30 protein-coding genes, 5 pseudogenes and 1 other annotated feature are annotated in these 41,536 nt (G+C 64.8%); of the genes and pseudogenes, 10 read left to right on the top strand and 25 right to left on the bottom strand.

The window, feature by feature from the left end; translation table 11 throughout:
• A partial coding sequence (locus AX018_RS18890) for a transposase (protein WP_170146303.1) occupies positions 1–278 on the bottom strand: 278 nt, incomplete at its 3' end.
• Between the two features lie 37 nt (positions 279–315).
• Here AX018_RS18890 and AX018_RS18885 point away from each other — a divergent pair.
• Positions 316–852 (top strand): annotated as a pseudogene (locus AX018_RS18885) (IS5 family transposase); the annotation flags it as partial.
• A gap of 4 nt (positions 853–856) precedes the next feature.
• Here the strand turns inward: AX018_RS18885 and AX018_RS24920 are convergent.
• A pseudogene (locus AX018_RS24920) lies at positions 857–1,613 on the bottom strand (transposase); the annotation flags it as partial.
• On the opposite strand from AX018_RS24920, the pseudogene AX018_RS18870 reads away from it, so the two are divergent.
• A pseudogene (locus AX018_RS18870) lies at positions 1,612–2,401 on the top strand (IS3 family transposase); the annotation flags it as partial. The pseudogenes AX018_RS24920 and AX018_RS18870 overlap by 2 nt on opposite strands.
• Positions 1,841–1,957 (top strand) — a sequence feature (AL1L pseudoknot). Its footprint overlaps the pseudogene before it by 117 nt.
• Before the next feature lie 25 nt (positions 2,402–2,426).
• Here the strand turns inward: AX018_RS18870 and AX018_RS18865 are convergent.
• The 21 genes and pseudogenes from AX018_RS18865 to surE form a co-directional block, all read right to left on the bottom strand.
• Positions 2,427–3,589, bottom strand: a protein-coding gene (locus AX018_RS18865; RefSeq protein ID WP_415842053.1) for an IS3 family transposase whose coding sequence is annotated in 2 segments (ribosomal slippage) — positions 2,427–3,325 and positions 3,325–3,589 — 1,164 coding nt in all. Because the reading frame shifts where the segments join, the coding sequence is not laid out codon by codon here.
• A gap of 65 nt (positions 3,590–3,654) precedes the next feature.
• A pseudogene (locus AX018_RS25745) lies at positions 3,655–4,657 on the bottom strand (IS3 family transposase); the annotation flags it as partial.
• A gap of 105 nt (positions 4,658–4,762) precedes the next feature.
• The gene (hflC, locus tag AX018_RS18850; protein ID WP_111880468.1) at positions 4,763–5,656 is read right to left on the bottom strand and encodes a protease modulator HflC; all 894 of its coding nucleotides are present in this window, start codon (positions 5,654–5,656) and stop codon (positions 4,763–4,765) included.
• Positions 5,657–5,665: 9 nt separating this feature from the next.
• Positions 5,666–7,018: an FtsH protease activity modulator HflK gene (gene hflK, locus AX018_RS18845; RefSeq protein WP_111880465.1), complete on the bottom strand. Its 1,353-nt coding sequence runs from the start codon at positions 7,016–7,018 to the stop codon at positions 5,666–5,668.
• Positions 7,019–7,075: 57 nt separating this feature from the next.
• The gene (hflX, locus tag AX018_RS18840; protein ID WP_111880463.1) at positions 7,076–8,248 is read right to left on the bottom strand and encodes a GTPase HflX; all 1,173 of its coding nucleotides are present in this window, start codon (positions 8,246–8,248) and stop codon (positions 7,076–7,078) included.
• Positions 8,249–8,304: 56 nt separating this feature from the next.
• Entirely contained in the window at positions 8,305–8,556 is a 252-nt protein-coding gene (gene hfq, locus AX018_RS18835; protein WP_111880488.1) for an RNA chaperone Hfq, read from the bottom strand.
• A gap of 96 nt (positions 8,557–8,652) precedes the next feature.
• A complete protein-coding gene (gene der / locus AX018_RS18830; RefSeq protein WP_111880461.1) occupies positions 8,653–9,996 on the bottom strand; it encodes a ribosome biogenesis GTPase Der in 1,344 nt (447 codons plus the stop codon).
• A 31-nt stretch (positions 9,997–10,027) separates the two neighbouring features.
• Positions 10,028–11,131 carry an outer membrane protein assembly factor BamB gene (gene bamB / locus AX018_RS18825; protein WP_111880485.1) on the bottom strand — a complete coding sequence of 368 codons (1,104 nt, stop codon included), beginning with the start codon at positions 11,129–11,131 and terminating at the stop codon, positions 10,028–10,030.
• A gap of 65 nt (positions 11,132–11,196) precedes the next feature.
• Entirely contained in the window at positions 11,197–11,874 is a 678-nt protein-coding gene (locus AX018_RS18820) for a YfgM family protein (protein WP_111880458.1), read from the bottom strand.
• A gap of 20 nt (positions 11,875–11,894) precedes the next feature.
• Entirely contained in the window at positions 11,895–13,166 is a 1,272-nt protein-coding gene (hisS, locus tag AX018_RS18815) for a histidine--tRNA ligase (protein WP_245951694.1), read from the bottom strand.
• Between the two features lie 138 nt (positions 13,167–13,304).
• Positions 13,305–14,549 (bottom strand): flavodoxin-dependent (E)-4-hydroxy-3-methylbut-2-enyl-diphosphate synthase, encoded by a 1,245-nt coding sequence (ispG, locus tag AX018_RS18810; protein ID WP_111880453.1) that lies wholly within the window; start codon positions 14,547–14,549, stop codon positions 13,305–13,307.
• Between the two features lie 35 nt (positions 14,550–14,584).
• Complete coding sequence (locus AX018_RS18805; RefSeq protein WP_111880451.1) at positions 14,585–15,538, bottom strand: helix-turn-helix domain-containing protein; 954 nt, start codon at positions 15,536–15,538, stop codon at positions 14,585–14,587.
• Positions 15,531–16,370, bottom strand: a complete 840-nt coding sequence (gene pilW / locus AX018_RS18800; protein ID WP_111880449.1) for a type IV pilus biogenesis/stability protein PilW — start codon at positions 16,368–16,370, stop codon at positions 15,531–15,533. The genes AX018_RS18805 and pilW overlap by 8 nt, the downstream gene beginning before the upstream one ends.
• A 29-nt stretch (positions 16,371–16,399) precedes the next feature.
• The gene (gene rlmN, locus AX018_RS18795) at positions 16,400–17,521 is read right to left on the bottom strand and encodes a dual-specificity RNA methyltransferase RlmN (protein WP_111880483.1); all 1,122 of its coding nucleotides are present in this window, start codon (positions 17,519–17,521) and stop codon (positions 16,400–16,402) included.
• Positions 17,522–17,610: 89 nt separating this feature from the next.
• On the bottom strand, positions 17,611–18,036 hold the full coding sequence (gene ndk, locus AX018_RS18790) for a nucleoside-diphosphate kinase (RefSeq protein ID WP_111880481.1): 426 nt from the start codon (positions 18,034–18,036) through the stop codon (positions 17,611–17,613).
• Between the two features lie 97 nt (positions 18,037–18,133).
• Positions 18,134–19,564, bottom strand: a complete 1,431-nt coding sequence (locus tag AX018_RS18785; RefSeq protein ID WP_111880447.1) for a pseudouridine synthase — start codon at positions 19,562–19,564, stop codon at positions 18,134–18,136.
• A complete protein-coding gene (gene scpB, locus AX018_RS18780; protein WP_111880444.1) occupies positions 19,561–20,307 on the bottom strand; it encodes an SMC-Scp complex subunit ScpB in 747 nt (248 codons plus the stop codon). The genes AX018_RS18785 and scpB overlap by 4 nt, the downstream gene beginning before the upstream one ends.
• A 152-nt stretch (positions 20,308–20,459) precedes the next feature.
• Complete coding sequence (locus AX018_RS18775) at positions 20,460–21,449, bottom strand: RluA family pseudouridine synthase (protein ID WP_245951692.1); 990 nt, start codon at positions 21,447–21,449, stop codon at positions 20,460–20,462.
• A gap of 38 nt (positions 21,450–21,487) precedes the next feature.
• Positions 21,488–22,384: a peptidoglycan DD-metalloendopeptidase family protein gene (locus tag AX018_RS18770; RefSeq protein WP_111880440.1), complete on the bottom strand. Its 897-nt coding sequence runs from the start codon at positions 22,382–22,384 to the stop codon at positions 21,488–21,490.
• 11 nt (positions 22,385–22,395) lie between these two features.
• A complete protein-coding gene (locus tag AX018_RS18765) occupies positions 22,396–23,178 on the bottom strand; it encodes a protein-L-isoaspartate(D-aspartate) O-methyltransferase (protein WP_111880437.1) in 783 nt (260 codons plus the stop codon).
• Positions 23,178–23,975, bottom strand: a complete 798-nt coding sequence (surE, locus tag AX018_RS18760) for a 5'/3'-nucleotidase SurE (RefSeq protein WP_111880435.1) — start codon at positions 23,973–23,975, stop codon at positions 23,178–23,180. The genes AX018_RS18765 and surE overlap by 1 nt, the downstream gene beginning before the upstream one ends.
• Positions 23,976–24,116: 141 nt before the next feature.
• Between surE and AX018_RS18755 the strand changes: the two genes are divergently transcribed.
• The 5 genes and pseudogenes from AX018_RS18755 (at position 24,117) to AX018_RS18735 (ending at position 31,650) form a co-directional block, all read left to right on the top strand.
• Entirely contained in the window at positions 24,117–25,091 is a 975-nt protein-coding gene (locus AX018_RS18755) for an NADPH:quinone oxidoreductase family protein (RefSeq protein ID WP_111880432.1), read from the top strand.
• A gap of 96 nt (positions 25,092–25,187) precedes the next feature.
• Positions 25,188–26,738: a GGDEF domain-containing protein gene (locus tag AX018_RS18750; protein ID WP_111880429.1), complete on the top strand. Its 1,551-nt coding sequence runs from the start codon at positions 25,188–25,190 to the stop codon at positions 26,736–26,738.
• 31 nt (positions 26,739–26,769) lie between these two features.
• The gene (locus tag AX018_RS18745) at positions 26,770–28,353 is read left to right on the top strand and encodes an alkaline phosphatase D family protein (RefSeq protein WP_111880426.1); all 1,584 of its coding nucleotides are present in this window, start codon (positions 26,770–26,772) and stop codon (positions 28,351–28,353) included.
• 227 nt (positions 28,354–28,580) lie between these two features.
• Positions 28,581–30,413 (top strand): gamma-glutamyltransferase family protein, encoded by a 1,833-nt coding sequence (locus AX018_RS18740; protein WP_111880424.1) that lies wholly within the window; start codon positions 28,581–28,583, stop codon positions 30,411–30,413.
• A 263-nt stretch (positions 30,414–30,676) separates the two neighbouring features.
• Positions 30,677–31,650, top strand: a pseudogene (locus tag AX018_RS18735) (TRAP transporter substrate-binding protein).
• Between the two features lie 24 nt (positions 31,651–31,674).
• Here AX018_RS18735 and AX018_RS18730 read toward each other — a convergent pair.
• Both AX018_RS18730 and AX018_RS18725 read right to left on the bottom strand, forming a co-directional pair.
• Positions 31,675–32,451, bottom strand: a complete 777-nt coding sequence (locus tag AX018_RS18730) for an EAL domain-containing protein (RefSeq protein WP_111880422.1) — start codon at positions 32,449–32,451, stop codon at positions 31,675–31,677.
• Between the two features lie 332 nt (positions 32,452–32,783).
• Positions 32,784–35,219 carry an Lcl C-terminal domain-containing protein gene (locus AX018_RS18725; protein ID WP_111880419.1) on the bottom strand — a complete coding sequence of 812 codons (2,436 nt, stop codon included), beginning with the start codon at positions 35,217–35,219 and terminating at the stop codon, positions 32,784–32,786.
• A gap of 337 nt (positions 35,220–35,556) precedes the next feature.
• On the opposite strand from AX018_RS18725, the gene AX018_RS18720 reads away from it, so the two are divergent.
• From AX018_RS18720 to rpoD, 3 genes are all read left to right on the top strand, one after another.
• Positions 35,557–36,591, top strand: coding sequence for a helix-turn-helix domain-containing protein (locus AX018_RS18720; protein ID WP_211322483.1), 1,035 nt, complete (start codon positions 35,557–35,559; stop codon positions 36,589–36,591).
• A 53-nt stretch (positions 36,592–36,644) separates the two neighbouring features.
• On the top strand, positions 36,645–38,627 hold the full coding sequence (gene dnaG / locus AX018_RS18715; protein WP_111880415.1) for a DNA primase: 1,983 nt from the start codon (positions 36,645–36,647) through the stop codon (positions 38,625–38,627).
• 255 nt (positions 38,628–38,882) lie between these two features.
• Complete coding sequence (gene rpoD, locus AX018_RS18710; protein WP_111880411.1) at positions 38,883–41,237, top strand: RNA polymerase sigma factor RpoD; 2,355 nt, start codon at positions 38,883–38,885, stop codon at positions 41,235–41,237.
• Positions 41,238–41,536: the final 299 nt, after the last annotated feature.

Raw genomic sequence — 41,536 nt, 5'->3', positions numbered from 1 at the left:
CAACCTGATTTTTTTAAAGCCTGCTCCAGCACGCTCACTCCGTGCTGGTCAGGCTCGCTCCACTTGCGCCAGTACGCATAGACGTTGTGCCACTTGGGGAACTGCGGCGGCAGATAGCGCCACTGACAACCCGTGCGAAGCAGGTACAGCACTGCACAGAACACTTCGTACAGGTCCAGCTTGATCGGTTTGGTGCTGCGCCGAACGCTGCGCAGCAGCGGCTCGATCTCGGCAAACTTCTCTCTACTGATGTCGCTTGGGTATGGCTTTCTTTTCACCCCAGGATTGTCGGGGGAGATCGTAAACACGCTCTAAGAAAAATCAGGTTGGCGCGGCCCGCGAGAGACTGGGGCGCAACGCCTGCAGCGCGTTCTTGATCATCGACGCGCAGAGCGTGAAGAAAACGCACCCAGCGGCCTTGAAGGGCTATGACGCAGGCAAGACGGTCTCTGGCATCAAGCGCCACATTGCGGTGGACACCCAGGGATTGCCGCACGCGGTGGCAGTGACCACGGCCGAGGTGGCGGAGCGCAAAGGGGCATTGGAGGCGCTCTCAAGCGCTGCAAGCCCAGGCTGCAGCGTGTGCAAAGCCTGCTGTGCGACAGCGGCTACGTGGGCCAGCCCTTCGCGCAGGGGATGCAGGAGAGCCTGGGCGGACACGCGACGGTGCAGACTGCCAGGAGAAGCGAGCGGCATACCTTCAAGATCAGGCCCAAGCGCTGGATCGTCGAGCGCAGCTTTGCTTGGCTGGACAAGAACCGGCGGCTGTGGAAGAACTGCGAGCGCCCGCTCAACACCAGCTTGCAGTTCGTTCATCTGGCCTTCTTGGGGCTCTTGCTTAGAAGACCTTGAACACGTTCTTAGTCCGCGCTTTCCTTCCAGGCTCCTTCAGTACCTGGACCGTGGTCTCATCGCCGTAGATCAGGTCCGAGTCGAGCAGATGATTGATCACGGGTTGCATCGCTTTGCCAATACGTATAACGCCAGAGGCCAGCGTGTTACTCACGATGGAGTCGCCATCGAAGCGGCGCAGCAGCGCGGCCATGCGGTACAGCGGCATGCCGAGTTGGTACTTGCCGGTGATGACCCAGGCCTGGGCGGCCTCGGTGAGCAGCCCGCGCGGGATGATGCGTGCCACGACCTTCAGGCTCTGGTCGCAGCAGGGGCAGGCGTCCTTGATGCGGTGGTGCTGCAGCACACGCACCTGCTCAGGGATGACGTCGATCTGCTCGCTGACCTCGGCCCCGATCTCCACCAGCGCATGGTCATCATGGGCGCACATGCGTTCCGCCTCGGGCAGCTCGTGGCGCACGATCTAACGCGGCAGCGGGGTCCAGCGGCTTGCTCCCGCGCCTCTTGCGCTGGTGGTCGGCGACCAGTGTCGAGTCTTCATCGCCGGTCTCGGCCGGCGGGGTCTGATCCGTGGGCGCGAGTGCTTCGGCTTCGTTGAGGAACAGGTCCTTCTGATCGGTGCCGCGGGCCTTGCTCTTGGCGGCGAAGAGCTGGCGCTGCAGCGACCTCAGCCGCTCCAGCGTGAGGTTACGCTCGGTGGCCACCTGAATGAACCGCCCCGGCTTTCGCGGAGGCTCAACACTCTGAGAGGGTTGAGCCATGAGCAAGTCGAACAAGTTCTCGCCTGAGGTTCGCGAGCGCGCGGTAAGGATGGTGCAAGAGCAGCGCGGGGAGTACCCATCGCTTTGGGCTGCCATCGAGTCCATCGCGCCGAAGTTGATGCCGGCGCGCGCGTCGGCGTCACGACCAACGAGGCGCAGCGGATGAGGGAGCTCGAGCGTGAGGTCAAGGAGCTGCGCCGGGCCAACGCGATATTGAAGCTGGCCAGAGCGTTTTTCGCCCAGGCGGAGCTCGACCGCCGCCTGAAGTCGTTAAGGCCTTCATCGACCAGCATCGCAATGCCTTCGGGGTCGAGCCGCTCTGCAAGGTGTTGCAGGTCGCCCCGTCAGCGTATCGACGGCATGCGGCACTGCTGCGCGAGCCCCACAGGCGCTGCGCCCGAGCCAAACGCGACGAGCTGCTGATGCCGCAGATTCAACGCGTCTGGCAGGCCAACATACAGGTCTACGGTGCCTACAAGGTGTGGCGACAACTGGCGCGCGAAGGCGTCATCGTGGCCCGTTGCACGGTCGAGCGGCTGATGCGCCGCATGGGGCTGCGTGGTGTGATGCGAGGCAAGGTCGTGCGAACCACCATCGGCGATGCCAAGGCCCCATGCCCGCTGGACCGGGTCAATCGGCAGTACCGTGCCGAGCGGCCAAACCAACTATGGGTCAGCGACTTCACTTACGTCTCCACCAGGCAGGGCTGGCTGTACGTGGCCTTTGTCATCGACGTGTTCGCCCGTCGCATCGTGGGCTGGCGGGTGAGCCGTTCGATGCGCACTGATGACCTGCCCCCATCCGCCATACCAATCATTCGGAGACAGTCCGGGGTTGCAGGATAGTGGTGTTTTGGGTGGGTGTTTCAGATGAACCTGCATTGCCGGCTTGCTGGCGATGCAGGCGCGCGAAATGCCTTGGTGGCATGCGGCCGATACTCGAATGCGATCGCACCTCGTTGTAGTCCTGCGCCCAGGCCCGGATCACCTCCCGGGCCTGCGCCAGCGTCTCGAACCAGTGCTCGTTCAAGCACTCGTCCCTGAACTTGCCGTTGAAGCTCTCGATGTAGCCGTTGTGCATCGGTCGGCCCGGCTCGATCAGGATGTGCTGGATCTCGTTGCGCTCGCACCAGCCCAGAAAAGCCCGGCTGGTGAACTCCGGTCCGTTGTCCGTGCGCACCGCCTTGGGATATCCGCGGAACTGCGCAGCCTCATCCAAAAGCCACGTGACGTACTGGCCACCGATGCCGAAATCCACGGCCATCTGCACGCACTCATGGCTGAAGTCGTTGGCCACCGCCAGACACTTGATGCGCCGCGCGTTGCACAGGCTGTCGCTGACGAAGTCCATGCTCCAGACGGCGTTGACGGTGCTGGCCGCCACCAGCAGCGTTCGCTGACCCAGGGGCCGCTTGGCCTTCTTGCGTTTGCGCACGGCCAGGTCGGCCGCCTTGTAGAGGCGATAGACCCGCTTGTGGTTGACGCCGGGAAAGTCGGTACGCAGCACATCGTGCACGCGCCGATACCCAAAGCGCCGGCGCACCAGAGCGACGGCCTTGATGCGTTCACTGAGCAATTGGTTCTCCGAGGTCGCCACGGGCGGGTGGCGATAGGCATCGCGGCTTAGCCCCACGAGGCGGCAGGCGCGGCGTTCGCTTAAGCGGTGCTCCTGCACCATGCGACGCGCCGCTTCTCTGCGCGCCTGTGGGGCTAGCGCTTTACGCCAAAGACGCCCTTGAGTGCGTTGATGTCCAGCATGGCCTCGGCCAGCAGCTTCTTGAGCTTGGCGTTCTCGCCTTCGAGCTCGCGCAGACGCGCGGCCTCACTGACCTGCAGGCCGCCGTACTTGGCGCGCCACTTGTAGAAGGTGGGCTGGCTGAAGCCCTCCTTGCGGCACAGCTCGGCCACGGGCTCGCCGGCGGTGGCGCGGTTCAGAAAGCCAATGATCTGCTGCTCGCTGTACTTGCTTGTTCTCATGTCCGTCATTCTCCAAAAGGAACGGACTTCTCTCGGTCAGGTTGGTTCGGCGGGAGGGGGCAGGTCATCAGGACAGCGGCTTCGCGGCGCGAGCAGAACCACTCGATGGACAGACACTCGTCGCGGAACTTGCCGTTGAAGCTCTCGTCAGTGCCGTTCGCCAGGGCTTGCCGGGATCGTTGAGCACGGTGGCGATGCCCGAATGCGCGATCCACTCCAGGATGGCGTGGCTGACGAACTCCGGACCGTTGTCCAAGCGCATGAACAGCGGCGCGCCATGTAGGCTCACCAGCCGTGACAGCACCTCGATCACGCGCTTGGAGCGAATGGCGCCGGCCACGTCGATGGCCAAGCACTCGCGGGTGTATTCATCCACGACGGTCAGGCACTTGATCTGTTGGCCGTTGGCCGTGGTGTCGAAGACAAAGTCATAAGCCCAGACCATGTTGGCCTTGAACGGGGTGTGGACGCGTGGGCGCGCCGAGGCGATGCGCTTGCGCGGACGTTTCCTGGGCACCAGCAGGCCGGCTTGACGCCAGAGGCGATGCGTGTACGACCAGCTCAGCTCGAAACCCTTGCGGCGCAAGAAGATGCGAATGCGGCGGTAGTCATAGCGCGGGTATTATGCAGAGAGCTCCTGCATAGCCGCTAGCACCTGCGCATCTTTTGCCGGCAGGCGCAGCTGGTAGCTGGGCGTGGCCCGGGACATGCCGATCAGCCCGCAGGCGCGGCGCAGACTCAGCCCCGTGCACGCACGACGTCCAACTGCTTGCGCCGCGCCAGCGGGCTCACCATTTTTTTGCGTTGATCTCCTTGAGGATCTCGACGTCGAGATCCCGCTCGGCCAGCAACTTTTTCAGGCGGCTGTTTTCAAGTTCCAGCGCCTTGAGCCGTTTGACATCGGCCGCTTCCATCTGCCCAAAGTGTTTACGCCAGGCGTAGATCGTGGCATCACTGACCGTGTGCTTCTTGGCGGCCTCGGCCACCGTCGTGCGATCTGCCTCGCGCAGGATCGTCACCATCTGCCCATCTGCCCATCTGCTCTTCTGAGAATCGACTCTTCTTCATGGGCTCCTCTTCCGATAGGAGCCATCTTCCTAGATATCAATGTCTCGGAGAAACCGAGCAGGTCAGAAACAGCCCATCTACTGGAAAACGCGGCCAAACCAACGTTCAATTCCGCGCGCCAGAAGCCCCGCCTCGAAAGTTCTTGAAAAACTCCGTAGAGGCTGGATCAACAATCATCACGTCACTTTTCTTGCTAAAACTCGATTTGTAGGCTTCAAGACTCCGATAGAACTGCGCAAATTGTGGATCCTTGCCAAATGCCTCTGCATAGACTCGGGCGGCTTCAGCATCACCTTCACCTTTAATCTTCTGAGCATCTCTGTAGGCATTGGCAATCGTTATTTCTCTCTGCCGATCCGCATCAGCACGGATCTTTTCACCTTCAGCAGCCCCCGTCGAACGCAATTCGTTAGCTACTCGCTTGCGTTCTGCCTCCATCCGCCTATAGACAGACTCCGTGATGGCTTCAACATAGTCCACGCGAGTGATTCGAACGTCAACAACATCCACTCCCCATGGCTTTGCCCCCTTAACCACTTCAAGCACCTCACGCTTGACATCAGACATGAGCGCATCACGCTTGAGAGAGAGCAACTCCTTTACCGTGCGGCGATTGATTTCTTCTTGAAAAGCATTGCGGACCACTCGATTCAACTGCAAAGCCCCAGAATTTTCGTCAAGTCCTACGTTACGAATGTACTCTGAGGGATCGGAGATACGCCAGCGGACATACCAGTCGATCACCACACGCTGTTTTTCTGCAGTCAGCATGGACTCCGTATCGGTGCTATCCAAAGTCAAAAGCCGTTTGTCGATGTAACGTACATTTTGAAACGGCGGAGGCATCTTGAAATTGAGTCCAGGCTCAGTGATGACCTCCTTGATCTGCCCCAACTGATAGACAACGCCAAACTGGCGCTGATCCACTACAAACAATGTTGAACTGAGCAGCGCTAGCAAGACAAGGAGGGAGGAAACGATAAATCCAACTCTGTTCACAACTCTCTCCTAGCGTGACTCGCGATCACGGGTACGACTAGTATCCCTTGCACGGGGATCAACAGGAAACGCCTGGGACGCACTGGACGGCACTGACGAAGATGAGGAGGCTGGAGGTGCCTCAGGCGGTATAGCGACACCACCTTGAGACACGTTCTGCATGATCTTGTCCAATGGCATATACAGCAAGTTGGAACCCTGCCGAGACTCGACCAATACCTTGGTCACATTCGTATAGATCTGCTGCATGGTTTCGAGATACATCCGATCACGAGTCACCTGCGGTGCTTTTTGGTATTCCATCAGAACGGAACTAAAGCGCTGAGCATCGCCTTGCGCCTGTGCAACAATCCGCGCCTTATACGCTGCAGCCTCTTCGGTCAACCTTGAAGCAGAGCCCACAGCACGCGGAATAACATCATTTGCATAGGCTTGGGCTTCATTCTTGGCTCGCTCTCGCTCCTGCCCTGCCTTGAGAACGTCATCAAAAGCTGCCTGCACCTGTTCAGGTGGTCGCACACCACCCTGCTGCAAATTGATGCCCACAACCTCTACCCCCACTTTGTAGCGGTCAAGAATAGTCTGCATAAGCGCACGCACGCGGGGAGCAATCTGGTCACGCTCTTCAGCCAGCGCCGTATCCATCCGCATCTTGCCAACAATCTCCCGCACTGCAGTCTCTGCTGCCTGCACGACTGCATCGGCAGGATTTCGACTTTCGAATAACCACGCACGTGCATCGCTCAGGCGGTACTGAACCGCGAACTTGATCTCTACGATATTCTCATCTTCCGTCAGCATCGCTGACTCTCGCAGACCTGTGCTCTTGATGACACTGTCTCTACCCACATCCGCGGAGCGGATCTGGGTTACAAACACAAGCTCATGACGTTGTATGGGATAGGGCAAGCGCCAATTGAAACCAGCATTGACCGTACCTTTGTATTTGCCAAATTGGGTAATGACGGCTTGCTGGCCTTCTTGCACAATAAAAAAGCCAGAACCCAGCCAGATGAGAACCGCAATCGCAGCAATCAAGCCAAGACCGACTCCCGTATTTCTCATATCAGGCTGGAATCCTCCCGGAGGACCATTCGACGGCCCTCGTCCACCACCATTGCGCCCTCCGAAAAGTCCGCTGAGCCTCCTGTTCAGATCCCGCCACAGCTCATCCAAATCAGGAGGTTGCCCCTGCGAATCCCGACCACGCCCACCAGAGGGCGGAGCAGGCCGATCAGAGTCGGAACGGCCACCATCCGCCTTATCGTCGCCACGCCCCCACCGAGGGTCATTCAAATTGAACATGCCCCGGATGCGCTTAGGCATCACCACCCAACGCCGGGCTCTGATAGATGGATTCATGCAATAAGTCTCTTATTTTCGAGCAGATAGATCTTCCAGCATTGTGCCCAACTGATCTCAGTCCACTGGGAATTCAGCATCGGCACAAGGGGTCATGGGCTTATTTCGTGCAGCCATGACAGCTGCAGCCAGTTGCATGCGCAACTCCGGAAGACCCGACCCCAAGCGAGCGCTCACAAACAGCCTCGGGATTTGCCGCCCACTCCACTCATATACATCCTGCAACACAAAAGGTTGCTTCTCTGGGGGCATGGCGTCCAACTTATTGAACACCAGCACTTGAGGCACATGATCCGCCCCGATCTCCCTTATAACTTCCTGAACTTGCACGATCTGCTCAGGGAAATCCGGACTGGCTGCATCCACAACATGCATCAACAAGTCTGCATCGACAGCCTCCTGAAGAGTGGCTTGGAATGCATCAACCAACCCGTGCGGCAGATCCCGTATGAAGCCAACGGTATCCGACAGAGAAACCGTTCCCTCTACCTCTCCCAGGTACAGCTGCCGAGTCGTAGTGTCCAACGTGGCGAAAAGCTGATTCGCCGCATACGCTCTTGCTTTTACAAGGGCATTGAACAGAGTGGACTTACCCGCATTGGTGTAACCCACCAAAGAAATGTTGAAGGCATCTCTGCGCTCACGCTGCCGCCTCTGTGTCGCCCGCTGCCGTTTGACCTTTTGGAGCCGATCACGCGTTCGCTTGATCGCCTCGCCAATCATCCGACGATCCAACTCGATCTGCGTTTCGCCCGGACCACCGCGAGTACCAATACCGCCGCGCTGACGCTCCAAGTGAGACCAGCGCCGAACCAATCGGGTGCTCAAATATTGCAGCCGTGCCAGCTCGACCTGCAGCTTCCCCTCGTGACTTCGTGCACGCTGCGCGAAGATTTCAAGGATGAGCAAAGTACGGTCATTGACTGGCAACTCCAAATGCCGCTCGAGATTGCGCTGCTGCGCAGGACTCAGCGCCTGATCAAAAAGCACCTCCACAGCGCCATGCATCTGTGCGAGCATGCGAATCTCATCGGCCTTGCCACTACCCACAAACAACGCAGCATCGGGCGCCTTGCGCTTGCAAGTCAAACGGGCTACAGGATCCAAGCCCGCAGTTTGGGCCAAAAGGCCAAGCTCCTCCAGAGCGGAGTCGAAGTGAGGAGCACCGAAATCCACCCCCACAAGTATTGCAGGGGCGGCACGGCTTTCAAAAGATGGGGAAGAACTCAAGACAATTTTTCAGACTGACGAACCTCGTCAGTCTGGATCAAAACCACTCTAAGCCGTCAAGAGCCAGCATCGGAGCCGGTAGGCTCAGCTGTTGAAAAATTGACAGCACGCCCTGGAACGATAGTAGAGATGGCGTGCTTATAGACCATCTGCGTCACAGTGTTTCGAAGAAGCACCACGTACTGATCGAAAGATTCAATCTGCCCTTGAAGCTTGATGCCGTTCACCAAGTAGATGGAAACCGGCACATGCTCACGACGCAGTGCATTCAGGAAGGGGTCTTGAAGAAGTTGGCCTTTGTTGCTCACGATATTCTCCGTGTTCAGGAATATTGTTGTAAAGCTGCACCTTACCACAGCAATTCATCCCATTGGACAAGGCGGGACACTCGCCGGCAAATAAGCCTATGAATCGACACCATCGGCAAATGGATTGCGCGAGGTCTTCATCTCAATGCGCAAAGGTGTCCCCACAAGATCGAACTCCTTGCGGAATCGCCCCTCCAGAAAGCGCTTGTACGCATCAGTGACATGCTCAAGCGCGTTCCCGTGGATGACGATCACTGGCGGGTTCATTCCCCCTTGATGGGCATAGCGCAGCTTAGGGCGAGACATCCCAGCCCGCTTCGGAGCCTGAAATTGAACAGCCTCCAAGAGCAATCTGGTCAATAACGGCGTAGGCATCTTGCAAGTTGCCGACTTGTGGGCCTGAGCAATCGAAGTCCACAACGGTCCTAACCCTTGACGCTTCTTAGCTGACACGAAGTGCAAAGATGCAAATTTCAGGAAAGACAAACGGGACTCAATGGAGCGCTCCAGAAGCTGGCGACCATAGTCATCCACGGCATCCCATTTGTTCACTGCCAGCACAACGGCGCGACCACTCTCCAGGATATAGCCCGCGATGTGTGCATCCTGATCGGTGACACCCTGGGTTGCATCGAGCAACAAGAGCACGACATTGGCGGACTCGATGGCCTGCAAGGTCTTGACCACTGAGAACTTTTCGATTGCTTCGAACACTTTCCCCTTGCGGCGCAAGCCCGCTGTATCAATGAGCTCGAAGCGCTGCCCATTTCTCTCGAATGGCACCGAGATGGCATCTCGGGTCGTGCCGGGCATGTCAAAAGCGACGAGGCGCTCTTCACCAAGCCACGTATTGATCAACGTGGACTTGCCAACGTTTGGCCGGCCCGCCACAGCCAATTTGATCGTTTTCTCGCCATCAGCTTCCATGTCGTCGTCTGGTTCCGGCAAATGCAATGATGCAAGAGCCATCTCTACCAGACCGCGAATACCTTGCCCGTGGGCTGCCGACACGGGATAGACCTCACCTAGCCCCAACTCGTAGAACTCTACCAACTGGACACCTTCACGCATGCCCTCGGCTTTGTTGCCTACCAGCAGACAGGGTTTGCCCAGACGCCTCAGATAGTTCGCAATATCATGGTCCTGCGCCGACAATCCAGCCCGAACATCCACCACAAAAATGACGACATCTGCCTCCGCCACGGCTTGTTGCGTCTGCTTGGCCATTTCGCGGTAGATCCCAGAGGACGCATCAGGCTCAAAGCCGCCGGTATCTATCGCGATGTATTCGTGCTTGCCGTGCTTGCCATTGCCATAGTGCCTGTCGCGTGTCAGCCCCGCAAAATCGGCGACGATGGCATCCCGCGATTTGGTGAGCCGATTGAAAAGCGTGGATTTACCCACATTGGGGCGCCCTACCAAGGCGATGACTGGCTTCATCCGCAAATTCTCATGTTCTGTACCGGATGACTCATTCAGGCCGGAAACCGTAGATACCGCCATTGCGGGTCACGATCACCAGAGTGTCTCCAGCAACCACGGGTGCGGCAACGACACCAGAGCCATCTGTCGAAAGCCTGTTGACAGGCGCACCATCCTCGCGCGAGAGCAGATGCACAAACCCTGCATCATCTCCCAACACCACAGAACGCCCCAACAGCAAAGGCGCAGTGAGCTTGCGATATCTCAGTTTGTCGAACGACCATGCCCGAGAGCCATCAAGACGTTTCCATGCCACCACCGTGCCATTGCCTTCGGTACCAAAAAGCATGTTGCTATCGCCATGAATGCCTTCTGAACCGCTCGCAGGTTGAGTCCACGCCACCGTTCCTCGCGCCGCATCCACACAGCCCACGGTCGCAAGGTAAGCACGAGCACAGACACTGTCCCCAACACGGCTCACATGCCCCAGCAATTCCACCAACCGCTCAACATCATTGGTACCTCTAGGACTGGCAAGAGGCGCTTCCCAGCGCACCGTACCGTTGTCGGGATTGAACCCTACCATGCGCCCCGACATGCCCGCCACCAACGTATCCCCCACAGCAATGAGCAAACCCTGCTGACGCAATACCAAGGGCTCGCCTGGTCTCTGCTGGCTCCACAAGCGCACACCATTGGCAGCATCGTATGCAGAGAGAGAGCGATCCGCAGCCAGAACAAATACACGGTTACCCGCCACGAGGGGCGCGGTATAAACCTGAGCAGGCAACGGTTTGCGCCATAGCTCACGACCACCAGAGAACACAACCAGTTGATTGGTTTGCGTCACGACCGCCGACCATTTGCCATCACTCCCCACACCTGCCGAGAGTGGCTCACCCACTGCCACACGCCATACATCGCCTCCGGTACGGGCATCAATGGCAGCAACCACTCCATCCGCGGAGGCCAGTGTTACCACATTGCCGCTAGCGTGAACATCCAGGGGCAATCGACCAATCTCTCCGACTTTGGCAATCCATGCCTGCCGCACCGCGAGGGTTGGGACTACCGGCTCCAAGTCGGCCGGCTTGGGCTTGGATGCACCTCCCCACAGAGAGCAACCACCAAGAGCCGTTGCGGCAGCAACCATGAGGATCAAGCCGCTGCGACGTAACGAGGGGACACAAAGTGCCCGGAATGGATGGTTCTCAACGTTCACTTGCCAGCCCCTTCAGCAGCAACAGCGTTCGCCTGCAGTTGAACACCAAGACTCCCCAACTTGACGTCAATCAGCCTGCGGTATTCGGCCCCCTCTTCTAAGCCTTTATAGGCTTTTTGGTATTCGGCCACGGCGTCGGATTTCTTACCCTGCAACACCAGCACATCCCCTTTGCGATCAGCCACCACCGCATCGAACTGGGGGGGGAACTTGCCAGAGAGATGCACCATTGCATCGTCATAAGATTTTTGATCTACCAGAACGCTCGCCAGACGAAGCTTCGCAAGTGCCTTATAGCCATCATCGGACGCATTCTGAGCCAACCATTCAAGGACAGGCTTGGCTCCATCCACATTGCCGCCATCAATCATGGCCTTTGCCGTGGTCAATCCCGCCTGGGCGGCCTGCGTTGTGCCGCCATAGCGTGACTTGAGATCGTCGAACGCCTGGCTGGCACGAGCCGCATCGCCAGCCTGGACGGCGGATTGCACGGCGTCGGCCAGCGCTGCAGCTTGGCCCGCTTGGCGGTTCTGCCAATACTGGTAGCCATTCCAAGCAGCGATCCCGCCAAAGATAACGACCAATACACCACTGATCAGGGTGCCCCAGGCATTCCAGAAATGCTTGAGTTGGTCTATTTGCTCTTGTTCTTCAAGGTCGAGGTGTTTTGCCATGGAAAAAGATTGCGACAGAATTAGCGGGGGGATTGTAGGGTGGGCGCCCAGACGAGCACCTCATCGAGCCGGCGCTCGACCTGCTCCCCGCCCGGTTCACGCAGAGGCTTCAGCGTGACAGCGCCACGTGCCAGCTCATCCGCACCAAAGATAAGTGCATACATCGCCCCGCTGGCATCTGCACGCTTGAATTGTGATTTGAAGCTCCCCAGCCCATCAGCACCTGCGGCATGCATCTGCACTTGGACACCCGCCTCCCTCAGTTGGCGCAAGGTTCTCAGCACAACCGGCATGGCGGTGGCATCCGGCACGACCGCATAGACATCTGGAGAGGCCGTCGGAATCTGTGCGCCCTGCTCCTTCAGAAGCTCCAACACCCGCTCCACACCAATGGCCCACCCCACCGCAGGCGCAGACTTTCCACCCACTTGCGCAATCAGATCGTCGTAGCGACCGCCAGCACACACGGTACCCTGGGCGCCCAGACGATCCGTAACGAACTCGAACACCGTCAGGTTGTAGTAGTCAAGCCCTCGCACCAAGCGTGGATTGATGGTGTAGGGTATGCCATTGGCATCGAGAATGGCCCGCAATCCCTGGAGATGGGCCATGGATTGCTCACCCAGAAAGTCCATGAGTCGCGGCGCAGACTCCACCACGGACTTCATCACCGGATTCTTCGTATCGAGAATGCGCAAAGGATTGGTGTAGAGCCGGCGCTTGGCATCTTCATCCAACACATCGACATGCTGTTCGAAATGGGCGATGAGCTGCTCCCGATGCCTTGCACGCTCGGCCGGCTGTCCCAGGCTGTTGAGTTCAAGACGCACGTCCGTCAGCCCGATGGACTTCCAGAGTGCATCGGCAAGCAATATGAGTTCAGCGTCTACATCGGGCCCCGCAAAGCCCAGCGCTTCCGCTCCCACCTGATGGAACTGCCGGAATCTTCCTCGCTGAGGTTTCTCGCGCCGGAACATCGGGCCCGTGTACCAGAGGCGCTTGGCTCCGTCGTAGAGCATGTTGTGTTCGATCACTGCACGCACGACGCCTGCCGTGTTCTCGGGGCGCAACGCAAGATGGTCGTTATCACCGTATTTGTCGGATCGATCGTGAAAGGAGTACATCTCCTTCTCGACGATGTCCGTCACTTCTCCGATTCCCCGCACGAAAAGCGCAGTGTGCTCAAGGACTGGCGTGCGCACATTGCGATAGGCATACCGCCCCATCAGCACTCGCACCTTTTCCTCGAACCACTCCCAGCGCGAGGAGTCGGGTGGCAGGATGTCGTTCATGCCTTTGACGGCCACGAGCTTTCCGGGCTTGGCCGGCACGGGAGAATTGGTTTGAAAGGTGCTCACGGATATGGAAAGAAAAGAAAGAACCGATGCCCGGTGCGCCTTATACCCGGGCCCAAGCCAATGGAGGCAGGATCAGAGCGCCGCAGCAGTGCTGCTGAAGCGGCGGGAAATGTAGTCCTCGACGACCTGTTGAAACTCCTGCGCAATGTGGTCTCCACGCAAGGTCATTGCTTTCTCGCCGTCGATGAACACGGGGGCAGAGGGCGCCTCGCCCGTGCCAGGCAGGCTGATGCCGATATCGGCATGCTTGCTTTCACCCGGGCCGTTGACGATGCACCCCATCACTGCGACCTTGATTTTCTCGACACCGGGATAGCGCGTACGCCATAAAGGCATTTGTGCCCGCAGAAAGTCATCGATCTGCTTGGCCAGTTCCTGGAAAGTCGTGCTCGTGGTACGCCCGCAGCCCGGGCACGCCGTAACGCTCGGAACAAAAATGCGCAACCCCAAGGCCTGCAATATTTCGGAGGCAACGACCACTTCTTGCGTCCGCGCCTCTCCAGGCTGCGGCGTCAAGGACACCCGGATCGTGTCGCCAATGCCCTCTTGCAGAAGAATGGACAATGCGGCTGCAGAGGCCACTGTGCCTTTTGTCCCCATACCTGCCTCGGTCAACCCGAGATGAAGTGCGTAGTCGCAGCGCTTAGCCAATTCACGGTATACGGAGATGAGGTCCTGCACGCCACTGACCTTGCACGACAGGATGATCTGGTTGCCATCCAGCCCCATGGCCTCGGCCCGCTGCGCCGATTCGATGGCCGAAGTGATCAGGGCCTCATACATGACCTGACGCGCATCCCAAGGAACGGCACGGCGGCTGTTGGTATCCATCAAACTCGCCAGAAGCTCTTGGTCGAGACTGCCCCAGTTCACACCGATGCGCACAGCCTTGTTCCAGCGCATGGCGGCTTCGATCATCTGCCCGAACTGGCGATCGCGCTTGTCGCCTTTGCCGACGTTGCCCGGATTGATGCGGTACTTCGACAAGGCCTGCGCGCAATCGGGAAACTCAGTCAACAAGCGATGGCCGTTGTAATGAAAGTCCCCCACAAGGGGCACTGTTTCACCCATGCGGTCCAACTGCTCCCGGATATAGGGAACCGCCGCGGCTGCCTCGGGAGTATTGACAGTGATGCGTACGAACTCGGAGCCGGCCTGCGCCAGTTCCTTCACCTGGATCGCAGTGGCGATTGCATCCACCGTGTCAGTGTTGGTCATGGACTGAACGCGCACTGGCGCATCGCCCCCGACAGTCACAACCCGGTTACCCCATACGACACGGGCCTGGCGAGAGCGCCGTGGTCTCGGCACGGCCATCTCGACAGGGGAGTCAGCATTGATGGCTTTGGACACTATTTCACCTCGAACCGTGCGACATTTTCGCGGGCGATGGCAGCCAGATCCATGGACTTGCCACGCACCAGCACCTCGGTTGCATCCGCCTTGCCGACGACCACGGACCAAGGCGGCGCACCAGGAATGGAAACACTTTCACCACTGCCAAGAACCCGTTGCAATACCGTGGCGCCCCCTGCGCTCCGAACCTGCACCCATGATTCGCCTTTGGCGCGAATCACCAGCAGCGCTTGGGCTTCTTCGTTCGCCGAGGCGGCTGTTAACGAAGATTCTGTGGGGGCAGACGCCATGGCGGCACTGGCAATCGCCGCCACTGGCACAGAAGCCCCCGCACTGGTGATGGTGGACTCCGGCCTCAGGGCTATCGACTCCGAAACCGTCGTACCAGTCACAGCGGGGCCAGATGCTGAATCTTGCTGCGGCGACAACCCCGCCGAATCGCTGTGCACGGGAGTACTCACGGCCGAAGAAGACGGGCTCGACAGGCGATCCAACCAATCCCTTGGAACGAAGACGAGCGCCACTGCCGCCAGCAACAGCAAAACGACAGCGAACGCTGCCTTGCGAGAGCCTGGCGCAGCGGAGGACGAGACGAGTTTGGTAGAACCCGGCTTGAACGAGGCATTGATGCCTTCATGCGAGGAAAGCCTGGGCACCTGATTCTGCGGCAGCAGTGCCAGTACGGGAGCCGGATCGATCTTCAACGTCCGGCACACACTGGACGCCAGGGCACGCACGAAGACCGCATCGGGAAACCCTCCGAGTTGGCCTGCCTCGAGCGCTTCGAGTTTGTGCACTGGCACCTTGAGAGCAACCGCCAGCGCAGCCACGTGAACACCGGCGTGCTCGCGCCCATGGCGCAGCATATTCCCCGCCGCAGCGGCGTCTGCCAGCACCCTTTCCATATCCGCATCGACGGTTTGCGCACCCTGCGCTACCGGATCACTCATTGAACGCCCCTCGGTCAAAGGCCAACACTTCCTTGGCATCAGGAAAGCGCTTGCGCAACTGCTCACCCAACTGTCGCATCCCTGCAGCACTGCCCAGGGCACGCTCTATCTTGATGCCCAGCCAAAGGGATTCAGCATTGGCCAGATCACTGTTGTTCAAGCGCCGGCTGTAGAACTGAGCACGCTGAAGATCCCCGCGACGGAAAGCCAGCGAGGCCAGGTTGTAGCCCACCACAGGATTACCGGCATCCAACTCGTAGGCCCTGGCCAACGTCTTCTCGGCCTCAGCCGCCTGGCCTGCCCGCTCCTGGCACAAGCCCTGCGTCATCAAGGTTTTCGATCGCGCGGTGTACGTGGGGCTGGCAAGGGCCCGCTCGAAGTATTGGTTCGCCTCGGCATAGTTCTGCTGCTGACAACGCAACCAGCCATAGTTGTGCAGCAGGTAAGGCTCCGATGGATTGATGGCCATGGCTCGCCGGAAACTCTCTTCGGCCGCGGGCAAATCACCCATGCGCATGTGAACAAGGCCACGCAAGTTATGGGCATCGCCGTATGAAGGATCCGTGGCAATGGCTTGCCTCACCTCGTCCAGCGCAACGGTCGTCTGCCCCATTTCCAGATAGTTGGCTGCCAACTCCAGCCTGATGCGGGCGCGACGGCGCAAGTCCGCGGCATCGGGAGAGAGGTCTGCCTCAGCAATGCTTGTCCCACTGGTGGCTCCCGCACCCGCTTGCGTAGCGCACCCACCAAGAGCCGCCATCAAGGAAAGCACGCCACAGACCACCAGCATGGTGCGGGCGATATGCCGAAAAAGCGGGCGAGGTTCCGTCATCTAAAGCCTCCTGAACGGCAAGCGGCGCACTAGGCCACCGGTTTGAGTACGATGGTGCGCTGCTTGGCCATGCGTTCAGCCGCCTTGGTGCGGTCCTTCACATCGCCTGCGAGTTGCCCGCACGCCGCATCGATGTCATCACCGCGAGTTTTGCGCACAGTCGTGACAATACCCGCATCGCTCAACAGCTTTGCGAAAACCGCAACCTGCTGAGGGGTGGAACGCACCAGCCCGGAGGCCGGAAAAGGATTGAAGGGAATCAGATTGAACTTGCAACGCACGCCCTCCGCACCCCGAGGGCGCACGAGTTCGATCAATTGCCGGGCATGCTCAGGCTGATCGTTGACGCCATCGAGCATGCAATACTCGAACGTGATGAAGTCCCTGGGAGCATGGTCGAGATACCGGGCACAAGCGCCCAGCAACTCCTGCAACGGATACTTTCGATTGAGGGGAACCAACTGGTCCCTGAGCGCGTCGCCGGGCGCATGCAGCGAGACGGCAAGCGCCACAGGACAATCCTGGGACAACCGGTCCATCATGGGCACGACACCGGAAGTCGATACGGTGACCCGCCTGCGCGACAGGCCATAACCATGGTCATCGAGCATGGTGCGGAGCGCAGGCACCAGCGCGGAATAATTCTGAAGCGGCTCCCCCATGCCCATCATCACCACATTGGAGATGACCCGCTCTTCGGTACCCATGCGGGAGCGCAAGGCGTGTTCGGCAAACCAGAGCTGCGCGACGATTTCTCCGCTGGACAGGTTCCGGCTGAAACCCTGGTGTCCGGTGGAGCAGAAACGGCAGCCGACAGCGCACCCGGCCTGGGAGGAGATGCACAGGGTGCCCCGGTCATCCTCGGGAATGAACACCGCTTCCACGGCATTGCCATCCCCCACGTCAAAGAGCCACTTGACGGTTCCGTCGGAAGAAACGTGCTCGCTGATGACCGGCAAGCCCACCACGTTCGCACACCCCTTGAGCTTCTCACGCAGCGATTTTGCGAGATCGCTCATCTGCGCAAAATCACTGGCGCCGCGCTGGTGGATCCAGCGGAACAACTGCGTTGCGCGGAAACGCTTTTCCCCCAGTTGCTCGCAGAATGCAGCGAGCCCATCCAGTTCGAAATCGAGGAGGTTCGTGGTCATCGGCATGAGGGCTGCCACGCTTGCCGCTGTTGAGCGGATGCGCGGCACGGGCAGAGAATCCCGCGCCGCGCAACGCGGCGGCTGAAAGATCAGCGCGAGTAGATGTTCAGGCCAGGGAAGAAGAAGGCCACTTCCACCTGGGCGGTTTCGGCAGCGTCAGAACCGTGCACGGCATTGGCATCGATGCTGTCGGCGAAGTCGGCGCGGATCGTGCCGGGCGCAGCCTTCTTGGGATCGGTCGCGCCCATCAGTTCACGGTTCTTGAGGATGGCGTTCTCGCCTTCGAGCGCCTGGATCATCACAGGGCCGGAGATCATGAAATCAACCAGATCCTTGAAGAAGGGGCGCTCCTTGTGGACCGCGTAGAACTGCTCCGCCTCCTGGCGCGACAGGTGGACCATGCGGGCGGCAACAACCTTCAGGCCAGCAGCCTCGAAACGGGCATAGATCTGGCCGATCACGTTCTTGGCCACTGCGTCGGGCTTGATGATGGAGAGGGTGCGTTCGATAGCCATGGTGTTTTCCTTGATGGTGAGAAAGATTTTTGTCATGCGGACAAAGCCCTCGATTCTAATCGGCCAGGCTTATCCACAAACCAGCACGTTGTTGCAGTCACCGCCCGCCACGGCGCGTGAAGTTCTTGCGCTTCTGCTTCTGGTCCTGCCGATAGCGCGAAAGGCTGTCGCTTCCGATGTAGCCCACCGAGGTCTTCATGGGATCGGGCTCAGCGGAAGCGGACCGCTTGCCGCGATCGGCGACCGGGCCACTGCCATAGCCCACACCGCCACCTGCGGCGTTGCGCGGCTGCCCCCCCCCGGCGTCACGACCGCGAGCACCCCCTTTGCGTACGCCCCCCCTGCGATCACCCGAAGGCGCAGCACCATTCGGGCTCGCCACGTCCGCTCCGGCAGCCTGCATCAGCGCACGGATGTCGCGTTCGTCCAGCTCCAGCCATGCACCACGCTTGAGTCCGCGCGGAAGCATCATGGAGCCATAGCGGATGCGGATCAGGCGGCTCACCGCATGGCCCACCGCCTCGAACATGCGCCGCACCTCGCGATTGCGCCCTTCGGAGATGGTGACCCGGTACCAGCAATTCGACCCCTCGCCGCCCCCGTCTTCGATCGAACCAAAAGCCGCCATGCCGTCATCGAGCTTCACGCCTTCCAGCAGGCGCTGCTTTTCCTCGTTGCTCAAGGCGCCGAGCACGCGCACCGCGTATTCACGCTCCAGCCCGAAACGGGGATGCATGAGCTTGTTGGCCAGTTCCCCCGCACTCGTGAAGAGCAGCAGCCCTTCCGTGTTGAGGTCCAGCCGCCCGACGGACTGCCATTTCCCGTGTGCCAGGCGCGGCAACTTGCGGAAGACGGTAGGACGATTCTGGGGGTCGTCGTGCGTCACCACTTCGCCGACGGGCTTGTGGTACGCGATGACACGCGCAGGCGGTGGATCGATGCGATAACGGATGGGTCGCCCATTGACCTTGACCTGGTCCCCATACTGGACGCGCTGCCCGATATGGGCAGGCTCGTTGTTCACGGAAATGCGCCCTTCGAGGATGAGCTGCTCCATCTCCAACCGGGAACCCAGCCCCGCCTGCGCAAGGACCTTGTGCAGCTTGGGCATTTCCACCTGGGGCGGCAAAACCCGCTTCGCCGGCGCCACGTCGGTCCGTGCGTCATCTTCGTCCAGTTGTCCGGAGACCACGTCGTCGAAACGATAGCCGTCGAACCCGGCAGCCTTCTTCGAAGGGGGCGTCCTGCCCTGGCGGCCACGCGCCGGCGAATCGGGCCGCGCCTGGGGCACTCCATCCAGAGCGACCTCGGCCGACGACTCCAACACGCCCTCCTCTGCCGCGGGAGCGTCGGGAGACGATGCAGCCGCGCCGCCATCGACGGCCTGGGGCATCGGGAGACCAGGCTCCGCGGGGGGCACGCGCTTGCGAGGAGTCCGCCGCGCGGTCTTTTTCGCAGTGTCGGGATGGTTCTCCACGGGCTCGGGCGAGGCGTGGAGTTCGGCATTGTCTGGCAGAGATTCGTTCATGGCATGCTTTCGGAGACGTCCGATGGTCCGGTGCGCCGGGACGCATCCTCCCTCCCGGATTCGCTATCAGCGGTCAAATTTTCGTGGTGAGCGTCCACCTCTGGCACGGGTACCGCATCGGCCTCCCCGGAACCAGGCTCCATGGGCCCGACAGCCTCAGCCGAGCTCTCCTCCCGAGCCGAAGCCCCGACCACACCGGCATCAAGGGCCTCAAGCACACTGGCCTGCACGGCGGGACTCTCCAGCATCGGCAGTTCGTCCAGGGATTTCAATCCCAGGTCATCAAGGAACTGGCGGGTCGTGGCGAACAAGGCCGGGCGCCCCACGGTCTCGCGGTGCCCGATGACCTCCACCCACCCCCGGTCTTCCAGCTGCTTGAGGATCAGGCTGTTCACGGTCACACCACGGATGTCCTCGATGTCGCCCCGCGTCACGGGTTGGCGGTACGCAATGATCGCCAGGGTCTCCATGGTCGCACGGGTGTAGCGCGGCGGCTTCTCGGGGTGCAGCCGGTCGAGGAACTCGCGCATCTCGGGTCGGCTCTGGAACCGCCAGCCGGAGGCCACCTGCACCAGCTCTACCCCGCGCGAAGCCCACTCCTGCTGCAGATCTAGCAGAAGCTGCTTGATGGTGTCGGAACCCAGCGCGTCATTGAAGAGCGTGCGCAACTCCCGCAACGTCGTGGACTGCGGCGCACAGATCAGCGCGGTTTCGAGGACCCGTTTGGCATCCACCGTATTCATGGTTCAACGATCGCGGAGAGAGGCGCCGACTCTGCGGGGGCACCGTGCACATTGGGAAGCGGGAGGCTGGCGGCTGGAGGAGCGCCCATCGCCGGACGGCGCGCTTGGCCTGCATGGAAGGGCATGAAGGTAGCCCGGGGGCTCTGGGCCCATCAGGCGGGATTGTACCGTAGCCCCCAGAGATCGAGCGCCGCGGCCATGTCGGGTGGCAGGGGCGCACGGAAGACCAGATCCGCCCCGGTGACCGGGTGCGTGAACGCCAGGCGATAGGCATGCAGGGCCTGCCGCCGCATGCCGGCAGCAGGCTCGCCCCCATAAAGCGCATCCGAAACGAGCGGATGCCGCAGCCACGCCATGTGCACGCGGATCTGGTGCGTCCGCCCGGTGTGAAGGGTGCAATGCACGAGGCACCCCTCGCCGCCCCCGTCCAGCAGGGCAATGTCGGTACGGGCCGGCTTGCCGGAATGCGCCGCAAGGTCGACGACCGCCATGCGAAGGCGATTGCGCGGATCGCGGCCGATGGGCTCTTCCACAGTGCGCTCCGCCGGCCCCGTCCAGGCCCCGAGGCCAAGGGCCAGGTACTGACGGCTGACGTCGCGCGCGGCGATCATCTTCACCAGAGCGTCCATGACGGCGCGCTCGCGCGCCACGACCATGAGTCCGCTGGTGTCCTTGTCGAGCCGGTGCACGATGCCCGCCCGGGGAACGGCCATGGCCCTGGGATCCCGCCCGAGAAGCCCGTTCAGCAAGGTGCCGCTCCAATTGCCGGGCGCGGGATGCACGACCAGCCCGGCCGGCTTGTTCACGACCAGCAGGTGATCGTCTTCATGCACCACGTCCAGCGCCATGGTCTCCGGGCGGAATGCCTGGCTTTGCGGCGTCGGCTTGAGCTCCACGGCCAGCTCATCGCCCGCCTGCACACGGGCCGAAGGCTTGGCCGCCACGCGTCCGTTGACGAGGACCCCCGCCTCGCCCAGCAGTTGCTGGAGGTAGCTGCGCGAAAACTCAGGCACCAGCTCGGCCAGGGCCTTGTCGAGCCGCATGCCGTGCTGCCGCGCAGGCACGCGCACGACGCGGGTTTCGGCGGCGTCGATGCCCTCCACGTCCCCCGGCTCGTCGGCAGCCGCTACCCCGGGAAGCAGCCCTTCCTCGCCGCCACCGCGGGGGACGTGCCGGGAGGTCAACGCGCGGACAGGTAGCGCGCCGGGTCCACGGGCTTGCCGTTGCGGCGGATTTCGAAATGCGTCTTCACGCGATCGGTGTCGGAGCTGCCCATCTCCGCGATCTTCTGCCCGCGGCGCACGGTCTGGTCCTCTTTCACCAGCAGGGTCTGGTTGTGGGCATAGGCCGTGAGGTAGGTGTTGTTGTGCTTCAGGATCACCAGATTGCCGTACCCGCGAAGGCCTGCGCCGGCATAGACGACGCGGCCGTCGGCGGCTGCCAGGATGGGGTCACCGGCCTTGCCGCTGATGTCGTAGCCCTTGTTGCGGGCTTCGTCGAAGCCCGCGATGAGGGGACCGGATGCGGGCCAGATGAAGGCCATGTCATCTTCGCCACCCGCTGATGCCGGGGCGGGAGCAGGTGCCGCAGCCGCCGGAGCAGCGGACGCGCCGCTGCGCGGCGTGCTGGCGGACGGCGCGGGGGCGGGCGTGATGGAGGCCGCAGCCACCGGGCGGGTGACCACGCCGGTATCGGAGGCCACCGCCGCGGAAGGCGGCGTGGCGCCTGGAGACACGACCCGCAGAACCTGCCCCACCTCGATGAGGTTGGGGTTCTCAAGGTTGTTCCAGCGGGCGACGTCCTTCCAGCTCTGCCCGGACTCCAGGCCGATGCGGATCAGCGTGTCGCCCGGCTTTACGGTGTAGTAGCCCGGCTTGCCGGCGTTTTCCGCACCAGGCAGGGGCTTCAAGGGAGCGCCGACGACCACGCCGGCCTGGGAAGACATGGACGAGGAAGACGAGGCGGCCGTGCCGCGATCCTCCACCGGAGCCCTGTTGACGCGGGTTCCGCAGCCGGCCAGCACCAAGGCCGCCAACGCCACCGAACTCCAAGCCACAAGACCACGCGATACCAACATAAGCAATTCCTTCAGGCAATCCCCGATTTTAGGGGGACAAAATGTACGGCCTCCAATGCGCTCTGCTTCAGCCCCTGCGGGGTCTTGTCGATCACGACCAGGACCTGCCGGCCGCCAGACGACGCCATGGGCGCGACAAGGCGGCCGCCCACGGCGAGTTGCTGGACCCAGGCATCGGGGATGGCATCGCCACCCGCGGCGGCGATGATCGCGGCATAGGGAGCCCCTTTCACATAGCCCGCCATGCCGTCCCCCAGAATCAGGTGGACGTTGGCCAGGCGCCAGGGGCGCAAATTGTCACGCGCCTTTTCGTGCAACGCGCGCAGGCGCTCGATGGTGTACACCTCGCGGGCAACGCGGGCCAGCACGGCCGCCTGGTAGCCGCAGCCGGTGCCGATCTCCAGCACGCGCCCCAGGCCGCCCGCGCGCGCGCCCTCCGCGCCCAGCAGCAACTCCGTCATGCGCGCGACGATGCTGGGCTTGGAGATCGTCTGCCCCAGGCCGATGGGCAGGCTCGTGTCTTCATAGGCCTGATTGACCAGCGCGGTATCGACGAAACGGTGCCGCTCCACCGCGCCCATGGCCTGCAGCACGGCCGGCGCAGAAATACCCCCCTCCGCGAGGCGCTGCGCCATGCGGGCGCGCACGGCGGCCGAATCCAGGCCCAGGCCCTGCGGGACCGGCACCGGCGCGGAGGCCGATCCACCGGCGCGCGCTGCGGACGCCCCGGCCCTGGGCACGCCGGCCGCCGCGGACGAATCCAGGCGCGCGGGAAAACCGGGACGCCGCTGCATCAGAGCGCTCCGGCCGCCTCGGGACGGCTGCCCTCCGGCTGCGGCGCGAGGCTGCCCGCCACGTCCGACCAGTAAGGCAGGCCCTCGTGGTCGGTGAGATCCACCTTGAGCGGCGTCAGCGCCACATGGCCGAGGGCGGTGGCGTGGAAGTCCGTGCCCTCGGCATCGTCCTTGGCCGGCCCGGCGCCGCCGATCCAGTACATGCGCTCGCCGCGCGGGCTGTCCTGTTCGATGACGCGCTCGGCGGCGTGGCGGCGCCCCAGGCGGCACACCCGCACCGGGCGCAGTTGCTCGAAGGGCAGGTTCGGGATGTTGACGTTGAGCAGCCAGGGTGCCTCGCCCACGAGGTGCCGCGCCTGCATGCGCTTGACCATGTCGCACGCCTTGCGGGCGGCGGATTCGATCTCGCCCCAGCCCTTGTCCACCTGGGAGAAGGCGATGGCCGGCACGCCGAAGAGATACCCCTCCATGGCCGCCCCCACGGTGCCGGAGTAGATGGTGTCGTCGCCCATGTTGGCGCCGTTGTTGATGCCGGAGACCACGAGGTCGGGCCGGTAGCCCAGCAGGCCGGTGAGGGCGATGTGCACGCAGTCGGCGGGCGTGCCGTTCACGTAGCGAAACCCGTTGGGCGCGCGGTGGACGTAGAGCGGCGAGTGCAGCGTGAGGGCGTTGGACTTGGCGCTGTTGTTGTGCTCGGGCGCCACCACCTCGACGTCGGCAATGCCCCGCAGCGCGTCGTGCAGCGCCACGATGCCGGGCGCCTGGTAACCGTCATCGTTCGAGAGGAGAATCTTCATGGTCGCTTAAAGGCGGAGTGCGACGGATTGTAGGCGTCGTCCCACAGGCACCCCGCACGGTCGGGGCCGTCGCTCCAGGGACATTGCCGCCACCCCGCGCCACCTATGATGCCCCGCGCGACGATCCACAGGAGACCCCCTATGCACGCATGGCTTTGCACCCAACCCACCGGCGTGGACAACCTGGCCTGGACCGAGCTGCCCACCCCCGAGCCCAAGCCCGGCGAGGTGCTGATCGAGATCCGGGCTGCGAGCCTGAATTTCCCGGACCTGCTGATCGTTCAGGACAAGTACCAGATGAAGCCCCCGCCGCCCTTCGTGCCGGGCTCCGAGTACGCGGGCGTGGTGCAGGCCGTCGGGGAAGGCGTGGGCCACCTGCGCGCGGGGCAGAACGTGGCCTGCCTGACCGGCACGGGCGGCTTCGGCACCCATGCGGTGGCGCCCGCGGCGCTGTGCCTGCCGCTGCCGGACAGCTTTCCCCACGTGGACGCGGCGGCATTCATCATGATCTACGCCACCTCCCACCACGCGCTGGTGGACCGCGCGCAGCTCAAGGCGGGCGAGACGGTGCTGATCCTCGGCGCGGCCGGCGGCGTGGGCACGGCGGCGATCCAGATCGCCAAGAAGATCGGCGCGCGCGTGGTCGCGGCGGCCTCCACCGACGAGAAGTGTGCGCTCTGCCTCTCGACGGGCGCGGACGCAGTGATCAACTACAGCGCCGAGAACCTGCGCGAGGCGATCAAGGCGCTCACGGACGGCAAGGGCCCGGACGTGATCTACGACCCCGTGGGCGGCGATTTCACCGAGCCGGCGTTCCGCTCCATCGCGTGGCGGGGGCGCTATCTGGTGGTGGGCTTCGCGGCCGGCCCGATTCCCTCGCTGCCCCTCAATCTGCCGCTGCTCAAGGGGGCCTCGGTGGTGGGCGTTTTCTGGGGCGAGTTCTCGCGGCGCGAGCCCCGCGCCAACGCGGAGATGATGGCCGAGCTGGCCCGCTGGCATGCCGAAGGTGCCGTCAAGCCGGTGATCGATCGCACCATGCCCATGGCCCAGTTGCCCGCCGCCTATGCCCACATGGCCTCGCGCGGCGTGATGGGCAAGCTCGTGCTGGTGAACTGATCCGGGCCCGGTGGCGCCAGCGGCGCGCGGGTTCCTGTTCAAGCCCCGCGCCGTCTGTCACACTCTGTGCCACCTTTACCCCGCCGTGCAAGCCCGATGGCCGACCGCCCCCCTTCAGAGATCGCGCGAGAAACCCTCAAACAGCTGGCGGCCCGCCGCCTCGCGCCCACGCCCGACAACTACCAGGCGCTCTACGAGGAGATCGCGGGCGTCCGCACGGCGTCCGCCTTCCCGGACGGCCCGCTGCGCCACATCCTGCGCGTGCTGCCCGGCCAGACGCCCGCGCAGAAGCGCCTGCTGGGGCTGTTCGAGGCCGCCATCGACCAAGCCGACTGGAACCAGTTGCAAGGGGTTCTCGTGGGCTACGCCAACCTGGGCCTGCATGCCGCCAGCGCCCCCCCGGTAGAAACCGCCGCGGCAGACGCACCGCCCGCCACGGCCGGCAACGCCACACACGTCTCCAACGAAGTCGCGGAGCAACTGGTCCGCCTGGTGGAAAACACGCTACCCGCCCTCGGCGAGGACGATGCGCGCGTGCACGAGTTGGCCGGGCAGCTCACGCAGTTCCTGCGCCAGCCCACCCCGCCGGCCTCGACGCTGGTGCTGATGCTCAACAACTTCAGCTACCGGCTTTCCTTCGCCACCGAGGACCAGGCCGCGATCCGCGCCGGCCTGCTGACCCTGCTGCAGATGGTGTTCGAGAACATCGCCGTGCTGAGCCAGGACGACCAGTGGCTGCAGGGACAGGCCGAGGCGCTGATGGCCGCGTCCACCCCGCCGCTCACGCTGCGCCGGCTCGACGACGTGCAGCGCCGACTCAAGGACGTGATCTTCAAGCAGACCGAGGCCAAGGAACGCACGGTGCAGGCGCAGCAGCAGATGAAGGAGCTGCTGGCCACGTTCATCGAGCGCCTCGTGCAGATCACGGCCTCCAGCAGCACGTACCACGAGAAGATGGAGCGCTGCGCCGAGCAGATCGGCCAGGCCACCAGCCTGCACGAGATCACGCCGCTGCTGGAGGAGGTGATGGGCGCGACGCGCGCGATGGCGCTCGACTCCCGCGTCACGCGGGATGAGTTGCACGAGCTGCGCGAGCGCTCCGAGGCGCGCCACGCCGAGATCGCCAAGCTGCAGGAGGAGCTGGACCGTGCCAGCGCACAGGCGCGGCACGATCCGCTCACGGGTTCGCTCAACCGCAAGGGCCTGGACGAGGCGCTGGACCGCGAGGTGGCGCGCGCGCTGCGCAATGAGGCCCCGCTGTGCGTGGCCCTGCTGGACCTGGACAACTTCAAGGCCATCAACGACCGCCTGGGCCACACGGCCGGCGACGATGCCCTCAAGCACCTGGCCTCGGTGACGCGCGAGGTGATGCGCCCGCAGGACCAGCTCGCGCGCTACGGCGGCGAGGAGTTCGTCATCATCCTGCCCGACACGGCCCTGGCGCAGGGCGTGGACGCCATGGCCCGCCTGCAGCGCGAGCTCACCACGCGCTACTTCCTCAAGGACCAGGAGAAGGTGCTCATCACCTTCAGCGCGGGCGTGGCGCAGCTCGGGCCGCAGGAGACCACGGCCGAGGCGATCCGCCGCGCGGACCAGGGCATGTACCTCGCCAAGCGCTCGGGCAAGAACCGGGTGATGGCGGCCTGACCCACCGCGCCATCCTCCACAGGCACCGCCGATGAACGCCCCGGGCCGCCGCGATCTGCTGCTGCGCGCGGTGGCCGTGGCCGCCGCCGGCGCCCTGCCCCGCTGGGCCTGGGCCGCGCCCGGCTGGCGGCACGACCCGTTCGCGCTGGGCGTGGCCAGCGGCGACCCCGCGCCGGACGGCGTGGTGCTCTGGACGCGACTCATGCCGGCCGCGCCGGACGAGGCCGCCGGCCCCGCGACCGTGCGCTGGGAGTTGGCGCACGACGAGCGCTTCCGCCGCATCGTGCAGCGCGGCACCGCCACGGCCCTGCCCGAGCTGGCCCACAGCGTGCATGTGGAACTGCGGGGGCTGGAGCCCGGGCGCTGGTACTTCTACCGCTTCCTCCACGGCGACGCCGCGAGCGCCACCGGCCGCACGCGCACCGCGCCCGCGCCCCAGGCCCTGGAGGCGCGCCTGCGCATCGCCTTCGCCTCGTGCCAGCGCTGGGAGCACGGCCACTACGCCGCCTGGGCCGACGCCTGCCGCCACGCGCCCGATCTGGTGCTGTTCCTGGGGGACTACATCTACGAGTACGCCAGCCCGGCCAATGCGGCGGGGCTGGCCCGGGTCCATGCGCTGCGCCAGGCCCACACCCTGGCGGACTTCCGCGACCGCCATGCGCTGCACCGCAGCGACCCGGCCCTGCAGGCCGCCCACGCCGTGGCGCCCTGGGCCGTGACCTGGGACGACCACGAGGTGCAGAACGACTACGCAGGCCTCTCCGGACGGTTCGCGCACGAGGCCGGCTTCGCCAGCCTGCGCGCCGCTGCCTACCAGGCGTTCTACGAGCACATGCCCCTGCGCGCGTCCGTGCTGGCGGGTGGCGCGGACGGCTCCGGCGGCTTCGCCGGGCTGCGGCTGCACCGTCGCCTGGCCTGGGGACGGCTCGCCCGCATCCACCTGCTGGACGCGCGCCAGTTCCGCAGCCGGCAGGCCTGCCGCCAGGAGGGCTCCACCAGCGCGGGCGCGGTGCGGCCCGCGGACTGCCCGGAGCTGGCCGACCCGGCGCGCAGCTTCCTGGGCACGGCGCAGGAGCGCTGGCTGGATGGTGGCCTCGCGGAAGACGCCGGCGGCGCCACGCGCTGGAGCGTGATCGCGCAGCAGACGCTGTTCTCGCCGCGCCGCTATCCCTCGGGCCTGCAGTCCACCGACGCGTGGGACGGCTACCCCGCCGCGCGCGCCCGGCTGCTGGCCTCCGTCGCCGGGCATGCGCCGCGCAACACGGTGCTGCTGGGCGGCGACATCCACCAGAACTATGTGTGCAACGTGCAGGCCCTGGAGCCGGGGCCGGAGGGCGCCCCCTCCGGCCCCGTGCTGGCGAGCGAGTTCTGCGGCACCTCGATCAGCTCGCGGTCGGGCACCACGCAGGACAAGGTGGATGCGATCGCCCGGCTCAACCCCCACGTGCTGCTGGCGCGCTGCGACCTGCGCGGCTGGGGCCTGGCCGACGTCACCCCCACGCGCTGGACCACGGTGCTGCGCACGGTGGACGACCCGCTGCGCGCGGACAGTGCCGCGTCCACGCTGGCCCGCTTCGTGGTGGAGGACGGCCGACCCGGCCCGGTACGCGACTGAGCACGGGGCGCGAGTCGATTGCTATTATTTGAATAGCAAGAAAGCCAATGGATACGGCGACATGGTGGCAAAACTCTCGCCATCCGCGGGCAGGCACCGCTCAGGCCTCCGTGCTGCCCCGCCCCGCCTGGTAGCCGCTTGTAACAACCCGCCCCGCACAGGGCCGCGCCCGATAGGATGCGCGGCACCCTTGAAGCAACCATGCAATGCACGGAGGAGTTTTCCCGATGATCCCCCCTTCCACCCGCCGCTCCGCGCTGGCCCTGGCGGCCACCGCCGCCCTGCTGGCCGCGTGCTCCAGCGCCCCGCGCCTCGCCTACACCGTGCCCGACCAGCCCGAAGGCTCCTCCGGCTACACCGAGAAGCCCGGCTGGGCCACGCAGAAGTTCGCCGTCGCGGCCGCCAATCCGCTCGCCACCGACGCGGGCTACCAGGTGCTCAAGGCCGGCGGCTCGGCCATCGACGCGGCCATCGCCGTGCAGATGGTGCTCTCGCTGGTGGAGCCGCAGTCCAGCGGCATCGGCGGCGGGGCCTTCCTGCTGCACGCCACGGGCAGCCAGGTCGAGGCGTATGACGGCCGCGAAACCGCGCCCGCCGCGGCCGACGAAAACCTGTTCCTCGGCCCCGACGGCAAGCCGGTGCCGTTCTACGACGGCGTGGTGGGCGGCCGCTCGGTGGGCGTGCCCGGCGCCGTGCGCATGCTGGAGCTGGCGCACAAGGAGCACGGCGTGCTGCCCTGGGCGCAGCTCTTCGAGCCCGCGATCCGCCTCGCCGAGAGCGGCTTCAAGGTGAGCGCACGCCTCAATACGCTGCTCGCCAACGAGAAATACCTCGCGCAGGACCCGGTGGCCCGCGCCTACTTCTTCGACGCCGCCGGCAAGCCCTGGCCCGTGGGCCACGTGCTGCGCAACCCCGAGCTGGCCTCGGTGCTGCGCGGCATCGCCCGCGACGGCTCCCGGGCGCTGCTCGAAGGCGAGGTGGCCCAGGCCATCGTCGCCAAAGTGCAGGGCCACCCGACCAACCCCGGCAAGCTGAGCCTGGCGGACCTCGCGGGCTACCAGCCCAAGAAGCGCGAAGCCCTGTGCAGCGACTACACAGCGGCGGCGGCCAAGGCCTTCCGGCTCTGCGGCTTCCCGCCGCCCAGCTCCGGCGCGATCGCCGTGGGGCAGATCCTCGGCATCCTGCAGAACACGCCCGCCGCCAGCCTGCCGCTGCAGGCCGGCCCGCAGGGCGCGCAGGACCTGCAGCCCGGCGCCGACTGGCTCTACTTCTACAACGAGGCCTCGCGCCTCGCCTTCGCCGACCGGGGCCTGTACGTGGCCGACCCGGACTTCGTGCAGCCGCCGGCGGGCAGCTGGTCGAGCCTGCTCGATCCGGCCTACCTCGCCCAGCGCGCGCGGCTCATCGGCCCGCAAAGCCTGAAGGTGGCCCAGCCCGGCACGCCCGGCGTGGTGAAAACCAGCTACGCGCCCATGCCAGACCAGATCGAGCACGGCACCAGCCACATCAGCATCGTGGACGCCAAGGGCAACGCGGTGGCCATGACCACCACCATCGAGGACCAGTTCGGTTCGCGCCAGATGGTCAAGGGCTTCCTGCTGAACAACGAGCTGACCGATTTCAGCTTCGCCCCGAAGGACGCGAACGGCCAGCCCATCGCCAACCGCGTGGAACCCGGCAAGCGCCCCCGCTCCTCCATGGCGCCCACGCTGGTATTCGACAAGGCCACCGGCCAGCTCGCGATGAGCGGCGGCAGCCCCGGCGGCGCGCTCATCATCCACTACACGGCCAAGACGCTCTACGGCATCTTCAACTGGGGCCTGACGCCGCAGCAGGCCATCAACCTGCCCAACTTCGGCTCGCTCAACGGCCCGACGATGCTGGAGGAAAAACGCTTCGCCCCGGCCACTGTGGAGCAGTTGCGCACGCGCGGCGCCGAGGTGCGCGAGATGAACATGACCAGCGGCCTGCAGGCCATCACCCGCGCCAACGTGCATGGCCAGCCGATGTGGCTGGGCGGCGCCGACCCCCGGCGCGAGGGGATCGTGATGGGGGACTGAGCCCCCGGCAGCGGCCATGCACCACGAAAAAGAGCATCCCCCGGGTGCTCTTTTTTTGCCACCGCGCCACCGTGCTATCACATCCGGCCCCGCATGCCTATTGCCGAACACTCGGGGCTGTGGCTTGGCCGACTCCACGGCCTCAAGAAGTGCTTGCCCGCACCGGAAACGCACCGGGACAATGCCCTCCCACCGGCAACACGCTCACCCCCGGCCAAGCACGGCCACCGAAGAATTCTCGACAACACTGGAGGAAGATGAGCATGCGCAAGCGTTTCAGGATCGCACTCGCGTCGGTGCTGGCAACCCTGGCGGTACCCGCCCTCGCACAGACGGCCCCGCTGCGGGCATGGAACACCCACCCCGACGGCTACCCGGTCACCGAAGCCATGAAAAGCTTCATCAGCGAGGCGGAGGCCTCCACCAAGGGCCGCTACACGATCAAGCTGTTCTCCGACGCGGTGCTGGGCGACCAGGGCAAGGCCGTGAAGATGCTCAAGGCCGGCGAGATCGACGTGGCCGAATTCAACCTGGGCCCCTTGCAGAGGCGGTGCCGGCCCTGCAGGCCTTCAATCTCCCGTTCCTGTTCACTGATGCCACGCACATGTTCCGCTACCTGGACGGCGCCATGGGCGACCGGCTGGCGGAGAAGCTCAAGGGCGCGGGCTACGTGGTGCTGGGCTGGTACAACGGCGGCGCCCGCTCGTTCTACTGCACCAAGCCCATCGCGCGGCGCGAGGATCTGGCCGGGCAGCGCATCCGCGTGCAGCAGGTCGATTCGCACATCGAGATGGTGAAACTGCTGGGCGGCACGCCCGTGGTCGTTCCCTACAAGGATGTCCTGGACGGATTCCGCAACAACACGATCGACTGCGCGGAGGGCAACCTCGTCTCCTACGAGTCCACGGGCCACTACAAGCTGGCCAAATACATGCTGCTGGACCAGCACATGATCTCGCCCGAGGCGCTGGTCGTCTCCACCAAGCTCTGGGGCCAGCTGAGCGCCGAGGACCAGCAGGCCTTCCTGAAGGCCGGCAAGAACTCCGCGATCCTGATGCGCGGCCTGTGGGAGAAGCGCGTGCAATCGGCCCGCGCGGCGCTCGCCAAGGAAGGCGTGCAGTTCGTGGCGGTGTCGGATTTCTCGCCCTACGTGCGGCGGATGGCGCCGCTCTACAAGAAGCACACCGACAACCCCGACGTGCGCGGCGACCTGCTCACCATCATCTCCAACCAGTGACCGGGCCCGCCCCGGCCCCGCGCCTCAGCCTGGCGCGGTGGGCGCGGGCCACTGCACGGGCGGCAGGGCCTCCAGCGCCGGGCGCGCGAACAGGTAGCCCTGGAAGAGGTGCACGCCCATCGCCCGCAGGGGTTGCAGCTCGGCCTCGGTCTCCACGCCCTCGGCCACCACCGCGATGCCGAGTGCGTCGCCCATCGACACCACGCAGCGCGCGATCGCCTGGCGCACCGGGTCCGCGCCGATGCCGCGCACCAGCGCCATGTCGATCTTCAACAGGTCGGGCTGGAAATCCGCCAGCAGGCCGAGGCCGGCATAGCCTGCGCCGAAGTCGTCGATGGCGGTGTGGAACCCCTGCCGCCGGTATGCGCGCAGGATGCGGTTGAGGTGCTCGCGGTCGTGCAGGTTCTCGCTCTCGGCCACCTCGAAGATGATCCGCTCCACCGGAAAGCCGCAGCGCCGCGCGGCCGCGAGCGTGGCCCGGATGCAGGCCTCGGGCTGGTACACGGCGTTGGGCAGGAAGTTGATGCTGAGCCGGCAGTCCATGCCCAGGCGCGCGGCCAGCTCCACGGCGCGCACGCGGCAGGCTTGGTCGAAGGCGTAGCGGTTGGCGTCGTTCACGCGGCCCAGCACCGACGCGGCGGGACTGCCGTCCACGCCGCGCACGAGCGCCTCGTAGGCGAACACGCTGCCCCCCTCGCGCAGGTCCACGATGGGCTGGAAGGCCATGGTGAACCCGAAATCCAGCGCCTGCCCGTCGCGGCAGGCAGCGCAGGTCGGCGGAGAAGACGCAGGCGGATGCATGGCAGCGGCGGGTTACGCGGCAGGCGACGGAGGTCGATCGAACGCACAGCTTACGCCCATTCGGCGGGCTGTCACGGCGCCGTACGCGGAACGCCCCCGCACCGCAGCCGAGGCACTGCTGCACCCCGGCGCCGCGGGCGGCGTGGGGCGTGGAAGCCGGCGCACTGCACCGGCCCCCACGCCGCGCCCGTCTTCTCCCTCTCTCCCTCTCTCCCTCTTTGTTTGCGGGTCAGGCGGCCACGTGCGCCAGCGGCATCATTTCCCGGCCTGCGTGGTCGAGCGCATGGCCGTTTGACCCGGAGCACACCGCTGGCATGGGCTGGGCCCCGGAGTCACGGCAACAGCACGAGGTAGGCAAACCCCTCGGCGTCGCCACTCTTCGCCTTGATCTGGATCTGCTTTTTCGATGCCGGGGCCTTCGACACGGTCACCCGTCCGGAAGAACTGATCTGCACGCTAGGATCGTTGGAAGTCCATGACCAGGCGGCCTCGTCCTGATCGACCGCGGCGCCTGAACTCAGCACGCCCCGGATGTGGAGGTCATACACCGATGGGTACTGCTTGGTGACCTTTTTGGCCGGGGACAGCAGCAGGCGCTTCAGCACCGGCGCCGGCGCGCTCTGGTTGCCGTAGAGCACCGCCGTACCGTCGAGCCGGCCCGACTGGCCGGGCTGGTCCGACAGGTACCAGGGCAGCTCCGCCTTGATGGTGTAGGCCCGCGGCGTCCGCTCCTTGCTGCGCAACTGCACCAGGCCGCTGGTACCGTCGCTGTTGGACACGTGAACGTCAGACGCGTTGTCGCCCACGACGCTCCAGATGGCATCCTCGGTCACGTCCTTCCAGCGGTCGCTGTCGGAGTACAAGGCCAAGGCCCGCCCCTGCGCGGTGTCGGACGTGGATTTGAAGCCCTCGTAGAACTCGACCTTGAACTGAATGGGAACCGGCGGCCTGCGAACGTACAGCACGGGCATGGTCCACGGCACAGGCGGCACATTGCTGCCGTATTGGGTGTAGCACTGGCCATTGCCGCGGCAGAACTTGATGCGGATGTTTTCCTCGTCGCCGTTGTAGAGATTCATGACCAGCGTGCGCAGTTCGTAATCGTGCATGCCCCAGTTGCGATCGCGGCGCTTGTACGCATTGGAGGTGACGATATAGCCCGGCCCGAGGATCTTGCGGTCCCTGGACCCGGCGGGCCCCAGGTCCGCGAAATGGCGGTACTGGGTCGCGCCATCCTTCTGAACCGTCAGCGGCAGGAAACCGAAATGCCGCATGATCGCCGGTGCCGCCGCCGACCGATCATCCGAAAGCAATCGCGCGCGCGCCGCATCGGGCGGCATCAAGCTCCGCAGTTCTTCGATGGTGGGCAGGCGCCAGGGGTTGCCTGCGCTCGCCGGATCGGCCAGCAGGGCCTCATAGCCGTCGTACTCGAACATGCCCGGCTTCCACATCAGCCCGGTGGCGCGGTCCAGGATGGCCCCGTCGGCAAAGGGCTTGAGCCCGTTGGGGTACATCAGCCGCTGGCGCTTGATCTGGATGTGGTAATCGTCCAGGCATCGCTCGGCCGCGGCCAGTTGCGGCGGGTTGTCCGCATGGGCCGCTTCGATTTTCAGATTGAGCGCCTGGACCTGCAACACACGTGCCTGGTTGAAGGCGTTGAACAGGATTTCGTCGTAGGCCGTATCGGCACGCCCCGCATAGAACTTGGGGTGGTCGTCCAGCAGCAGGCGAATCAGCCCCTTCGCATCGGAGCCGGACCCCACCTGGTTGTCGTGGAGCTGGGTCAGCACGAGGCTCTCGTTCACATTCTTGACGAATTGCTCCTGGAGCTGCTCGGCCGATGGCGGCGCGTCCCCGGCAGCGTCCTGCAGCAACTCGGTTTTGGTCTTGACGAAAGCTTTCAATGTTTCCAGGGCCGTCAGGCACACGATGTACGCCGTGGAGCGCGGCACCTTGTCGATCGCATCGCTCAGCCGCTGGATCTCGGCCGTCAGGGCCTGCAGCTGTTTCGCCGTGGAGTCCTCGCCCTCGCCCAGGCCGAGTTCGCGCAGGAAGCTGTTGAGCCCGCTGACCTGCATCAGCCAACCCTTGACCTGGCCACCCGCCCAGTCCTTGAAGTTGCCGGCCAGGCCATCCACCAGATCCTTGACGATCGCCTCGGTGCTTTTGCCCGCGCCGAGCAGACCCGCCGTGCCCTGCCCGAACCCCTGGACACGGCCCTCGTTGACGGCCCCCGCCACCTGGCCGGCCAGGGCGGCCATGCCCCCGGCATCGCCCGCCGCCCGGTAGAACCGCTCGTTATCGAACAAGTCACGGTCCAGGCTGCAGCCCGGCGTCCCGACGGGAACGTCCGGCGGGAGCGCCAGCGACTCCAGCACGCGGGCCTGGGCCTGCGCCAGGTCCATGCCCGGGTGCGCGCCGGCGTAGGCATCCACCAGCGTGGAAAGCGGAGACAGCACCACCGCCGTACCGGACCGGTAACCCGCCACCCGCGCCGCCAGGTACAGGCCCGCCTCCATCTCCAGCACCAGGCGCAGATCGGTCTCCGCCGCGTGCACCGACACCGTGATGCTGCTGTCGAACGCGGTCTGGGCCAGAGTCTCGCCGCTGGCGCTGAAGACCGTGAGCGTGCCCTGGCGCGGCCCGGTGGACTCGGCGTAGACCGACACCTCCAGCGCATGGGGGGCCGGGCCGAGGCCGCCTTCGCCACAGCTTCGTGCCAGGTCGAGATGCATGAGGGGGTCGAAGGGGCTGTCCACAGGTTCCATGGGGGGGGTGTCCGGCAAAGCCGGTCCTTGAGAGATGACGAAAGTTTTTGCACTGCATTGAGCGGCAAGCCACCCAACGGCCCGTGCATCGTGACGTCTCGCCCCTGGCGCAGCAACCCGTCCGTTCGAAGGGGCCGCGCTGCCATCCCGCCGGCAAATGCACGCTGGACCGGCGGCTGAGATAAAGCGCCTTTCAAGCCCCCGCTGATTGAGACAAGGGATCAAATTCAGCCCCAGCCAGTGCCAAGGAATTTTTTTTGCGCTGTGTCGCGTGTGCACTACATTTCGCATGGCAACACACACAAAGCAACAGACCGCCGAAGGGCAAATGGAATTCATGGCAACCGAGGTCCGTCTGGCTCCCGACTCCCCCCACCATCGCCACGCCGCGCTCGCCAGTCCGCACGCGCCGGGGACGCTGGTGGAAGTGGCAACCGATCCCATTCCCCCGAAAGAGCGCCTCGACTTCTGGCGGGAATCCGTGCTCAGCCGCATGCGCTCCATGCCCGCCGTTCAGGACGGGACCGCATTCGGCGGACGTCTGCGGCGCATCGTCGGCCACGGTGCCGATCTGGTCGAGCACGCGAGCGAGGCCGTGCACGCCGTGCGCACCGAGGCCATGTGCCGCCGGGATGGCGCAGACGACATCAGCCTGTCGCTGATGGCGGAGTGCCACTGGGCCACGCAGGAAAACAACGGCGCCCGGCAAATCTCGGCCGGCATGCTCTATTTGGTGGACTACGCCCGGCCCGTGGAGGTGCGGCGCTCCCGTCACCGCGATCTGTCCATCTTTCTGTCGCGAAAAAAGATCCACGACGCCCTGGGCCCGGGTTTCGTGCTGCCCGACCTGTTGCCGCAGCGCCCGGGCCTGGGCAGCGTGCTGCAAACGCTGATGGCAGCCACCTGGCGCGAGGCACCGCGCATGGCGGCCGACGAACGCACTGCCGTGCTGAAAGCCTGCACCGACATGGCCCTGGCGCTGCTGCAGACATCGCAGAAAACCGGCCTGGAGCCCGATTCGTGCCGCTTCGACGACAGCCTGTACCGGGCGGCCTGGGGCCTGATACGGCGCCACTGCGGCGACCCGGCGTTCTGTGCCGAGCGGCTGGCCGCGCTGCTCGAATGCTCCCGGGCTTCGCTGTACCGGCTGTTCGCGCGCCACGGCGAGGGCGTGGCGGCGGCCATCTGGACCGCGCGGCTGGAAACCGCCTGGCAGCAAATCACCGTGAATGCAAACGCCCCCCCGGCGGAACGGCCCAGCCTGTCGGTGATCGCGCAGCGGTGCGGGTTTTCCGATCCGTCCACCTTCCAGCGCATGTTCAAGCACCGCTTCGGCGTCACCCCGCGCGAGGCACGGACACCGGGGCTCTGACCGGCCGCCGGCCGGCAGGGGCCGGCGCCGGCGCGTTGGGGGACAATCGCCGGGTGTCCATCCCCCAGTCGTTCATCCAGGAATTGCTCGCCCGCGTCGATGTGGTCGACATCGTCGGCCGCTACGTGCAGCTCAAGAAGGGCGGCGCCAACTTCATGGGGCTGTGCCCCTTCCACGGCGAGAAGTCGCCCTCGTTCAGCGTCAGCCCCTCCAAGCAGTTCTACCACTGCTTCGGCTGCGGCAAGAACGGCAATGCGATCAGCTTCCTCATGGAGCACGCAGGCATGGGCTTCGTCGAAGCCGTGAACGACCTCGCCCAGCAGGTCGGCCTGCAGGTGCCGCAGGACGACGTCTCACCGCAAGAACGCGAACGGGCTGCCGCCCAGCGCCAGAAGCAGGCCACGCTGACCGACGTGCTGGAAAAAGCCGGCGACGCCTATTGCAGGCACTTGCGCGAATCGCCGCGCGCGGTCGCGTATTTCAAGGGCCGCGGTGTCTCGGGCGCCATCGCCAAGCGCTACGGCCTGGGCTATGCGCCCGAAGGCTGGCGCTCGCTGGCCAGCGTTTTCCCCGAGTACGACAACCCCCTGTTGCATGAATCCGGCCTCGTGATCGTGAACGAGGAGGATGGCAAGCGCTACGACCGCTTTCGCGACCGGGTGATGTTCCCCATCCGCAACGTGAAGGGCGAGTGCATCGGCTTCGGCGGCCGGGTGCTGGGCGACGACAAGCCCAAGTACCTCAATTCGCCCGAGACGCCCGTGTTCCACAAGGGGCGCGAGCTCTACGGCCTCTTCGAGGCGCGCACCGCCATCCGCGAGCACGGCTACGCGCTCGTCACCGAGGGCTACATGGATGTGGTGGCGCTCGCGCAGCTCGGCTTTCCCAACGCCGTGGCCACGCTGGGCACGGCCTGCACGCCGGAGCACGTGCACAAGCTCTTTCGCTTCACCGACACGGTGGTTTTCAGCTTCGACGGCGACACGGCGGGCCGGCGGGCCGCGCGCAAGGCGCTCGACGGCGCCCTGCCCTACGCCACCGACACGCGCAGCGTGAAATTCCTCTTCCTGCCCGCCGAGCACGACCCCGACAGCTTCATCCGCGAGCACGGCACCGACGCCTTCGCGCGGCACGTGCGCGATGCCCAGCCGCTGAGCCGCTTCCTGGTGGAGGCGGCTGGCGACGGCTGCGACCTCGGCCTTGCCGAAGGCCGCGCCCGCATGGCCGCCAACGCGCGCCCGCTCTGGAGCGCCCTGCCCGACGGCGCGCTCAAGCGCCAGCTGCTGGGCGAACTGGCCGAGCTGGCCCAGCTCGGCGCCAGCGATCTCGCGGACCTCTGGAGCCAGGCCACGGCCCAGGAAGGTGGCCGGGGCGCCTCCCGGCCGTCCGCCCCGGCACAGGCCGGCGGCCCCCCCGACGACGAGCCGCCCTGGGGATCGCCCCCCCCCGACGGCAGCGGATGGGCGCCGCCGCGCGAGGAAGGCTACGGCACCGCCCGGCCCGGCAAGCCATGGCGCAAGGGAGGGGGCGACTGGAAGGGCCGCTGGCGCGACCGGGAAGACGAGCGCCCGCCCCAGCCGCGCCTGCCCTCCACCCCCGCGGCGAGCCGCGCCGACCACGCCGCCCGGCTGCTGCTCTCGCACATGGAGTTCCTGGAGGACCTGTCGCACGAGGACCACGCCGCCCTCTGCGCGCTGCCGGCGGCCCACGGGCCGCTCTTCACCTGGCTGGAGGGCCAGTGGCACGAGCATGGTCCGCTCGCCTGGGCCGTGCTGCGCGAGAGTCTGCGCGGGCACGGCGGCGAGGCCCTCGCCGTGCGCGTGATGACCGGCTCCCATGCCCAGACCGAGGGCGACGCGGCCGAACTGCGGGCCGAGCTGCGCGACCTGCTCGACCGGATGCTGGTCGAGGACATCAAGCGCCAGCAGAACCTGCTCATCCAGCAGGCCGCGCACGATCCGGCGGCCCTGGCGCAGTACCGCGCGCTGGAGCAGCGGCGGCAGGCCCTGCAGGGTATCGCGCCGCGTACATCTTGAAAAACCGCCACGGGCTATAATTTAGGGTTCATCGGCAAGAGCGACAGCAGCACCTCCGGGCCGGGCAACCGTGACACACACGCACCACCGCCCCCACACCGCAAGGACTGCACACCAAATGATCGCCCACACATCTTGCCCCTGGGGGTCCACCCCCCGAACCGCGAAGGCTCCGGCCTTTGCCGTGCCACCCGCGCCGGGATCCGAGGCGCTTGCGTTTCCTTTGTGTGTCCGTTTTTGAATCTGAGGTCGTCCATGCCCGCTCAAAAGTCCGCGAAGCCGCCCAAGTCCGCCCCCGAAACCGCCGCGAAGGCCGCGTCCTCCTCGAAACCTGCTGCGACCAAGACCGCTCCTGCCGCCAAGAAAGCCCCATCCGTGCCCGTGAACAAGTCCGCCGACAAGCCCGAAGCCTCCGACGAAACCACCAAGAAGGCCAGCCGCGCCAAGGTGGCCGCCTCCACGGCGGCCGATGACGAGGAGTCGCCCAAGAAGCGCCCCGGCCGCCCCGCCAAGGCCGCCACCACCGCCGCCGCGTCGAAGGCCCCCGCCAAGCGCGGTCGCAAGCCCAAGGCCGCCGAGGAAAGTTCCGGCGGCAGCGGCGACGACGCCGACCTGTCGGACATCGAGTCCGACCTCGAAGGCGAGGTCGAGGCCGAACCCGCCGAGGCCACCCCCGCCGCCGAGAAGGCCAAGCCGCTGCGCATGAAGATCAGCAAGGCCAAGGAGCGGGCCTTGATGAAGGAATTCGGCCTGGACGACACCGTCCTCTCCGAGGAAGACCTGGCCAAGCGCCGTTCCCGCCTGAAGGCCCTGATCACGCTGGGCAAGACCCGCGGCTACCTCACGCAGGTCGAGATCTCCGACCACCTGCCCGACAAGCTCGTCGATGCCGAGACCATGGAAGTCGTGGTCACCATGCTCAACGACATGGGCGTGGCCGTGTACGAGCAGACGCCCGACGCCGAGACGCTGTTCCAGAACAACGTGACGCCCACGGCCACCACCGTGGAAGAGGCCGAGGAAGAAGCCGAGGCCGCGCTCTCCACCGTGGACAGCGAATTCGGCCGCACCACCGACCCCGTGCGCATGTACATGCGCGAGATGGGCACGGTGGAGCTGCTCACGCGCGAGGGCGAGATCGAGATCGCCAAGCGCATCGAAGGCGGCCTGCAGGCCATGATGGAAGCCATCAGCGCGTCTCCCGCCACCATCGCCGAGATCCTCGCCATGGGCGAGGAGATCCGCGAGGGCAAGGTCGTCATCTCCACCATCGTGGACGGCTTCTCCAACCCCAACGAGGCCGATGACTACGTGGCCGAGGAAGACTTCGACGAGTTCGACGAAGAGGACGACGACGACGGCAAGGGCGGCTCCAAGGCCCTCACCAAGAAGCTGGAAGAACTCAAGAACGAGGCCCTGCGCCGCTTCGACACGCTGCGCGAGCTGTTCGAGAAGATGCACAAGGTCTACGACAAGGAAGGCTACGGCACGCCGACCTACATGAAGGCCCAGCACTCCATCTCCTCCGAGCTGATGACCATCCGCTTCACGGCCAAGACCATCGAGAAGCTGTGCGACATGGTGCGCGCCCAGGTGGACGACGTGCGCAAGAAGGAGCGCGAGCTGCGCCGCATCATCGTGGACAAGTGCGGCATGCCGCAGGAAACCTTCATCAAGGACTTCCCGCCCAACCTGCTCAACCTGCAGTGGGTCGAGAAGCAGGCCGCGGCCGGCAAGCCCTGGAGCGCCGTGCTCGCACGCAACATCCCGCCCGTGCAGGAGCTGCAGCAGCGCCTGATGGACCTGCAGTCGCGCGTGGTGGTGCCGCTCACCGAGCTCAAGGACATCAACAAGCGCATGAACGAGGGCGAAACCGCCTCGCGCGACGCCAAGAAGGAAATGATCGAGGCCAACCTGCGCCTCGTGATCTCCATCGCCAAGAAGTACACCAACCGCGGCCTGCAGTTCCTCGACCTGATCCAGGAGGGCAACATCGGCCTCATGAAGGCGGTGGACAAGTTCGAATACCGCCGCGGCTACAAGTTCTCGACCTACGCCACGTGGTGGATCCGCCAGGCCATCACGCGCTCGATCGCCGACCAGGCGCGCACCATCCGCATCCCGGTGCACATGATCGAGACCATCAACAAGATGAACCGCATCAGCCGCCAGCACCTGCAGGAGTTCGGCTTCGAGCCCGATGCGTCCATCCTGGCCGCGAAGATGGAGATCCCCGAGGACAAGATCCGCAAGATCATGAAGATCGCCAAGGAGCCGATCTCCATGGAAACGCCGATCGGCGACGACGACGACAGCCACCTGGGCGACTTCATCGAGGACGGTGCCAACACCGCCCCCATCGATGCCGCCATGCAGGCCGGCCTGCGCGACGTGGTCAAGGACATCCTCGACGGCCTCACCCCGCGCGAGGCCAAGGTGTTGCGCATGCGCTTCGGCATCGAGATGTCCACCGACCACACGCTGGAGGAAGTGGGCAAGCAGTTCGACGTGACGCGCGAACGCATCCGCCAGATCGAGGCCAAGGCACTGCGCAAGCTCAAGCACCCGAGCCGCTCCGACAAGCTGCGCAGCTTCATCGACTCGCTCTGACGATGCCCGCCACGCCGCCGCGATCGCCCGGATCGCAGCAGGCGACAATGGCCCAGGCCTGCCCCGCCCCGCGGTGGCAGGCCTTTTTTCATCGCCGGGCCGCCCCAGGATGGAAAACGCCCCCTTGGGGGGCAATGCCAGTCAGTTAACAGCTGACTGGCATTTTTTCGTTGGGAACTTGTGCGCTCTGTTTTTGACCTCGCGCGGGTAGGTTCGCTCAGGTCGCCGTGGCGGTAGGACGAAGTAGTGGGCCTGTTGCAGCAACTGATCCAGCCGTTGGGGCAGCGTGCCCGGTGTGG

Source organism: Paracidovorax anthurii (assembly GCF_003269065.1).
GTDB lineage: Bacteria > Pseudomonadota > Gammaproteobacteria > Burkholderiales > Burkholderiaceae_C > Paracidovorax > Paracidovorax anthurii.
Note: the sequence above shows the minus strand (reverse complement) of the source record. Positions and strands in the feature narration are given on the sequence as shown.

What these genes read in the sequence shown, in the direction of transcription:
- hflK (WP_111880465.1), bottom strand. Translation starts at nt 7,018, where the DNA reads ATGAATCCATCTATCAGAGCCCGGCGTTGGGTGGTGATGCCTAAGCGC.
- der (WP_111880461.1), bottom strand. Translation starts at nt 9,996, where the DNA reads ATGAAGCCAGTCATCGCCTTGGTAGGGCGCCCCAATGTGGGTAAATCC.
- bamB (WP_111880485.1), bottom strand. Translation starts at nt 11,131, where the DNA reads ATGGTTGCTGCCGCAACGGCTCTTGGTGGTTGCTCTCTGTGGGGAGGT.
- AX018_RS18820 (WP_111880458.1), bottom strand. Translation starts at nt 11,874, where the DNA reads ATGGCAAAACACCTCGACCTTGAAGAACAAGAGCAAATAGACCAACTC.
- hisS (WP_245951694.1), bottom strand. Translation starts at nt 13,166, where the DNA reads ATGAACGACATCCTGCCACCCGACTCCTCGCGCTGGGAGTGGTTCGAG.
- ispG (WP_111880453.1), bottom strand. Translation starts at nt 14,549, where the DNA reads ATGGCCGTGCCGAGACCACGGCGCTCTCGCCAGGCCCGTGTCGTATGG.
- AX018_RS18805 (WP_111880451.1), bottom strand. Translation starts at nt 15,538, where the DNA reads ATGAGTGATCCGGTAGCGCAGGGTGCGCAAACCGTCGATGCGGATATG.
- pilW (WP_111880449.1), bottom strand. Translation starts at nt 16,370, where the DNA reads ATGACGGAACCTCGCCCGCTTTTTCGGCATATCGCCCGCACCATGCTG.
- rlmN (WP_111880483.1), bottom strand. Translation starts at nt 17,521, where the DNA reads ATGACCACGAACCTCCTCGATTTCGAACTGGATGGGCTCGCTGCATTC.
- ndk (WP_111880481.1), bottom strand. Translation starts at nt 18,036, where the DNA reads ATGGCTATCGAACGCACCCTCTCCATCATCAAGCCCGACGCAGTGGCC.
- AX018_RS18785 (WP_111880447.1), bottom strand. Translation starts at nt 19,564, where the DNA reads ATGAACGAATCTCTGCCAGACAATGCCGAACTCCACGCCTCGCCCGAG.
- scpB (WP_111880444.1), bottom strand. Translation starts at nt 20,307, where the DNA reads ATGAATACGGTGGATGCCAAACGGGTCCTCGAAACCGCGCTGATCTGT.
- AX018_RS18770 (WP_111880440.1), bottom strand. Translation starts at nt 22,384, where the DNA reads ATGTTGGTATCGCGTGGTCTTGTGGCTTGGAGTTCGGTGGCGTTGGCG.
- AX018_RS18765 (WP_111880437.1), bottom strand. Translation starts at nt 23,178, where the DNA reads ATGCAGCGGCGTCCCGGTTTTCCCGCGCGCCTGGATTCGTCCGCGGCG.
- surE (WP_111880435.1), bottom strand. Translation starts at nt 23,975, where the DNA reads ATGAAGATTCTCCTCTCGAACGATGACGGTTACCAGGCGCCCGGCATC.
- AX018_RS18755 (WP_111880432.1), top strand. Translation starts at nt 24,117, where the DNA reads ATGCACGCATGGCTTTGCACCCAACCCACCGGCGTGGACAACCTGGCC.
- AX018_RS18750 (WP_111880429.1), top strand. Translation starts at nt 25,188, where the DNA reads ATGGCCGACCGCCCCCCTTCAGAGATCGCGCGAGAAACCCTCAAACAG.
- AX018_RS18745 (WP_111880426.1), top strand. Translation starts at nt 26,770, where the DNA reads ATGAACGCCCCGGGCCGCCGCGATCTGCTGCTGCGCGCGGTGGCCGTG.
- AX018_RS18740 (WP_111880424.1), top strand. Translation starts at nt 28,581, where the DNA reads ATGATCCCCCCTTCCACCCGCCGCTCCGCGCTGGCCCTGGCGGCCACC.
- AX018_RS18730 (WP_111880422.1), bottom strand. Translation starts at nt 32,451, where the DNA reads ATGCATCCGCCTGCGTCTTCTCCGCCGACCTGCGCTGCCTGCCGCGAC.
- AX018_RS18725 (WP_111880419.1), bottom strand. Translation starts at nt 35,219, where the DNA reads ATGGAACCTGTGGACAGCCCCTTCGACCCCCTCATGCATCTCGACCTG.
- AX018_RS18720 (WP_211322483.1), top strand. Translation starts at nt 35,557, where the DNA reads ATGGCAACCGAGGTCCGTCTGGCTCCCGACTCCCCCCACCATCGCCAC.
- rpoD (WP_111880411.1), top strand. Translation starts at nt 38,883, where the DNA reads ATGCCCGCTCAAAAGTCCGCGAAGCCGCCCAAGTCCGCCCCCGAAACC.